54 protein-coding genes (1 of these 54 running past the window's edge) are annotated in these 57,671 nt (G+C 40.9%); 12 read left to right on the top strand and 42 right to left on the bottom strand.

Annotation, left to right across the window (positions count from 1 at the left end):
* From CYP84_RS07860 to CYP84_RS07885, 6 genes are all read right to left on the bottom strand, one after another.
* The coding region (locus CYP84_RS07860) for a restriction endonuclease (protein WP_343211054.1) at window positions 1–288 on the bottom strand (288 nt) is incomplete at its 3' end.
* Between the two features lie 389 nt (window positions 289–677).
* Window positions 678–1,397, bottom strand: a complete 720-nt coding sequence (locus tag CYP84_RS07865; protein ID WP_004317555.1) for a fumarate reductase iron-sulfur subunit — start codon at window positions 1,395–1,397, stop codon at window positions 678–680.
* The gene (locus CYP84_RS07870) at window positions 1,390–3,408 is read right to left on the bottom strand and encodes a fumarate reductase flavoprotein subunit (RefSeq protein ID WP_004317497.1); all 2,019 of its coding nucleotides are present in this window, start codon (window positions 3,406–3,408) and stop codon (window positions 1,390–1,392) included. The genes CYP84_RS07865 and CYP84_RS07870 overlap by 8 nt, the downstream gene beginning before the upstream one ends.
* A 14-nt stretch (window positions 3,409–3,422) precedes the next feature.
* Window positions 3,423–4,121 (bottom strand): fumarate reductase cytochrome b subunit, encoded by a 699-nt coding sequence (locus tag CYP84_RS07875; RefSeq protein WP_035160410.1) that lies wholly within the window; start codon window positions 4,119–4,121, stop codon window positions 3,423–3,425.
* Window positions 4,122–4,240: 119 nt separating this feature from the next.
* The gene (lgt, locus tag CYP84_RS07880) at window positions 4,241–5,056 is read right to left on the bottom strand and encodes a prolipoprotein diacylglyceryl transferase (protein ID WP_103568585.1); all 816 of its coding nucleotides are present in this window, start codon (window positions 5,054–5,056) and stop codon (window positions 4,241–4,243) included.
* 36 nt (window positions 5,057–5,092) lie between these two features.
* Window positions 5,093–5,728: an IMPACT family protein gene (locus CYP84_RS07885; RefSeq protein ID WP_103605926.1), complete on the bottom strand. Its 636-nt coding sequence runs from the start codon at window positions 5,726–5,728 to the stop codon at window positions 5,093–5,095.
* A gap of 126 nt (window positions 5,729–5,854) precedes the next feature.
* Between CYP84_RS07885 and galU the strand changes: the two genes are divergently transcribed.
* From galU to CYP84_RS07905, 4 genes are all read left to right on the top strand, one after another.
* Entirely contained in the window at window positions 5,855–6,676 is an 822-nt protein-coding gene (gene galU / locus CYP84_RS07890; protein ID WP_009294249.1) for a UTP--glucose-1-phosphate uridylyltransferase GalU, read from the top strand.
* Window positions 6,673–7,893 (top strand): glucose-6-phosphate isomerase, encoded by a 1,221-nt coding sequence (locus CYP84_RS07895; protein ID WP_103637182.1) that lies wholly within the window; start codon window positions 6,673–6,675, stop codon window positions 7,891–7,893. The genes galU and CYP84_RS07895 overlap by 4 nt, the downstream gene beginning before the upstream one ends.
* A 3-nt stretch (window positions 7,894–7,896) precedes the next feature.
* Window positions 7,897–8,442 carry a DUF1287 domain-containing protein gene (locus tag CYP84_RS07900; protein ID WP_103637183.1) on the top strand — a complete coding sequence of 182 codons (546 nt, stop codon included), beginning with the start codon at window positions 7,897–7,899 and terminating at the stop codon, window positions 8,440–8,442.
* A 61-nt stretch (window positions 8,443–8,503) separates the two neighbouring features.
* Window positions 8,504–10,093, top strand: coding sequence for an ABC-F family ATP-binding cassette domain-containing protein (locus CYP84_RS07905; protein WP_084109401.1), 1,590 nt, complete (start codon window positions 8,504–8,506; stop codon window positions 10,091–10,093).
* Between the two features lie 203 nt (window positions 10,094–10,296).
* Here CYP84_RS07905 and CYP84_RS07915 read toward each other — a convergent pair whose 3' ends face one another.
* From CYP84_RS07915 to galE, 30 genes are all read right to left on the bottom strand, one after another.
* On the bottom strand, window positions 10,297–10,974 hold the full coding sequence (locus tag CYP84_RS07915) for a DUF4272 domain-containing protein (protein ID WP_103637227.1): 678 nt from the start codon (window positions 10,972–10,974) through the stop codon (window positions 10,297–10,299).
* A gap of 39 nt (window positions 10,975–11,013) precedes the next feature.
* Window positions 11,014–12,360, bottom strand: coding sequence for an FAD-dependent oxidoreductase (locus CYP84_RS07920; RefSeq protein ID WP_103637184.1), 1,347 nt, complete (start codon window positions 12,358–12,360; stop codon window positions 11,014–11,016).
* Between the two features lie 128 nt (window positions 12,361–12,488).
* Window positions 12,489–14,495: a TonB-dependent receptor domain-containing protein gene (locus CYP84_RS07925; RefSeq protein ID WP_103611137.1), complete on the bottom strand. Its 2,007-nt coding sequence runs from the start codon at window positions 14,493–14,495 to the stop codon at window positions 12,489–12,491.
* A 232-nt stretch (window positions 14,496–14,727) separates the two neighbouring features.
* Window positions 14,728–15,750, bottom strand: a complete 1,023-nt coding sequence (locus CYP84_RS07930; protein ID WP_103611136.1) for an NADH:flavin oxidoreductase/NADH oxidase — start codon at window positions 15,748–15,750, stop codon at window positions 14,728–14,730.
* Between the two features lie 769 nt (window positions 15,751–16,519).
* Entirely contained in the window at window positions 16,520–18,034 is a 1,515-nt protein-coding gene (locus CYP84_RS07935; RefSeq protein WP_103637185.1) for a 2-isopropylmalate synthase, read from the bottom strand.
* A gap of 140 nt (window positions 18,035–18,174) precedes the next feature.
* Complete coding sequence (gene pssA, locus CYP84_RS07940) at window positions 18,175–18,906, bottom strand: CDP-diacylglycerol--serine O-phosphatidyltransferase (protein WP_009294672.1); 732 nt, start codon at window positions 18,904–18,906, stop codon at window positions 18,175–18,177.
* Between the two features lies 1 nt (window position 18,907).
* A complete protein-coding gene (locus CYP84_RS07945) occupies window positions 18,908–19,525 on the bottom strand; it encodes a phosphatidylserine decarboxylase (RefSeq protein ID WP_103637186.1) in 618 nt (205 codons plus the stop codon).
* 2 nt (window positions 19,526–19,527) lie between these two features.
* Window positions 19,528–21,453, bottom strand: coding sequence for an ATP-dependent zinc metalloprotease FtsH (ftsH, locus tag CYP84_RS07950; protein WP_021087314.1), 1,926 nt, complete (start codon window positions 21,451–21,453; stop codon window positions 19,528–19,530).
* A complete protein-coding gene (locus tag CYP84_RS07955; protein WP_103637187.1) occupies window positions 21,446–22,279 on the bottom strand; it encodes a 50S ribosomal protein L11 methyltransferase in 834 nt (277 codons plus the stop codon). The genes ftsH and CYP84_RS07955 overlap by 8 nt, the downstream gene beginning before the upstream one ends.
* Window positions 22,279–22,644: a chemotaxis response regulator CheY gene (locus tag CYP84_RS07960; protein WP_002939933.1), complete on the bottom strand. Its 366-nt coding sequence runs from the start codon at window positions 22,642–22,644 to the stop codon at window positions 22,279–22,281. The genes CYP84_RS07955 and CYP84_RS07960 overlap by 1 nt, the downstream gene beginning before the upstream one ends.
* 63 nt (window positions 22,645–22,707) lie before the next feature.
* Window positions 22,708–23,418: a 1-(5-phosphoribosyl)-5-[(5-phosphoribosylamino)methylideneamino]imidazole-4-carboxamide isomerase gene (hisA, locus tag CYP84_RS07965; protein WP_103637188.1), complete on the bottom strand. Its 711-nt coding sequence runs from the start codon at window positions 23,416–23,418 to the stop codon at window positions 22,708–22,710.
* A complete protein-coding gene (gene hisH, locus CYP84_RS07970) occupies window positions 23,418–24,029 on the bottom strand; it encodes an imidazole glycerol phosphate synthase subunit HisH (RefSeq protein WP_103637189.1) in 612 nt (203 codons plus the stop codon). Before hisH ends, hisA begins: the two co-directional genes overlap by 1 nt.
* Entirely contained in the window at window positions 24,026–24,922 is an 897-nt protein-coding gene (locus CYP84_RS07975) for a PDC sensor domain-containing protein (RefSeq protein WP_103637190.1), read from the bottom strand. The genes hisH and CYP84_RS07975 overlap by 4 nt, the downstream gene beginning before the upstream one ends.
* A gap of 2 nt (window positions 24,923–24,924) precedes the next feature.
* On the bottom strand, window positions 24,925–26,706 hold the full coding sequence (pglF, locus tag CYP84_RS07980) for a UDP-N-acetylglucosamine 4,6-dehydratase (configuration-retaining) (protein WP_012140180.1): 1,782 nt from the start codon (window positions 26,704–26,706) through the stop codon (window positions 24,925–24,927).
* Window positions 26,707–27,798 (bottom strand): UDP-N-acetylbacillosamine transaminase, encoded by a 1,092-nt coding sequence (gene pglE / locus CYP84_RS07985; protein WP_103606851.1) that lies wholly within the window; start codon window positions 27,796–27,798, stop codon window positions 26,707–26,709.
* 49 nt (window positions 27,799–27,847) lie between these two features.
* Complete coding sequence (gene pglD, locus CYP84_RS07990; RefSeq protein WP_103637191.1) at window positions 27,848–28,438, bottom strand: UDP-N-acetylbacillosamine N-acetyltransferase; 591 nt, start codon at window positions 28,436–28,438, stop codon at window positions 27,848–27,850.
* Complete coding sequence (gene pglC / locus CYP84_RS07995) at window positions 28,425–29,030, bottom strand: undecaprenyl phosphate N,N'-diacetylbacillosamine 1-phosphate transferase (RefSeq protein WP_021088589.1); 606 nt, start codon at window positions 29,028–29,030, stop codon at window positions 28,425–28,427. The genes pglD and pglC overlap by 14 nt, the downstream gene beginning before the upstream one ends.
* Window positions 29,023–30,138 carry a N,N'-diacetylbacillosaminyl-diphospho-undecaprenol alpha-1,3-N-acetylgalactosaminyltransferase gene (pglA, locus tag CYP84_RS08000; RefSeq protein WP_103637192.1) on the bottom strand — a complete coding sequence of 372 codons (1,116 nt, stop codon included), beginning with the start codon at window positions 30,136–30,138 and terminating at the stop codon, window positions 29,023–29,025. The genes pglC and pglA overlap by 8 nt, the downstream gene beginning before the upstream one ends.
* Window positions 30,139–30,140: 2 nt before the next feature.
* On the bottom strand, window positions 30,141–32,240 hold the full coding sequence (locus CYP84_RS08005; protein ID WP_103637193.1) for an STT3 domain-containing protein: 2,100 nt from the start codon (window positions 32,238–32,240) through the stop codon (window positions 30,141–30,143).
* Entirely contained in the window at window positions 32,233–33,357 is a 1,125-nt protein-coding gene (gene pglJ, locus CYP84_RS08010) for an N-acetylgalactosamine-N,N'-diacetylbacillosaminyl-diphospho-undecaprenol 4-alpha-N-acetylgalactosaminyltransferase (protein ID WP_103637194.1), read from the bottom strand. Before pglJ ends, CYP84_RS08005 begins: the two co-directional genes overlap by 8 nt.
* Window positions 33,354–34,397: a glycosyltransferase gene (locus tag CYP84_RS08015; protein ID WP_103637195.1), complete on the bottom strand. Its 1,044-nt coding sequence runs from the start codon at window positions 34,395–34,397 to the stop codon at window positions 33,354–33,356. The genes pglJ and CYP84_RS08015 overlap by 4 nt, the downstream gene beginning before the upstream one ends.
* Window positions 34,394–35,452, bottom strand: coding sequence for a glycosyltransferase (locus tag CYP84_RS08020; RefSeq protein ID WP_103637196.1), 1,059 nt, complete (start codon window positions 35,450–35,452; stop codon window positions 34,394–34,396). Before CYP84_RS08020 ends, CYP84_RS08015 begins: the two co-directional genes overlap by 4 nt.
* On the bottom strand, window positions 35,449–36,381 hold the full coding sequence (locus tag CYP84_RS08025) for a glycosyltransferase family 2 protein (RefSeq protein ID WP_103637197.1): 933 nt from the start codon (window positions 36,379–36,381) through the stop codon (window positions 35,449–35,451). Before CYP84_RS08025 ends, CYP84_RS08020 begins: the two co-directional genes overlap by 4 nt.
* Complete coding sequence (locus CYP84_RS08030; protein ID WP_103637198.1) at window positions 36,382–37,143, bottom strand: glycosyltransferase family 25 protein; 762 nt, start codon at window positions 37,141–37,143, stop codon at window positions 36,382–36,384.
* Window positions 37,144–38,661, bottom strand: a complete 1,518-nt coding sequence (locus CYP84_RS08035; RefSeq protein ID WP_103637199.1) for an MATE family efflux transporter — start codon at window positions 38,659–38,661, stop codon at window positions 37,144–37,146.
* Entirely contained in the window at window positions 38,661–40,790 is a 2,130-nt protein-coding gene (locus CYP84_RS08040) for an STT3 domain-containing protein (protein ID WP_103637200.1), read from the bottom strand. Before CYP84_RS08040 ends, CYP84_RS08035 begins: the two co-directional genes overlap by 1 nt.
* Window positions 40,791–40,798: 8 nt before the next feature.
* Window positions 40,799–42,031 carry a nucleotide sugar dehydrogenase gene (locus CYP84_RS08045; protein ID WP_002939912.1) on the bottom strand — a complete coding sequence of 411 codons (1,233 nt, stop codon included), beginning with the start codon at window positions 42,029–42,031 and terminating at the stop codon, window positions 40,799–40,801.
* Entirely contained in the window at window positions 42,028–42,471 is a 444-nt protein-coding gene (locus CYP84_RS08050) for an ecotin (protein WP_103637201.1), read from the bottom strand. Before CYP84_RS08050 ends, CYP84_RS08045 begins: the two co-directional genes overlap by 4 nt.
* The gene (locus CYP84_RS08055; RefSeq protein ID WP_103637202.1) at window positions 42,468–43,790 is read right to left on the bottom strand and encodes a UDP-glucose dehydrogenase family protein; all 1,323 of its coding nucleotides are present in this window, start codon (window positions 43,788–43,790) and stop codon (window positions 42,468–42,470) included. The genes CYP84_RS08050 and CYP84_RS08055 overlap by 4 nt, the downstream gene beginning before the upstream one ends.
* 8 nt (window positions 43,791–43,798) lie before the next feature.
* Window positions 43,799–44,782: a UDP-glucose 4-epimerase GalE gene (galE, locus tag CYP84_RS08060; RefSeq protein WP_103590479.1), complete on the bottom strand. Its 984-nt coding sequence runs from the start codon at window positions 44,780–44,782 to the stop codon at window positions 43,799–43,801.
* A gap of 195 nt (window positions 44,783–44,977) precedes the next feature.
* On the opposite strand from galE, the gene CYP84_RS08065 reads away from it, so the two are divergent.
* The gene (locus CYP84_RS08065; RefSeq protein ID WP_103637203.1) at window positions 44,978–46,018 is read left to right on the top strand and encodes an LLM class flavin-dependent oxidoreductase; all 1,041 of its coding nucleotides are present in this window, start codon (window positions 44,978–44,980) and stop codon (window positions 46,016–46,018) included.
* On the opposite strand, the gene CYP84_RS08070 is transcribed toward CYP84_RS08065, so the two are convergent.
* The 4 genes from CYP84_RS08070 to CYP84_RS08085 are packed head-to-tail and all read right to left on the bottom strand — an operon-like array spanning window position 46,015 to window position 49,531.
* Window positions 46,015–46,863, bottom strand: coding sequence for a DNA ligase (locus tag CYP84_RS08070; protein WP_103637228.1), 849 nt, complete (start codon window positions 46,861–46,863; stop codon window positions 46,015–46,017). The two genes, CYP84_RS08065 and CYP84_RS08070, sit on opposite strands and share 4 nt — an antisense overlap.
* Entirely contained in the window at window positions 46,863–47,441 is a 579-nt protein-coding gene (locus CYP84_RS08075; protein ID WP_103637204.1) for a DNA-3-methyladenine glycosylase I, read from the bottom strand. The genes CYP84_RS08070 and CYP84_RS08075 overlap by 1 nt, the downstream gene beginning before the upstream one ends.
* The gene (locus CYP84_RS08080) at window positions 47,442–48,500 is read right to left on the bottom strand and encodes an NAD-dependent epimerase (protein WP_103637205.1); all 1,059 of its coding nucleotides are present in this window, start codon (window positions 48,498–48,500) and stop codon (window positions 47,442–47,444) included.
* 20 nt (window positions 48,501–48,520) lie between these two features.
* Window positions 48,521–49,531 carry a 3'-5' exonuclease gene (locus tag CYP84_RS08085; RefSeq protein ID WP_103637206.1) on the bottom strand — a complete coding sequence of 337 codons (1,011 nt, stop codon included), beginning with the start codon at window positions 49,529–49,531 and terminating at the stop codon, window positions 48,521–48,523.
* A gap of 63 nt (window positions 49,532–49,594) precedes the next feature.
* On the opposite strand from CYP84_RS08085, the gene waaC reads away from it, so the two are divergent.
* From waaC to CYP84_RS08115, 6 genes are read left to right on the top strand one after another with little or no spacing between them, the layout of a single operon-like run.
* Entirely contained in the window at window positions 49,595–50,569 is a 975-nt protein-coding gene (gene waaC, locus CYP84_RS08090; protein ID WP_103637207.1) for a lipopolysaccharide heptosyltransferase I, read from the top strand.
* Window positions 50,562–51,455 (top strand): lipid A biosynthesis lauroyl acyltransferase, encoded by an 894-nt coding sequence (locus CYP84_RS08095; RefSeq protein ID WP_103637208.1) that lies wholly within the window; start codon window positions 50,562–50,564, stop codon window positions 51,453–51,455. The genes waaC and CYP84_RS08095 overlap by 8 nt, the downstream gene beginning before the upstream one ends.
* A complete protein-coding gene (locus CYP84_RS08100) occupies window positions 51,449–52,153 on the top strand; it encodes a glycosyltransferase family 2 protein (RefSeq protein ID WP_103637209.1) in 705 nt (234 codons plus the stop codon). Before CYP84_RS08095 ends, CYP84_RS08100 begins: the two co-directional genes overlap by 7 nt.
* Complete coding sequence (gene rfaQ / locus CYP84_RS08105; protein WP_103637210.1) at window positions 52,150–53,220, top strand: putative lipopolysaccharide heptosyltransferase III; 1,071 nt, start codon at window positions 52,150–52,152, stop codon at window positions 53,218–53,220. Before CYP84_RS08100 ends, rfaQ begins: the two co-directional genes overlap by 4 nt.
* The gene (locus tag CYP84_RS08110; protein WP_103637211.1) at window positions 53,217–54,290 is read left to right on the top strand and encodes a glycosyltransferase family 4 protein; all 1,074 of its coding nucleotides are present in this window, start codon (window positions 53,217–53,219) and stop codon (window positions 54,288–54,290) included. The genes rfaQ and CYP84_RS08110 overlap by 4 nt, the downstream gene beginning before the upstream one ends.
* Complete coding sequence (locus CYP84_RS08115) at window positions 54,287–55,084, top strand: polysaccharide deacetylase family protein (protein WP_103637212.1); 798 nt, start codon at window positions 54,287–54,289, stop codon at window positions 55,082–55,084. The genes CYP84_RS08110 and CYP84_RS08115 overlap by 4 nt, the downstream gene beginning before the upstream one ends.
* A gap of 9 nt (window positions 55,085–55,093) precedes the next feature.
* Here the strand turns inward: CYP84_RS08115 and CYP84_RS08120 are convergent, their stop codons facing one another.
* Together CYP84_RS08120 and CYP84_RS08125 are read right to left on the bottom strand one after the other, a co-directional pair.
* Window positions 55,094–55,864: a polysaccharide deacetylase family protein gene (locus CYP84_RS08120; protein ID WP_103637213.1), complete on the bottom strand. Its 771-nt coding sequence runs from the start codon at window positions 55,862–55,864 to the stop codon at window positions 55,094–55,096.
* On the bottom strand, window positions 55,861–56,910 hold the full coding sequence (locus CYP84_RS08125; protein ID WP_103637214.1) for a glycosyltransferase family 4 protein: 1,050 nt from the start codon (window positions 56,908–56,910) through the stop codon (window positions 55,861–55,863). The genes CYP84_RS08120 and CYP84_RS08125 overlap by 4 nt, the downstream gene beginning before the upstream one ends.
* A 189-nt stretch (window positions 56,911–57,099) precedes the next feature.
* On the opposite strand from CYP84_RS08125, the gene CYP84_RS08130 reads away from it, so the two are divergent.
* Window positions 57,100–57,671 carry the 5' portion of a glycosyltransferase family 4 protein gene (locus tag CYP84_RS08130; protein ID WP_103637215.1) on the top strand. The gene runs 460 nt beyond the window's last position, so only the first 572 of its 1,032 coding nucleotides appear in the window; it begins with the start codon at window positions 57,100–57,102; the stop codon falls past the right edge of the window.

Below are 57,671 nucleotides of genomic sequence, written 5' to 3' on the forward strand. Positions count from 1 at the left end.
AATTTGACTTGTTTGGACTCCGACATTATGCTTTATCATTAGTTTGGCTAATCTGTCACCATCTATTAAGACCACGCTAAAGTTTTGACTATCTTTGGCAAACGTTTGGGCCTCTTTTGTAAATTTTGCCGTTGTAATAAAGACGCCTTTTTTGGTATTTTTATTTGAGATAGCGCCGATGAACTGCTGTATCTCTTGCCTGCCTATGTTGCTACCATCTTTATATCTTTTTGCTTGGATGTAAATTTTAGAAAGTCCTAGCTCATCTTCGTCTATTATGCCATCTATCCACCATCTGGACCTTTGTTTGTAGAACTTCCGGCTTCATAGTCCATTTTTTCTAAAATGCTAGATAAATTTTCATCAATTTTTTTTAATCTTAAAAGCTATAATCACCGCATGAAATATATAAGCTTAACAGAGTTTTTCTCTGATAATATCAACTTATTTATAAACGTGTTCGCTTCATTGTTTGCGCTATTTTTTTACTTTAGCACCGGATTTGATCTTTTATTTTTTATTACTTTACCACTTGGCTATATAATGGGTATAGTATTGTCGTTTCCGCTTTTAATATTTGTATTTTTCTTATTTGCGGCACTAGATATTTGTATCTGTATCTTGGTCTCTGCTTGCAGAGTATTTAAATAAATTTGGGGCTTTTTACAGCCCCTTTGCTACTTTATAGCAGCCATTTTTCTACGCATATAAGCTATGCGGCTCTGAAGTGGTAAGTGTTTTGGACAGTTGTCTTCGCAACCAAGCAAAGTCATACAACCAAATACGCCATCATCATCGCCGATTAGCTCGTAAAAGTCCTCGTCAGTTCTCTTATCAAGTGCGTCTATCTTAAATCTAGCAACCCTGTTTAGACCAACAGCGCCGATGAAATCAGGTCTCATGATAGCTGTTCCGCAAGATGCAACGCAAATTCCGCACTCTATACAGCGATCAAGCTCAAAAACTTCTTGAGCGACTTCTGGCTCAACTTTCTCTTCAAGCTTAGAGATATCTGTCTCATGATCTGTGTGTATCCAGCTCTCGACACGCTTACTCATAGCGTTCATCCAGTTGCCAGTATCTACACTTAGATCTTTTAGTAGTTTAAAGACTGGCAAAGGCATAAGCTCGATGACACCACTTTCAAAGTCTTTTGTTAGGGTTCTGCAAGCTAGGCTTGGTTTGCCATTTACTAGCATGCCACAACTTCCACAAATTCCCGCACGACAAACAAAGTCAAAGCTAAGATCTGGATCAAATTTCTCACGAATTTGATTTAACGCGATAAATAGCGTCATACCATCAGTCTCTTCAAGCTCATAAGTCGCAAAATGAGGCTTTGAAACTTTGCTTAAAGGATTGTATTTAAAAGCTTTTATGGTTATTTTTCTACTCATTTCCTATACCTGCTCTTTCATTTGGTGCTTTATATTTTGGTTGAAGGTCATAGTGCATCAAAGCCTCTTGAATTTCTTGTCTGCTCTTACCTTCTGCTTGCATTTTCTCGCGAATTTCATCGACCTCTTTTTGGCGGATAGCGCTGTTTGGATGCTCGATGATATTTCCTTTTGCACCATAACCTCTAAATGCTGGCGGCATCTCCATCTTCATGATATCAAGTGGCTCATAAGTGATAGTTGGCATAGTGTCGCCTTCTTTCCAGCTTGTAAGCGTTCTGTTTAGCCAGTTAAGGTCATCTCTCTTTGGATAGTCTTCACGGCAGTGAGCGCCACGGCTCTCTGTTCTATCAAGCGCACCTTTTGCGATACAAAGCGCTAGTTTTAGCATCTTTGGCACACGGTAAGCCTCTTCAAGCTCTGGGTTGCCAAATAGTGCTTTGTTGCTTACTTTTACATCAAGTGACTCTTTATATAGTGCTTCAAGCTCTTTAACAGCAAGCTCTAGACCTTTGCCTGTTCTAAATATCGCAACGTGTTCCCACATTACCTCTTTCATCTTGTTTTTGATGTCAAAGACGTTAAATTTACCCTCTTTTGTGACGAGGCTATTTAGATAGTCTTCTTGTTTTTTAACAAATTTCTCGATATCAGCTGTGTTTATCTCGATCTCGTGGCTAGCGCAGTAATCTGCAAAATAATCACCAACGATCATACCAGCGACAACTGTCTCAGAAACTGAGTTACCACCAAGGCGGTTAAAGCCGTGCATATCCCAGCAAGCAGCCTCACCAGCGCTAAATAGACCAGCTAGTGTTGGGCTCTCGCCAGTTGGTTTTGTCTTGATGCCGCCCATTGAGTAGTGCTGCATAGGTAGGATCGGTGCCCAGCCTTTGCCACGCTGATGTCCTGTCTCATCGGTATATACTTCAGTGTCAGCAGGATCGATGCCGTTAAAAATTTCGCAAATTTCTTGAACGTCACGTAAATTTTTCTCGATGTGTTCGCGTCCAAGGATAGAGATATCAAGCCAAACGTGATAGCCATAAGGGCTAGGTACGCCTTTGCCTGCACGGATGTGCTCCATGATACGGCGGCTAACGACGTCGCGGCTAGCTAGCTCTTTTTTCTCTGGCTCATAATCAGGCATAAAGCGGTATCCATCAACGTCACGTAAAATTCCACCATCACCGCGGCAACCTTCTGTTAAAAGAATGCCAGATGGGACGATCGGAGTTGGGTGAAACTGAACAGCTTCCATATTGCCAAGCTGAGCTACGCCAGTCTCAAGTGCGATCGCAGCGCCGATACCTTCGCAAACAACAGCGTTTGTAGTGTGTTTATAAACTCTACCATAACCGCCAGTTGCTATAAGTGTGCCTTTTGAAACATAGGCTGTGATCTCGCCATTTACTAGGTCACGAACGATCGCGCCGTAACAGCGGTTATTTTGGTGTATCAAAGCGATCGCCTCTTTGCGGTCGTGAATTTCTACATTGTGCTTAAGTGCTTCGTTTGCAACAGCAAAAAGCATGGTGTGACCAGTTGCGTCAGCTGTGTAGCATGTTCTCCATTTTTTTGTACCACCAAAGTCACGTGAGTGGATAAGGCCATGAACCTCTTCTTTTTCAACGATAGTTGTCTTTTGAGCGTTTATGATAGCGCTTCTTTCGCCTTTTGTAATCCTAGTCCAAGGCACACCCCAAGCTGCAAGCTCACGAATCGCTTTTGGAGCAGTTTGACAAAACATACGTGCAACTTGTTGATCACAACCCCAGTCGCTACCTTTTACTGTGTCAGCAAAGTGTACATCTTCGTTATCGCCTTCACTCATTTTAGAGTTACCAAGGCTTGCTTGCATGCCGCCTTGTGCAGCAGCAGAGTGAGAGCGTTTTACAGGGATGAGGCTCAAAACTACGGTGCTTAAGCCCTTTTCTCCAGCAGCCACAGCAGCTCTAAGACCAGCTAGACCACCACCAATTACCAATGCGTCATAATATTTTACATTCATCTTCTAGCTCCTTTTTAATGGCTGATCCACACGAAATCGGCGATTAGCGCGATCACAGCAAGTATGCCATAAATGACAAATACAACTGTCTTTGCCTTATTTCTTTTGGCAAACATTTCGTGTTTATTTACGCCATCAATGCTTACCCATTTGACATATAAGCGGTACATGCCAACGCTAGCGTGAACGACCATGAAAACAAGTAGTGCGAAGTAGAAAATTTCTAGTTTGTGAAAAGCAGCGGCTGATTTGTCAGCAGTGATGTGTCCGCCAAAGATGATGTCGATGAGGTGGGCGCTTGCTGCAAAAAATAGAGCAAAACCTGTTAAAAACTGAAACCACCAAAGTGTGGTATCAAGGTGCTTCATGCGGTCTTTGTGGCCTCTAAACATTAAGTATTGTCTATAATTTGCAGGAAATTTTCTCATTGCCAAGAAGGCGTGAGTTACAAAAACTACAAAGATAACAGCAGCTATAACATTTGTGATCCACCAAGTGGCCTCGCCAAATAAAAATTTAGCCTCTGCAAATCCTACGACAGCGTTAAATGCGTCTTTGCCAAGTAGTATAGTAGAAGTAAAAACCATATGGCACAATATGAAACAGGCTAGAATAAATCCTGTAATACTTTGCCATCTATCCCAAGCGGCTGGAGTGCGGCTTTTTTTGCCGTCCGACCGTTTCCCCAAAAAACCTTCTATAAGCCCGGTCATGAGCCCTCCTAAGAAATTTGAAATAAGTTATCATTTCTTAATACTAATTTAAACATTAGCATTAATTGATAAAGCTAATGTTATCAGAACTTTACTTTAATAAATTTTAAATATTGACATTAAATTTTCGTAAATCTCTTGTAGAGTTTAATATAGACAAAAATTCCGAACCCGCACATAATAAGTGATAAAATTTGCCCCATTGATAGACCAAAGATAATAAATCCAAGTCCAGAATCAGGCTCTCTGTAAAATTCACAAATAAATCTTGCAAATGTGTATAAAATGGCGTAAAGTGCTATGAGTTCGCCATTAAATTTCTTATATTTTCTATATAAAAATAAAATGACAAAAATAACTAAACCTTCTAAGAATGCCTCGTAAAGCTGGCTTGGATGTCTTGGCTGACCAAAGACGTTTATCGCCCAAGGCACGTCTGTGACTCGTCCAAAAAGCTCTTGATTTAAGAAATTTCCTATCCTGCCAAAGGTGTAGCCAAAAGGTATGCAGATGGCGCAAAGATCAAGCAATTGCCAAGCATTTTGCTTATATCTTTTGCAAAATAAAATTGTCGCTAACAAAAAGCCAACCACAGCGCCGTGATAGCTCATGCCGCGAATTCCTATAAACTCGCCGTTGTGGATTGGATTAAAAATTTGCCAAGGCTGCGTTAGATAATATCCCGCTTCACCAGAATAAACTAAAACCCAGCCAAGCCTAGCGCCTAAAATAACGCCTATCTCTACCCAAAAAAAGTAGTTGTCTAAAAGTTGATTTGAGATAGGGATATCATCTTTTTTAACGAGATACTTTGCCATGGCAAGTGCTAAAACAAGGGCTAAAATATACATAAGCCCATACCAGTGCACGCTAAAGCCAAAGAGGCTAAAGGCGACTGGGTTAAAGTGGTTATAAATGTCGTTCCAAATTTCCATTTTTTACTTTCTTTTTAAATTTATGCGATTTTACAATTAATAAATAAACAGCGCCTTGCTGCCAAGTGGTAAGGCTAGAAATTTAAACTCGCTTGCTTCAAATTCTTTGCAAAATTTAAATAACTCGGCAAACTCGGCCTCGTTTAAATTTACGCTCCAGATCGCTCCAAGGTCGTTAAATTCTCTTTCAAACTCGCTTAAATTTTTAGTGGCGAAGTAGTGCTCAAAGCGGCTCATCAGCGAAAATGGCGTAAAAAATTTAACCTCATCTTTTAACTCAAATTTCATCACGCCACCATCTTTTATGGCTTCATTTATCGCTTCATTCACAGCCCCTGAGTAGGCCCTAACAAGCCCTCCAGTGCCAAGCTTTATCCCGCCAAAGTAGCGAACTATCAAGACCCCAACATTTATAAGCTGGGCTCCTCTTAGCGCGTTTAGGCTTGGCTGGCCGCTAGTGCCCTTTGGCTCGCCATCATCGCTTTGATTTTCAACGATTTGTCCGTATTTGTTTAGCTCCCTTGTCGCCCAAACTACGTGAACGGCCTTAAAATGCTCCTCTTTTAGGTGTTCGTGCAAGCTTTTAAACGAGCTTATCGGGCACAAAAATGCTAAGAAATTTGACTTTTTTATATCAAGCTGGGCTTTAAATATCCTATCAATCGTCTGCAAATTTGCTCTTTTTTAAAAATTTTAAAAATCTTATCAATTTGCTAATTAAAGCCTTGTAAATTCAGACAAATTTATATTATTAAGGAAAAGATAGTAGAATTTTGCAATTTTTTACGAAGGACTAAAATGATACAAACTTGCCTGTTTCCAGCGGCTGGATATGGAACGAGGTTTTTACCAGCTACAAAATCACTCCCAAAAGAGATGTTGCCGATCCTTACAAAACCGCTCATTCACTACGGCGTTGATGAGGCGCTTGAGGCTGGCATGGACAATATGGCCTTTGTCACAGGACGCGGAAAAAGGGCGCTTGAGGACTATTTTGACATCAGCTACGAGCTAGAAAAAGAGATCGCAGGCAGCTCAAAAGAGTCACTGCTTAGCGAAGTTAGAAATTTAATGAGCTCATGCACATTTTCATTTACTAGGCAAAATGCTATGAAAGGGCTTGGACACGCCATTTATACGGGCAAAACTCTAGTTCGAGATGAGGCTTTTGGGGTCATTTTGGCAGATGATCTATGTATAAATGAAAATGGCGAGGGCGTGCTTTCGCAAATGGTTAAAATTTATGAAAAGTATCGCTGCAGCGTCGTTGCTGTAATGGAGGTGCCAAAAGAGCAGACTAAGTCTTACGGCGTCGTAAGCGGTAGGTTTATAGAAGATGATCTCATAATGGTCGATGATATGGTTGAAAAGCCTGATCCTGCCGAGGCTCCGACAAATTTAGCGATAATTGGCCGCTACATCCTAACGCCAGATATTTTTAACATCTTAGAGCGAACAAAGCCAGGCAAAAACGGCGAAATCCAGATCACAGACGCGCTAAAAACGCAGGCAAAAGATGGCATGGTGCTAGCTTATAAATTTAAGGGCAAGAGGTTTGATTGTGGCAGCATAGATGGCTTTGTTGAGGCTACAAATTTCTTTTACGAGCGCAGTAAATGATAGAAACTTCATTTAAATTTAACTTTGCAAGCAGCGAGGTCATCGACTGCTACGCCAAACGCATAAACGACGAGTACGAAAGCGGCGAGATAGGCTACTACCACCTGCCAGTGCTTGGGCAAAATTTACTTGGCGAGATCGAAGAGTATGAAAAGGGACTAGCTCATATCAAAAATGTAGTACTTGTTGGCATTGGCGGCAGCAGTCTTGGCGTAAAGGCGCTAAAATCAATGCTTGAAGGCACAAAGGGGATAAAAAGAGAGCTTTTGTTTTTAGATAACGTCGATCCTTGCAGCTACAAAAGCGCGCTTAGTGGGCTAAAATTTGACGAGACACTTTTTATAATAAGCTCAAAATCAGGCAACACGATCGAGACGATCACTATTTTTAAGTGCTTGCTTGATGACTTTAAGCCTCAAAATTTAGGCAAAAATTTCCTCATCATAACTGATCCTGGCACAAATTTAGAAAATTTTGCCAAAGAAAATGGGATCAAATTTTTTAACATCCCAAAAAACGTTGGCGGTAGATTTAGCGTGCTAAGTGCGATCGGCCTTGTGCCTCTTGGTATCTGTGGCTACGATATAAAGGCGCTTTTAGATGGCGCGCTTGCTTGCAAGAAGCAATACATTGAGCAAAAAGATAGCTCCATAGTCGCAAAAGCCTACCACTACGCTACTAGCAGAAACGCCAGCATAAATGTCATTTTTAGCTATTGCGATAGATTTTTTGAATTTAACGACTGGTATGTGCAGCTTTGGGCTGAGAGTCTTGGCAAAAAACGAGGCTATAAAAGGGTCGGACTTACGCCAGTTGGACTTGTCGGCAGCCGCGATCAGCACAGCTTTTTGCAGCTTATCATGGACGGCGTAAAAGATAAGAGTGTGACATTTATAAAGATAAAAGATCACGCAAGCGACAAGACTATCCCAAATTTAAGCCTAAAAGGGCTTGAAGAGTGCGATTTTGTGGCAGGTCTAAGCCTAAATGAGCTCATAAATTTGCAGTGCGACGCGACGGCTATGGCGCTCGTGCAAGAGGGCATAAGTGTCGATACTATCACGCTTGAGAGGCTTGATGAGTTTCACGCTGGCTGGCTCATTTTTTACTACGAGCTACTAACCTCGGCTACTGGTATCATGCTAGGCATCAACACCTACGATCAGCCAGGCGTTGAGATAGGAAAACGTATCTTAAAAACCATGCTTTTAAAGTAGAAAATGAAGAAATTTCTACTTTTAGCTATTTTTGCCACGCAAATTTTTGCCTTTTCGGCGAGTAAATTTGTAAATGACGCTAGGTCGCAGATCGGTGTGACGCTAAGCTATGATCCAAGCTACGAGCGGCTCGCCTATCCTATGGGCGACGTGGATATCAAAAAGGGCGTTTGCACCGACGTTGTAGTAAGGGCTTTGCGGCATCAGGATATGGATCTGCAAAGGCTTATTTTTGAAGATATGAGTAGAAATTTCGCAAGCTACCCTAAAAAATGGGGACTTAAAAAGGCTGATAAAAACATCGATCACAGGCGTGTTTTAAACATCGCTACCTATCTAAAAAGAAAAGGTTTTGAGGTGAGTGATGATAAATTTTTACCAGGCGATATCGTCACGTGGATGCTACCAGGAAATTTGCCTCACATCGGTGTGATCTCAGATAAATTTTACGCCAAAACACCGCTTGTCATCCACAATATCGGCTCTGGCGTGCAAGAAGAAAACATACTTTATAGCTACAAGATCACGGGGCATTTTAGGCTAAAGTAGCAAATGGCTTTTTAATCAAATTTTAGGCAAAATCGCAAAAAAATAAATTCAAGGAAAAATAATGTTAGAAGTTAGGGGACTTACTCAAAGATTTGCAAGTAGTTTGCTATTTGAGGATGTAAATTTAAAGCTAAATCGCCACAACAGATACGGACTAATCGGTGCAAATGGCGCTGGTAAATCGACATTTTTAAAAATTTTAAGCGGAGCTATCGAGCCAACTAGCGGCGAGATCATCATAGAAAATGGACTAAAGGTTGGCGTGCTTGGTCAAGATCAGTTTGCGTTTGAAAATTTCACACTAAAAGATGCGGTGCTTTATGGCAACAAACGCCTATATGACGCTGTAAAAGAGAAAGAGAAGCTCTATATGAGCGAGGAATTTACTGATGAGATAAATGAGCGCTTAAGCGAGCTTGAGATGATAAGTGCTGAAGAAGACCCAAGCTACGAGTACGAGACTAGGATAGAGAAAATTTTAAGCTCGCTTGGACTAAATGAATTTGATAAGCTGATGAGCGAGGTTGAAAACTCAGATAAAGTTAAGGTTTTGCTAGCTCAAGTGCTCTTTCCAAAGCCAGACATCTTGTTCTTAGATGAGCCAACAAACAACCTTGATATAGACGCGATCGCATGGCTAGAAAACGAGCTAAACCGCCACGAGGGCACGCTTGTGGTTATCAGTCACGATAGGCACTTTTTAAATAGAGTTTGCACAAATATTTTGGATGTGGATTTTAAGAAAATTCGCGAGTTTTCAGGCAACTACGACGACTGGTATATGGCTGCAAATTTGATCGCAAAGCAGCATGAGATGGAGCGTGATAAGAAGCTAAAAGAGAAAGAGGAGCTGGAGAAATTTATCGCGAGATTTTCAGCAAATGCGAGCAAGGCAAAGCAGGCGACTTCACGTGCAAAACAGCTTGAAAAGCTTGACATAGCAGAGATTGCAGTCTCAAGCAGGCGTGATCCAAGTATTCTATTTCGTGCAAACCGCGAGATAGGCAATGAGCTAATAGAGCTTAAAAACGTAAGTAAGAAATTTGATGATAAAGTGATATTTGAAAATTTTAACTTTAAGCTCGAAAAAGGCGACAAGCTAGCTATCATCGGTCATAACGGCGTTGGTAAAAGCACACTTTGTAAGATCATAATGGGCGAGATAAAGCCTGACGCGGGCGAGGTGCATATAGGTGCGACCATCGAGCTAGGATATTTTGCGCAAGATACGGTAAATAAGATAGATGGCGAGCTAAAGCTTTATGAATATTTGCAAGATGCCAAAAACAAGGACATCGACGAGATCAGAAAGTGCCTTGGCAGGATGCTCTTTAGCGGTGCCGAGCAAGAAAAAGCAGTCGGAGCACTAAGCGGTGGTGAAAAACACCGAGTAAGACTAGCTCAGCTTATGCTTCATAGGCCAAATTTACTTGTCATGGACGAGCCAAACAACCACCTCGATCTTGAGGCTATTATCGCACTTGGTGAGGCATTTTATAACTTTAATGGCTCAGTCATCTGCGTGAGCCATGACAGGGAGCTGATAGATGCCTTTGCAAATAGAATTTTACACCTAAAAGGTAGTGGCGAGGTTGTTGATTTTAAAGGCACGTATGAAGAATACAGAGCAAATTTAGGTCTTGAGAGTTAGTTTTTTACCGTTTAAACCGCGCTAAGCTAGTTAAATTTGCTTAACACTTATTGCGACATACGAGCATTTTAGTCACTTATTAAAGGCGAAGTAAAAAGCAAGCTCTGAGTTTCCAAAACCAAAAGAAGCTCGCTATCTTCGCTTTCCGATAGCATTTACGTTAAGATAAATTTTAAGCTCATTTGAGCTTAAAATTTCTTACATCAAGTGTTTAGATCAGGATAGTCCCAGCAGTTAAACTCAGCGCTCAAGTCGTCATTTTCCTGCCCTTTGCAGCATAGCCACTCAAGCCCTGCTCGCCTCTCCATAACGACCTCTTCGTCAAGTCCAGCCGCCTTTGTGCCATTTACTCTTGCATTTACACACGCCCAGTGGTAGCGATAAACTAGATCGAGCTTACTTAAAATTTCATCCATACTGCGAAGCTTTGAACGGCTTTTTAGCCTGCCCTCTCTAAAGACATTCATCACAAACTCGCAGTCACAAATTTTATCCATCTGGCCGATATCTTCGGCTATACCAAGCGCCCAAAGCAAGATCCAAAGCGACTCATATTTCCAGCCCATATTAACAGCCGTGTCCATATCGGCTCTGTCTTCAACGACCTCTTTTTCTTTTACGCTTAGTCCCTCGTAGGCATCACCCAAAAAGCTCTTTGCCCACGCCATATTTTCTTCGCCCAAAGAGCCCTCATCACGGATCGTGCAAGCACACATGATCGCTGTAAATGAGCAAACTGCGCGCTTTATTATCTCGTCAATATCTCTTGGCGTAACCTCGCTATTTTCATAGCGAAGCGGCAAGCTCTCAAGCACCGCTACGCCCTCTTTTTTTAAAATTTTTATGTTCTCATCTTTTCTTTGTTGTGCTGTTTTTGGCATATCCGCACCTCCTTTAAAAATATCAAACACTCCCATTTCCTACCCAAAAAACTCGGCGTTAAATTTCTCTTCGTCGAAATTTTTGCCCAAAAATTTACAAATTTCCTCCATATCAGCCCTCGCCGTTTCAAAACAGCTAGTAGCCCCTGGGCTTGGCGTCATATTAAAGCTTATGCCCTCGCCTGTGCTGATCTTGCCCTCGCCAAGCTCTAGTCTTTTTTTATTGCGGTCGATCACCTGCGGCCTTACGCCACCAAAATTTACAGCATAGCTTAGGTCGTTTTCGCTTAGACTTGGCACGATCTTTCTAGCATCTTTAACAAATTCTTTTTTGTTGATAAATGGCACTTCAAACAAGAAATTTCTTAGTATATAGGACCTTATGTCCTCGTCTTTTAGTAAATTTGTAAAGACTTCAAGGACGTTTTTGTCAAATTTTAAGCACTTTAAGAAGTCAAAAAAGCTAGAACAGCCGTGAAATCTCTCAAGCTTTGGTATGACAAGGGCAGTTGGGCCAAAGCGAGTGTTGCCATTAGCTAGGATGTCTGGGTCGCCATGAAGCGCGGCAAATGGTAGCTTGTCGTTTTGCACCATATAGACTTTGCCGTTTAGCAGGCGCTTGTTAGCAAAGTAAAAGCTTCCAGCAACTGGCAGCGTGCTAAGATGTAGCCCATAACCCATCTTGTGAGCTAGAAATAGCGAGTGCGCACCAGCATCGACTACGACGTAGTTTGCTGTGATCACCTCGCCGTCATTTATCTTGATGTGAAAGGTATCGCCCACCTTTTTCATATCAGTCACTTCTGAGCTTAGGCTGATCTCATAGCCATCTCCGCCTAAATTTAGCGCATTTTGAACGAGCGAATTTGCCACGCCGCCAAAGTCCATCGTCGTATACTGGCCATTTTGCGCGCCTATTGCGATGATATTTTCAGGTCGCTCATTGCCATTTGCGTCAAAAACGACGTTTGGCTCGATCTGTTTTAACTTCTCTTTGTCATAAATTTCAAGATAAGGAAATAGCTCTTTAAAGCTATCATATCGCTCCTTGATGCGCTCTACTTCGGCATCTCCGATGGCTAGCGTCATCTTTTGATGAGCAAACATATATTTGCCCTCTAGGTTGTATTTTAGGGCATATCTTACTGGCATATTTGCCACTTGTGAGACCTTTTTTGCCTTTTCTAGCGTGTAGTTTGTCTCGATATCGCCGCAGTGGATGGTCTGTGAGTTGCCCTTGCCACTTGAATTTAGCGTCGCTACGCCGTCATATTTTTCTAAAAGCGCGACCTTTTTTATATCGCTAAATGCAGCCAACTCGTAAAAGAGTGCCGTCCCGCTAATGCCCGCTCCAACAATTGCCACTTCAAAGTGCTTTTGCCTCATTTTCTCCCCTGAAAGTTTAGTCGCACAAATGATACTATATTAAATTTAAATCAAACAGCAAAAAGCGAGGCGTGAAAAATAGGCTGTGTAAAAGTGAAATTTGGCAAGGCTTTCACCTTGCCATAAAGCTAAAATTTATAAGAGACATTTACTTTGAAATTTCTACCTGGCTCCCAGTCTACGTAGTTTGGATCGCCTGTATAATCAGCCGTTCGTTGTGACTGCGAAGCGTATGCTTTGTTAAAGAGATTGTAAATTCCAGCATTTATCTCAAGCCCTTTAAATTTACCGCTACTTGGCGCATAGGTAGCGTAAATGTCGCTAACTGCGTAGCTTGGTATCTTGACATTTTTGTCGTCGCCAGCTGAGACGGTATTTTTCGAGGCAAAGTAGATTAGGTTGTAGCCTATTAGCGTATCGATCCTTGAAAACGCGTACTCTGCGTTAAATGTGTATTTATCGCCTTGATCTCGGTAACCAATGATGTTTGAGGTGTAGTAGCTGCCATTTGATTTTGCAACCCTATCTTTATATTTTACCTTTTGGTGAGTATAGCTAGCAGCTAGGCTTAGTGCGTCTAAATTTAGCCTTGCAAGTAGCTCAACGCCGCTTATATCGGCCCCACCAGCGTTTATCCTGACTAGAGTTTGATTTACACCACCACCTGCTGCGTTGTTATCGACTATTAAATTTTTATATTTTGTCATGAAGTATTTTGCAGATAGGCTATATGAGCTAGCTTCGCTTATGTCGCCATGGTATTTAAGCCCAGTCTCATAGCTGTTGCCAGTGGTCGCTTTTAGGTCTTTATTTGCCGCCCAGTTTAAAGCCCTGCCCCTACTACTTCCACTTGCCATCATCGACTCCATGACGTCAGGTCCTCTAAAGACCCTAGCATAGCTTGCAAACGCGTTAAGTCCTTTAATGATCTCATAATCAAGCGCAAGCGCTGGTGTAAATTCGTTAAATTTATATGTGTAGCTCTTTACATTTCCAGCTCTGCCGTCGTAGCTTTTTAGCTCGTGATGAGTGTATCTGATACCAGGAGTAACGGTTAGCGAGCTAAAATTTAGCGCATCTTCTGCGTATATTGAGTAGTTATTTACCTTTTCTGGGTAGTGATTGTCTGGTTTGTTGAAATTTTTACTTTGATAAAACTCAGCACCATATCTAAAAGTCTGCGTCAAAGCGCCGCTCTCTACTACACTTTTAGCCTTTGCATTTATGCCGTTCGTCTCTACGCCCCATTTTGAATCATCGACCCTTTGATGTCTTGTGTTATAAGCCGTTACGTCCAAATTTAAAAGATCGCTTGGCTTATACTCATATTTTAGCGTTGTTGTGTCGCGCTCATACTTGCGGTTATCGACACTATTTGAGCCACTATACCAGCTGCCAAATTCTGCTCTTAAAGGGTAAAGACCCTTAAATTCATTATGCTCTCTTGAGATAGAAATTCTATGCACATCAAGGAAGCTATAACCAAGCTTTAGAAGATAGCTAAGGTCGTTGCCATCGCCGCCTATCTTTCTTTTATTACCACTTTTGCCATAGTCATAGCCCTTGTGATTAATAGCTGCTATAAAGTCAAGCCCTTCAACTGGGGCAGTAAAAAGCATAAGGCCTTGAGAAAATTCGCTGTTATTTGAGGCGTATCCTGTCTTTATCTTTGCACCGATCTTCTCGCCGCTTTCTAGCAAGTCTTTTGCATCGACCGTTTTAAAGGCGACTGAGCCACCAAGCGCGCCTGAGCCATTTACGACCGATCTTGAGCCAACCTCGACGTCTATTGCCTTTATGAGATCAGGGTCGATCAGCAAGTCGGCGTTGTGGTGAAACGTGTTTCCATTTTGTTTCGCGCCATCTATCGTGATATTTAGACCGCGGTCACTTACGCCTCTCATATAAATTTTTTGATTCATGCCGTTTGTGCCGCCCACATAGACGCCAGGGATGTCCCTCATCACGTCTTTTGCTAGGCCAGCGTTTCTAGTTGAAATTTTGATATCATCAACGCCGTATCCACCGCTGCTACTTGTCACCTCAACACCGCTTAGCACGCTCTCGTCTGCTGCGTTTGCACAAACTGCCAAGCTTGCTGCAAGAGAGAGCTTAAATAAGCCCTTAAATCTCATCTCTCCTCCTAGTTTGATTATTAAAATTACTATTTTAGTTTATAGTCTAATTTTGAAATTGAATATTATAATTTTAAATATAAATTTCAGGTAAAAATTTAAAATAAATGCGATTTTATAGCTATAAATATAGAAATTTTGATTTATTATTATAAAAAAATAGTAAGCAAATTCTAGTGATTTTTATTTAAGAAAAATGAAATTTGGCAAGGCACTCACCTTGCCGTAAATTTTAGTAAGCCCTTTTATAGGCATTTTCTATTTTGTCATTTTCGCCAAATTCTTTCATGGCGCCAAAAGCAAAATATGGGTTGCGCAGTAGCTCTCTGCCAAGCGCCACGCCGTCGCAAACATCACCAAGCAGCAGCGCCTCACACTCGCTTGCCTTTGTGATAAGTCCGACTGTAAAGACTGGGATTTTGACTGCATTTTTCACCGCTTTTGCGTAGCCAGCCTGATAAAGTGGTGCAAATTTGGGCGTGCTATCAACTTTTGCATAGACTCCACCAGCTGATACGTGGATGAAGTCAGCTCCATTTTTCTCTAGCTCACGTGCGAGCTTTACGCTATCTTCTACGTCCCAGTCGCCCTTAAGCCAGCTACTTGCACTTATCCTCACACCAACTGTGATATTAGCGCCAGCTTTGATCTCTCTTAAAATTTCAAGCAGCAGCCTTATGCGGTTTTCAAAAGAACCGCCGTATTCGTCACTTCGCTTATTTGTGCCAGCGCATAAAAATTGATTTATCAAATATCCATGCGCCGCGTGTATCTCCACAGCCTCGTATCCTGCGCTCTTTGCTCTAATGGCCGCCTCCACAAAGCTTTGCTTAACGCTTGCGATATCCTCTGCGCTCATCTCTTTTGGCGTGGCGTATTCATCGCTAAATTTGATAGCACTTGGTGCGATGATGCCCTCACAAGTGCCCTTTCTGCCGGCATGAGCAAGCTGGATGGCCATTTTGGCGCCGTATTTACTGCAGCCTTTTACTAGCTCCGCGTGAGCCTCGATCTGCTCGTCACTCCAAAGCCCAAGGTCTTTTTTGGTGATCCTGCCACGCGCCTCAACAGCTGTCGCCTCAACGATGATCATGCCAACACCGCCGATCGCCCTTGTAGCGTAGTGAAGCTTGTGAAAGCACCTTGGACGGCCATCCTCTTTTTTGACCTCATACATGCACATCGGAGCCATGATGATACGGTTTTTGATCTCGATGCCACCTATCTTAAGCGGCGTAAAAAGCTTGTTTTGCATGAAATTTCCTTTAAAATTTTTGGTTATTTTAGGATATTTGTTTAAATTCTTGGATATGTAGGAATTTACTTCTTGCGACTTAGAAAGTTCAAGCAAATTTTAAAATTTTATGAACGAGTAATTTCGGCTCTAAAATTTGAGCTAAGCGATAAGCGAAGCCAAATTTTAGTAGTCAATTCTTAGGAGTGAATGAAAGTTTAAAATTTACAAAATAGCAAATTTCTATTTTTGAAATCTCAACTTTAAATTTATAAACTCTTTTATCCAAAAGGGAGACAAGGGGACTTGAATTTTGCTTCGCAGGCTCGCAACTGCAGGGCAGACACGAAGTCCGTCTCCTTATCTCCCTTCAGATCCCTCGTCTGCTTGCAGTTACGAGGTAAAGCCCTAGTAAAAACCCATCGCACGTTAGAGGGGCATGTTTCAGCGCTTCGCACTGCATGCAGTTAGAAACTCAAGCAAATTTTAAAATTTGCAAACAAGTAATTTCGACTCTAAAATTTGAGCTAAACTGCAAGCGAAGCCAAATTTTAGTAGTTAATTCTTGTGGGTGAGTGAGAGTTTAAAATTTGTAACTACAAACTAAAATATTTAATTTTTACAAAAATGTTCAAGCAAATTTTAAAATTAGAGCTGACATATCACGGCTCTAAATTTAGTAGTCTGCTAAGGCGAGTGAATGGAATTTTAAAATTTGTAAAACGCAGTAAATTTAAAGAGTAGCTAAATTTAAATTAGCCAGCTGCAAATTCAGCAGCCAGCTAAAATTTTAGTTTTTATGGATACGAAGGTAGCTATTTAGTGCGCCGACATAGGCCTTAGCGCTTGCCATCATCGTATCGATATCAAGTCCGTGACCCATTACGGCTGTCTTGCCCTCAAACTCGACTTTTACATCGACCTTTGCAAGTGCATCTTTGCCCTGAGAAACAGCTGTGACCTTGTAGTCTTTGAGCGTGCCATTAATGCCGCTGATGCGATCAACTACCTTAAATATCGCATCTGCTGTGCCATTGCCAAGGGCTGAGTCGCTAACGATCTCGTCGTTGTGCCTGATGCTCATAGAGGCACTTGCTAAGCTACCACCGCTACTTTGAAGCAAGTCTGTGATCTCGTAAGCTTGCGGGATCTTGGTGATCTCCTCTGCTACAAGCGCCCTGATATCATCGTCAAATATCTCTTTTTTCTTATCCGCCAACTCTTTAAATTTCTCAAACGCCTTATTAAGCGCATCACTATCAAGGTCAAATCCAAGGCTAGCAAGCTTATCTTTAAACGCATGGCGGCCGCTGTGCTTGCCAAGAACGAGCGAGTTTTTCTCTAAGCCGATACTCTCAGCACTGATGATCTCATAAGTCTCTTTGTGCTTTAGTACGCCGTCTTGATGGATGCCACTCTCGTGTGCAAAGGCGTTTTTACCAACGATTGCTTTATTTGGCTGTGGCTCGATACCTGTGATGCTAGCGATCAGTCTTGAAGTTGGATAAATTTCTTTTGAGATGATGCCTGTGTAAAGCGGCGCAAAGACGTCCTGACGAGTTTTTATGGCCATCACGATCTCTTCAAGTGCAGCATTTCCAGCGCGCTCGCCGATGCCATTTATCGTGCCTTCAACCTGCCTTGCACCAGCTTTTATAGCAGCTAGTGAATTTGCTGTTGCCATGCCTAGATCGTTGTGGTTATGCACCGAAACTACCGCTCTATCGCCTATAAATTTTACTATTTCGCTAATGCGAGCAGTGATCTCCTCTGGATACAAGTAGCCAACCGTATCAGGGATGTTTATGGTTTTTGCCCCTGCGTTTATCGCTGCATCGCAAATTTCTTTTAAAAAGCTCATCTCGCTTCTGCAAGCATCCTCGCAGCTAAACTCCACGTCATCGCAAAATGTTTTTGAGTATTGTACTGCCTCGACTGCACGCCTGATCACCTCATCTGGGCTCATTTTTAGCTTATATTGCATGTGGATCGGACTTGTTGCTATGAAGGTGTGAATTCTCTTGTTTTTGGCCGGAGCTAGTGCCTCGCCAGCTGCCTTAATATCACGCTCAACCGCACGTGCAAGCGAGCAGACAGTGATATTTGAAGCTTGCTTTGCGATCTGATTTACCGCGTCAAAGTCTCCTGGGCTAGCCGCTGCAAATCCAGCCTCCATCACATCTACACCAAGCCTTTCAAGCTGAAGTGCAATCTGAAGCTTTTCAGCTGTGTTCATAGATGCTCCTGGGCTTTGCTCGCCATCTCTTAAAGTCGTATCAAAGATTATAATTTTATTTTTATCCATTTTTTGTCCTTTTATGATTTTTTATATTTAAATTTAATAAGTTAAGTAAAGAAGAATTTGCTACCTAAGTAGCAGCAGTAGAGAGTTTTTGATTTCGATTTTTGGTAAAAATTTACGCGATTTTATTATGCCATTTTCGCTCATTCGCTCTCCTTTTTTTTGTGATTTTTGCTAAACATTATAGCCGCTCTAATAATACCATAAAGCATATAAACGCTCATAAAAAAGGTTGCACTCTCGTAAGGATATAGATAAAGCATAGAAAATACAACTACAAGTGCTACTAAAATTCGCATAACATGAGTTTGTTTTAAATTCATCTTTTTAAAGCTTGGGTAGCGGATGTTGCTAACCATCAAGATAGCTAAAACTGCTTCAAGCAATATCAAGCACCACTCAAAACCATATAAAAATTCATGCTTTAGATAAACACCAACCCAAAGCACTCCGATGATGGCTGCTGACGGTATAGGAAGTCCGATGAAAACATTTGGTTCGTATGTGCCTGTAGTGACATTAAAACGAGCTAGTCTAATAGCTCCAAAGACCACAAACATAGCTGCTATTAGCGCACCAAATCTGCCAAATTTTGCACCAACTGTTAGATAAAATAAAATCGCTGGCGCCACACCAAATGCTACAAGGTCTGCAAGGCTATCAAACTCTACTCCAAATTTACTTGTAGTCTTTGTAAGTCTTGCCACGCGTCCATCAAGTCCGTCTAAAATCAGTGAAAGAATGATGTAAATAATGGCCTTAAAATAGTTCCCCTGAATAGATGAAATAATGCTTATAACGCCTAAAAAAGCGCTTGCTGCGGTAAATAAATTTGGCAATATATACATTAACTGCATTTTTTGTATGCTATTCATTTTATTTTTCCTCTTCAAAGTATCCAAGAAGTGAAGCAGCTTTAACGCTCTCGCCAACGCTTACGCAAATTTTAGTATCTCTTGGCAAGTATAAAATCACTTCGCCACTTCCTAAAAAGCCAAATTTTCTAGAGGCTTTTAGACTGGTAATGTTATAAATTTCTAAACTTCTACTAAAAACTCCAGCTATGATCTTCATAGCAAATTTAATATTTCCTTTTTCAAAACGAATTATCGCTCTTTCATTTAGCATCTCTGAAATTTCCATCGCCTGACATAAAAAGAGCCCATGCCTTTTTTTAACTTCAGTGACGCTAGCATCGCTTATAGCTCTTAGCGTGCCTACACCAAAAAATGGCTTTGAGATAACTATCTTAGCTACCTCTTTATCATCAAAATTTGAAACGCTGATCTCTTTTATCTTACCATCTATGGGTGAAAGTAAGGCTAGTTTATCATCAGTAAAAGGCTCTCTTTCAGGGTCTCTAAAAAAATAAAGAGTCAAAAGAAGCAGTGCTAGAAAAAATAGTGGCGCAATACCAAACAATGCAGATATAGCAAATAAAATCAAAAAGAATAATATAAATTTATACCCTGCTTTTGCGATGTAGCCACTCATTTTTATTCCTCTTTTTTGCCTTTTTCCTCTTCTTCAAGCTCTACAAGCCTGCTTTCAAGACCATTTTCTTCTTCGTAGTTTTTGATGATCTCTCTAACTCTTTTTCCCTCGATAGTCTCTTCTTCATAAAGTGCCGAAACCATGTTTTCAATGGCACCTTTATAAATTTCAAGAAGACCAAGCACAGCTGTATATCTCTCATGAAGAAGTGCTTTTACAAACTCATCAACCTTTTCAGCCATCTTGTCGCTATAGTCTTTTATGCTTTGTCCGCCGTTTAAAAATGTCGCGCGTTGCTTTTCAAGCACCATAAGACCAGCAACATCACTCATACCATACATGCTAACCATAGCTTTTATGATATCAGTTGCACGCTCTAGATCGTTGCTAGCTCCAGTTGATATCTCTTTTATAAATACCTCTTCAGCAGCCCTACCAGCCAAAAGTACATCCACTTCTGCAAGTAGTTCATGCTTTTGCATCATAAATTTATTCTCTTCAGGCGTATTTAGCGTATAGCCAAGCGCTGCAAGACCGCGTGGTACGACTGAGACCTTTGTTACTCTTTTTGCACCTTTTGTTAGCTCAGCTACCAAGGCATGGCCGCTTTCATGGTAAGTGACTATCTTTTTCTCTTTTGGATTTACGCGGCGTGATTTTTTCTCTAAACCAGCTATCGATCTCTCGACAGCCTCCACTAGATCAGCCTGCTCTACAAAAGTCTTTGACTTACGTCCTGCAAGAAGTGCCGCCTCATTTATGATATTTTCAAGATCAGCACCTGCTAAACCAGTAGTAAGTCTTGCGATATCCTCAATATTTACATCTTTGCCGATTTTAACATCTTTCATATGGACTTTTAAGATGTCACAACGTCCTTTAAAATCAGGCTTATCAACAAGCACTTGCCTGTCAAATCTACCCGGTCTTAAAAGTGCAGCATCTAAAACCTCAGGTCTGTTTGTAGCTGCTATAACGATGACTGGCGACTTGTCCGCATCAAAGCCGTCCATCTCAGAAAGAAGCTGATTTAGCGTCTGCTCTCTCTCGTCATTGCCACCCATCGGACCAGAATTTCTGCTCTTGCCGATCGCATCGATCTCATCTATAAATACAATCGCTGGGGCCTCTTTTTTTGCATTTTCAAAAAGATCCCTGACCCTACTTGCACCAACGCCAACAAACATCTCAATAAAGCTTGATGCCGACATAGAGAAAAATGGCACGCTAGCCTCGCCTGCAACTGCTCTTGCAAGAAGCGTTTTACCAGTGCCTGGAGGGCCAACCAACAAAATACCTTTTGGAATTTTAGCTCCAAGTCTTAGATATTTATCTGGGCTCTTTAGATAATCAACTATCTCTTGAACCTCTTCTTTTGCCTCTTCTACGCCTGCAACATCGTCAAATTTAACTTTTGGTTTTTCAGAATTTATAAGCTTTTTTGCACTTCCTATGCCAAGTATGCCACCGCCGATATTCTTTTGCATACGACTAGCGATAAACATCCAAATAGCAAAAAATATAAACACCGGTATGATCCATGAAAATATAAGATCTCCAAACCAGTTATTTTCGCTATAAACGCTGTAAGTTATGCCGTTTTGCTCAAGTATGCCAATGAGCGTTGGATCATTTATTCGCTTTGCGAGGTAGATGGTTTTGTCATTACCAACGCCTTTTATCGTGGTTTCAGATATCGCAACTTCATTTAATTGCTTATTCTTTAGCATATCCTTAAATTCAGAATAAGCTATCATTTTGCTTTGAGCGTTGCTGCCAAGCCCAAAAGTACCGCCTAGTCCGTCACCACTAAAGCTTCTAAAAGCTAGAACTATAACTATCGCAAAAATAGCAAAGATAAAGATGGGGTTTTTGTTGAAAAACCCGTTATTATCGCCATTATTCTGGTTATTATTTTGATTATTCATCCATTTCCTTATAAACAAAGCTAACCCAATCATTAGCCTGTTTTATCTCAACTAGCTCCAAATCCTTAAACGTATCTTTAATCCTATCTTCGTATTTGTTCAAAATTCCAGACAATACTAAATAGCCGCCTTTTTTAAGCGATTTTTTTAAGTCATTTGAGAGCATAAAAATGACATCAGCAATGATATTTGCTACGACGATATCATATTTTTGCTCTAAATTTGCAATAGAACCTGTCCAAATTTTATTAAATTTAACCTTATTTAGCTGGGCATTGCTAAGCGAGCTTTGCGTGGCCTGCTCGTCTGTATCGCAGGCATCGACCTTGCAACCAAGCTTTGCTAAAGCTATGCTTAATATCCCGCTTCCACATCCCACATCTAAAGCGCTATCGCCACTTTTTGCATATTTTTGTAAAAGTTGCAAGCAAGAATTTGTGCTTTCATGATGCCCTGAGCCAAAGGCTAGCGCTGGGTCGATTATGATATTTGTTACGCCACCAAGTGGCTCTTCCCAGCTAGGTCTAATATAAATTTTATCAACCAAAATAGGCTTAACTGCCTTTTTATATTCGCCTAGCCAGTCTTTATTTTCTTTTAAATTAAGAGAAATTTTTAAATCATTTGGAATTTTACGAACGCTAGAGAGCCCTTTTGCATACTCTTCGACACCCCAAGCTATATCTTTTAGATCATACTCTTCCCTGATGATGATCTCATGATCCAGCTCTTCTACACAGGTGACCCCAAAAGAAAAAACTAACTCTAAAATTTCATCATAAAAATTTGATGTTTTGATGCTTAATTCGTAAAATTTATCTTTCATTAACCAAGAACGTCTTCAAGCTTCTCTTTTAAAACTTGTGGCGTAAAAGGTTTAACGATGTAGTTATTAACACCTGCTTTTAAAGCTGTTATAACCTCGGCTTTTCCGCCCTCTGTTGTTACCATTATGATAGGCATATCAACATATTTTTGCTCAGCTCTTACTTTTTTAACAAGCTCAAGACCGTTCATCTCAGGCATGTTCCAGTCAGTAATAAGAACCTCAATACCCTCGTTTTGTGTCAAGATATTCCAAGCTTCAAGCCCGTGCTCGGCCTCGAGAATTTCTTGATGTCCTAACCTTTGCAAAGTATTTTTTATGATCCTTCTCATTGTTGAGCTGTCATCTACAACCAAAATCTTCACATAATATCCTTTTAGTAAAAATTGCCCTATTCTAGCTAATTAAAATTTATAAAAGCTTTAACGCTAGCCAACTTGTTTGAAAGCATCTTTTAAATCAAGTCGTCCCTCATAGTAAGCTTTACCAACGATCACACCAGCTATCTCATTTGTCTCTTTAAGTGCTAAAATGTCGTTCATATCGCTCACACCGCCACTTGCTATGGTCTCAAGCTTGCTGCTTCTAGCTATTTGCAAGCTAAAATCAACATTAACTCCGCCAAGCATTCCATCTTTGTTAATATCGGTGCAAATCACAGCTTCTACACCCACATCTGCAAATTTTTTTGCAAGATCGACCGCTTTTATACTTGAAACCTCGCCCCAGCCTTGCACTGCCACATAGCCATCTTTGGCATCTATGCCAACTACGACCCTGTAAATTCCAGCCATTTTTGCTGTAAATTCTGGATCTTTTAGAGCAACTGAGCCAAGGATCACCCTGCTAGCTCCAAGATCTAAATAGCGCTTTATGCGCTCTTCATCTCTTATGCCGCCACCCACTTGCACATTTAAATTTGTAGCTTTTACTATCTTTTCTATCGTGTTAAAATTTATAGTTTCCCCTGCAAATGCTCCGTCAAGATCAACCACATGCAGCCATTTTGCGCCGTAATCTTCAAACCTCTTAGCAAGCTCACTTGGCTCACTGCTATAAATTTTAGCGCTTTGCATGAGCCCTTTACTAAGCCTAACCGCCTGCCCCTCTTTTAGATCTATCGCTGGGAAAATTTCCATCACAACCTCGCAAAATTTTCTAAAATTTTAAGCCCAACCTCGTGACTTTTTTCTGGATGAGGCTGAAAGCCAAAGAGATTTTCATGCTGCACCGCGCTTGTAAATTCATAGCCATAGCCCGTCTTTGCAAGCGCAAATTTATCATCGCAAACCACGTGGTAGCTATGCACAAAATATAAATACCCAAGCTCTTTTAGCCCTAAATTTAAAGGGCCATTTTGTTTAAAGCTAAGTGTGTTCCAGCCAACGTGTGGGATCTTTAGTGGCTTATCAAATTTAGCTTCATCAAATTTAACAACCTCTCCTGGCAAAAGAGAAAGCCCCTCGTGCTCGCCAAATTCAAAGCTTTTTTCAAACAAAAGCTGCATGCCAAGACAAATTCCCATAAAGGCTTTTCCACTTTTTACAGCCTCTTTTATCGCCTCGTCCACGCCGTTAAATTTGAGCTTTTTCATTGCCTCACCAAAAGCTCCAACGCCTGGTAAAACGATATGTGAGTACTCTTTTAAACTATCAGGCTCACTTACTAAAACGCACTCATACCCAAGAAATTTAAAAGCATTTATCACGCTTTTGATGTTGCCAGCACCGTAGTCAATAATAGCGATCATCTGTTCTCTTGTCTTTTTACGCTAAAGAGATAAAAGCTAAGTGCCGCCATCAGCATCGCCACGCCGCCTATTAGATAGATAGCGTTTATGATATTTTCAGGTGCGGTGATAGCAAATTTAAATACTAGCATGAGAGCTTCGATGGCAAGTGCGATGATAATAGAGCCGATAAATCTAACCATCGTCTTATAAATAACGCTATTTTCCTCGTGATTTTTACCTAAAACCTCTTCTTCAAATATCGTCTTAACAAGGTCAAAAATGGCAAGAGCTAGCGTTAAAATAATGGTTGATTCAAAAATTTCTTCGACATTTATATGCTCGATACTCTTTGAGATAAAGCTCTTTACGCCGTGCCAAAATAAAAATGCGCAGATCATAAAAAGCGATGCGCAAAAGAGTGCATAGACTGTCTTTAAAAATCTACCAAAATGCTCCTCGACAAAGCCGCTATCGACCATATTTAGGATATTTTCTAGGCTTATGTCGATGCAGGCAATAAATTTAAGCTCATTTTTTTCATTATAGATAGGCACGCTTGCTGTGACGCATAAACCTCCATTTAGACTTGATGGATATGGATCACTTAAAATGCACCTTTTCTCGCGCACAGCAGTGTAGTAGTAGGCTTTATTTGCGCGGTTTTCGCCTTTTGGGATTTTATACTTTTCATTTAGGCTGATCGAGTCTTCGATCTGTATGCCATTTTCGTCTAAAATATATAGTGCGTCAAAATTTTCTATCTCGTGGCTGATCTTATCAAAGCCAGCTTTTATGTTTTCTAAGCACACTCCAGGCAGTCTGTTTGGTAAATTTCTACTAAATAAATAGCAGATATACGCCCTTGCCTTGTATCTCGTGTCACTAAATCTCTTAATATCTTTTATAACCAAAACTAGCCTTTTAAATTTAATGCATGATTAAACTCTGGCACGATCACCTTAAGAGCAGGTGCTACCTCGTCATCTTCAAGCTGCAAAAGCCCATTTATCTGTGAATTTAAAAGGGTCAGATCATAAGGCTGCGAATGTGTCACAAAGATTGACTCATACTTAGTTTGAACGTCATCTTTGTTGATAAGCAGCTCCTCATAAAGCTTCTCGCCAGGTCTAAGCCCTACAAATTCGATACCTAAATGCTCTTTATTTGAAAGCAGAAGCATCTTTTTAGCAAGATCGACGATCTTAACAGGCTCGCCCATATCAAGCACGAAGAGCTCGCCACCTTTTGCGATAGATGCTGCTTGAAGGACTAGCTGGCACGCTTCAGACGTAAGCATAAAATACCTTGTGATCTCTGGGTGAGTGACGCTTAGTGGCTTATTTGCAGCGATCTGCGCCTTAAATTTAGGTATGACTGAGCCACTTGAACCAAGGACGTTACCAAAGCGCACGCAAACTATCTCGCAGACACCTGCTTCGTTTGAATTTAGTGCGTAAAGCTCGCAAACACGCTTAGTTGTACCCATTATATTTGTTGGGCGCACAGCCTTGTCTGAAGAGATCATGACAAATTTCTTAGCACCATATTTTTTAGAAAGATCGACTGCATTTTTTGTGCCAAGGATGTTATTTTCAACTGCTGAGCGAGGATTTAGCTCGCAAAGCGGCACGTGTTTGTAGGCTGCAGCGTGGATAACGATCTCTGGTCTAAATTCTTCAAAAACCTCTTCAAAGTCTTTTAAATTTGTGATATTTACAAGCTTACTAACAGTTCTTTTATCTCTTGTATCTTCGCCTATTTTATAAAGGTTAAACTCGCTGTGCTCGACCATTATAAGCTCGCTTACGCCGTATTTCAAGCACTGCTTACAAATTTCGCTTCCTATACTACCGCCAGCTCCAGTGACAAGCACTTTTTTATCTTTTAAGAAATTTGAAATGGCTTCTGGATTAAGGTCTTTTGGCTTTCTAGCGAGCAAATCTTCGATCGAGATATCTTTGATCGGCTCATTCTCGATAAGCGAAAAGAGCTTCATATCTCTTATGCCATATCCAGTTAGCTCATCAACTAAAGCTTGAAGCTCGTCTTGATCAAGCGCTAGTGCGATGATAGCAGTCTTTGCGTCGTAGTCTTTTATAAGGCTTGGTATATCTTTTTTATCTTGAACTAAAAATCCATCACAATATGTGCCAACAAGATCGCTTCTGCCATCTACCACGCCAACTGCGTAGTAGTCAAGATAGCCCTGCTTTAAGCCGCGCAAGACGTGAAGCGCCTTTGAGGTCGCACCTATAACGATACAAGGCTCGCCTTTGTGGGGTCTGTTTGAAAAGTCAAGCACCATACGCTTTGAAATTCTCAAAAGCCCGATAAGTAGGCATGAGATGAGAAGATCGATAAAGATGACGCTTCTTGGGTAAGGATTTAAAAAATCTTGTATGATGAAAAATACGATCGTAAATAAGATCGCTGCGCAAACGTGAGCTAGGAAAATTTTACGAGCTTCATTTAAGCCAAAAAATCTCCACGGCACCTTGTAAATTTTAAACATCCACATAAAAAAGAGCTTAAATACGATCAAAAATCCAGCCGTTACAAAAAGCCCTTGCACGTAGATATCTGGGATGTCGGCGTTAAATCTTAAAAGATATGCCGCATATATCGAAAAAACAAATATAAAAACATCACCAAGAAGGAAAAATACGAGCCTTTTTAACTTCGTTGCATGAAACATTTACGCATTTTCCTTGACTATTTTTATCACTCTTTCTTGTGTCTGCTCGCTCATATCGCTGCCACTTGGCAAGCAAATTCCTCTTGAAAATAGATCTTCACTATACCCATCTACAAAGCTTAACGCACCTTTAAAGACAGGCTGCAAGTGCATAGGCTTCCAAAGTGGGCGGCTCTCGATGTTTTCATCAGCTAGTGCTTTTATAACTTTTAAATGTGCATCTTTTTTAGCAAAAACACCGGTTGTGAGCCATCTGTTTCCACGAGAATTTGGTAGCTCTGGCATAAATTCTAAAATGTCGCCAAGCTCTTTTTCATAAATTTCAAAAACTTTTCTCTTTTGTTCAACTCTTTTTTCTAAAACTTCCATCTGAGCCACGCCAATAGCTCCTAGGACGTTGCTTAAGCGGTAGTTATAGCCGTAGTCCTTGTGTTCATAGTGAAGCAAAGGCTCTCTTGCTTGCGTGCTGTAAAATCTAGCTTTTTCAACAAATTCGCTATCTCCAACTAGCATGCCGCCACCTGAAGTAGTGATGATCTTGTTGCCATTGAAGCTATATCCGCCCATCACGCCAAATGTGCCAAGTGCCTTGCCGCCGTAAAATCCACCAAGCGCTTCAGCTGCATCTTCAACCAAGGCGATGCCCTCGTTTTGGCAAATTTCACAAATTTCTTTCATCTTTGAAGCTTGTCCATAAAGATGAGTGACGACTAACGCTTTTGGCTTTTTAGGTAAATTTGAGATCGCTTTTTTAAGTAGCTCTGGGCTTAAATTCCAGCTCTCGTCGCAGTCGATGAAGACTGGAGTTGCCTTTTCATAAAGTATCGGCGAGACTGAAGCCATAAAAGTAAAGCTAGAAGCTAGCACAAGATCGCCCTCTTTTACGCCAAGGACGCGCAGTGCTAGGTGAAGTGCCGCAGTTCCAGCGCATAGTGCAAGCGCATCTTTGGCACCAGTGTAAGCTTTTATGCTATCTTCAAATTTATTGACATATTCGCCAAGTGGCGCTATGTAGTTGCTTTCAAAAACTTTTTTTATATATTCCTGCTCTTTTCCACTCATATTTGGTGGAGATAAAAAAACCCTATCCATTTTCATACCTTTCGTGATTTTTTGGCGATTTTAGCACTTATTTTTAAATTTATATCTTAGCGCGCTCGCACGCTGGCACGCCATACGCCTTTATGGCATCTTTTATATCTCGTACAACCACGCTTCCAGCGCCAATGACGCAGTTTTTACCGATACTTATGCCTTGAATGACGCTTGAGCCAATGCCAACGTGCGTAAATTCGCCCACGCTAACGTTTCCAGCAAGGGCTGCATTTGGGCTGATATGAGCAAATTTGCCTATCACGCACTCATGCTCTATCACCGCGCCAGAGTTTATGATAGCGCCCTCTTTTATGCAAGCTTTTGCATTTATCACGGCATTTGGCATGACGACCACGCCTTTTTCTATCACGGCACTTTCACTCACGACCGCGCTTTTATGGATCAAATTTACTATCTCAAAGCCAACATCCTCCACCTTTTGGCTGATCTTTTGCCTTGTTTTATTATCGCCTATGGCTATTATGATGTCAGCTTTTTCAAGCTCTGGGCTAAATTTAAACTCACTAGCATCGTCTAAAAAAGCTATCTCATCATAGCCATTATCTCTAGCGATGTCAGCGATCACAAGCCCATGCCCACTAGCTCCGTAGATGTAAATTTTCTTAGTTTTTGCCATTAAATTTCTCCGTCGTCGCCTGCCCCTCTTTACTGACACCACTTCGTTTTAGCACCTTTTCGATGGTCTGCAAGGCGATCTTTACATCAAGCATAAAGCTTAAATTTTTAGCGTAATAGACGTCGTATTCAAATTTTTTCTCCCAGCTTATGGCGTTTCTGCCATTTACCTGCGCTAGCCCCGTGATACCAGGGCGCACATCGTGGCGGTGCTTTTGTGTTTCGTTATAGATGGGTAGGTACTCGACCAAAAGCGGCCTTGGTCCGATAAAACTCATATCGCCTTTTAGCACGTTAAAAAGCTGTGGCAGCTCATCGAGGCTAAGTGAGCGGATAAGTTTGCCAAATTTACCAAGACGCTGCTCATCTGGCAAGAGCTCGCCATTTGCGTCACGCTCATCACTCATCGTCTTAAATTTATAAATTTTAAAAATTTTCTCATTAAGCCCTGGCCTTGCCTGCGTAAAAATGACGTCGCGGCTTACCTTAAAATAGATAAATATCGCCGTTGCTATTATGATAGGCGATGTTAAAATGAGCAAAAACAAAGCTCCCAAAATATCAATCACCCTCTTTAAAAAATTTCTATACATCTATAAATTTCCTATAAATTTCTATATATCTTTTTGCGATTTGCTTCTCGTCAAACTCACTAACTGCCCAGTCTCTGCCATTTGCTCCAAGCTTAGCGCAAAGTGCTTCGTCATCAAGCAAAATTTTTATCTTACTAGCAAGATCACTTGCGTCTTTTACCTTGCATAAAAGCCCGTTGTAGCCGTCCTTTACTGCCTCATTACAGCCTGTCACGTCACTTGCAACGACTGCTTTAGCCATGCTCATCGCCTCTAAAACCGTTCTTGGAAAGCCCTCTTTGTAGCTTGGCAAAGCCAGCAAGTAAGAAGCCTTTAAAAGCTGTGGTATGTCGTTTCTAGCGCCAAGATATCGCACCTTGCCACCTTTTAAAAAGCTCTCGTCTGCGGTTGATTTATTACCAGCAAAGCCTTCGCCCACAAAGACAAATTCACAGTTTTTATAGCCATTTAAAATTTCTGCTGCCTCGCAAAATTCACGAACACCCTTATGCCACATGGCTCTGGCGATCATGAGAACCACCTTTTTATCGCCAAGATCAGCTGCCTGCGTGATAGCTGGGTCAAATTTAGCAGTATCCACGCCGACACTTTTTATGCGGTACACTTTGCTTTTATCTATCAAATTTCTTGAGATCAGATAGTCTGGATCTGCGTCATTTACGAAGATACAAGCATCAGCTTTTGCAAAAGAGAGCTTATAAAGGCTCTCCATGACAAAACGCACGGCCTTTGTCTTAATATCATCATCGATATAAAAGCTGCCAAGACCTTCAACCAAATTTATCACGTGTTTTATGCCAGCGTTTTTAGCAGCAAATGTGCCAAAGACATTTGACTTGTGAGCGCCAGTTTGCAGCAAGTCTAAATTTAGCTCACCTAAAATTTGAGATAATTTTTTAGAGTTATTTATCACGGTTAGCGGATTTAGGCTCGCCTTATCAAGCTCGTAGGTGACGGTGTGAAAGCTTTTAGCAAGCTCATTAGTGAAATTTCCTTTTGGAGCGATAGCAAAAACCTCATGCCCCATATCTTTTAAAGCCTGCATTATAGGGCGTCTAAAAAAGTGTATGCTCATATCAGCATGGCTTAAAAATCCTATCCTTGCCATCTCTACCTCTTTAGCCTATAAACTTTTGCTGCCCCATCAAGTATGACTGGCTCAAAGACCTTAGGATCATATCTTTCAAGCACGAAAAGCTGGATGTAGGCGCTATTTAAAATACTCTCATCAAGGATGATGAATCTGCCATAATCCCTCATATAAATGACAGAGATATTTGACATTTCGTTATTTTTATACTCTTTTACATTTAGCTTGCCAGCCTCGTTGTAATCAGTCTCTATGAAAGATCTTAGCGGTAAGACCTTGCCATCATAGATCAAACTTGTGACATCGCTTGTTAGAGTAAATCCACCACTTAGCCTAATGCCCTTTTCGCTTTGCGATATCGCTCTTGTGGTGACAAAAAGTCCGTTGTTTAAATTTTTACCGCTTTTTAGATCGATCTTACTAAACTGCAAAATGGTCGGAAAGATGCTAAGCATCCTATCTGGCAGGTAATAATATATCTCTCTGCTCTTTGCTGGCAGGCTAAAATTTGCCTCTTTTATCTCTCTAAAAAACTGATCAATGCTTAAATTTCTATCTTTTAAAATTTGAGCTAAGTTGCCATTAAAGTGCTCTTTGAAATTTCGCTCCGTATACTCAACATCAAGCCTTGCCATATTTGCCGAGCTCATCTCATCGCTCCCGAGCGCAAAACTCACGGCAAAATTTTCACGCCCAAGGTGCTTTCCGCCGTCAATTAGCGTCTTAACATCGCTGTAATATCTAATCGGATATCCATAGTCCCACCACGCAACCACGTAGTCTTCGCGTCCTGCGATGCTTTTTAGCTTATTTAAAATTTCAACCTCTTTATTTACAAAGACTGGCTCAGCCTTATAGCCATAGATGTGAATGAGCGCTGGAGTAAGCACAAGAGCCGCTATGAACGCTCTTATGAGATTTAAAACAGCCTCTTTTAGCTTTAAATTTGCAAGTATAAACTCCACCAAATAGCCAAAGCCAAGCGCCATGATAGGCACAGCATAAATGGTAAATCTAAGGCCGCTTTTAAAGGCTAAAAAGCCAAGTGCCAGCATACCAAGCGATACGGCAAATGAGCGGTGTTTGTAGCAAAAAAGAGCAACACCAACAAGCGAGATCAAAAATGTGATGACATTTGCGCTGATCCTCTCGCAAAATAGCGTAAAATCAACGACGCTTGACTCTTGGATAGTTTGATTGACATTAAAAAAATGAAAGCTCATACCACCAACTTCAGGCGCATCTCTAAAGACGTAAAATTTAAGTTGAAAGATTATCGGATTTAGCCCGCCACGGATAACAAAAACGACAAAGATAATCGCCAAAATGCCAAGAGTAATTTTTAAATTTATCACCTCTTTTTTAAACAGGCAAAGTGCGTAAATAGCGATAACAGCGATAAATTTAAGAGTTAGATCAAGGTTTGAGATAGCAAGTAAAAGCAGAGAAATTTCAAGGTAAAAAAGTGGATTTTTCCTATCAAAAATGAGCGTGTAGAGTAAAAATAGTCCAGTTAAAATGCTAATAAGCGAAAAGGCGCTCATATACCACCACATATAGATAAGCACGCTTAATGGTGCTATTATCAGGCTCTTTGCGTCCTTTTTCTCAAGCACTCTAACAAGCCCCCAAACGACAAAGACGCTAAGAGTGATGATGAGCATGTCAGTGTCGTAGTAACCAGCCATCGTGCGGTTGTAGTAGCTATTTGCAATCACTGCAAGAAGTGCAGCGATAAAGCCAGCCATTTTTGCTTTGTATTCATTTGCGATCAAGATAACAGGCACAGCCACAAGCGATGAGAAAAATACGCTCATATAAATCATCGCCGTCTCGAGCTTGACGCCCAGAAATTTCACGATCCAGTAAGTAAGTGTCGAGAGTGGATAGCCGTAGTAGCTAAGGTCGTTTTCTTGGTGAAAGCCAGCCAGCATATCCCTTGCGCCCTCGGCAAATGCGTAGCCGTCGTTTGTGCTGATCATCAGCTCGTTGTTCCAGAAAAATACCGGATACTCGCTCGCCCAAAAGACCCAATAAAGCCTGCAAACCATGCCAAAGAGGACTGCGACAAATATCATAAGGTATAAAGAGTAATTTTTAAAAAACAAATTTCTATTCATTAGGATTTTCCAAAAAATTTATAAGCTCGCTCGCTATATTTTCACTATCAAAAAATTTAGCCCGATTATACGCAACATTTTCAAAATTTTGCCTTATTTCACGCTCGTTAAGCACCTTTATCATCGCCTCTTTCATCGCATTTTCGTCATCAACAGGCACTAAAATGCCAAACTCGCTCTCGCCCAAAAGCTCCTTTGCGCCGCTCTTGTGCTCGGTTGAGATGATAGTTTTTTCGCACGCTAGTGCCTCAAGCAAGACATTTGAAAAGCCCTCAAAACGCGAGGCACAAAGCAAGCAAGAGGCGTTTTTTATATGCCTAAAAGGGTTTTTATCAGTGCCAAGAAGCTTTACTCGATCACCCACGCCAAATTTGTCTATCAAATTTTGCAGCTCATCTTTTAAAGGCCCTTTGCCAAGGATGCCAAGCGTGGCACGAGGGTCGCTAATGGAGGCGATTATTTTTATTAGCATGGCTTGATTTTTACCGCTATCAAGGCGGCCGATGTTTATGAAAAATGGCTTAAAGCCATCCTCAAGTGGCTCATCTTTTAGCAAATTTATAGTTTTTAGATCAAGGGCGTTATAAAGCACCTTTGTTTTTGCCTCGCTCATGCCAAAATTTCGCACCAGATCCTCTTTGTTGCCAGCTGCATTTGCGAGGATTAGATCAGCCTTTTTATAAAGATGAGTGAGTAAAAATTTATTAACTCGCCCGCTTAGATCGTCTTTATATAGGATCGACGGACAGCTTCGCTCGCTGATAACCAGCCTAGCCTTTAGCCCTAAAATCCTAGCAACCCCAGCGATGTAGCATGGGCGGTTCATCAGCACAAACTGCGTGTCGATGTTTAAGCTTTGACAAAGATTTTTATATTTAAAGGCAAGCATTGGCATCGCTAAAAAGAGCCTTGCAAGCTTCTTTAGCCCGCTCTCGTAAGGATCGCTATTTTCTATAAAGTGGATTTGCACCTCGCTTGGGATCTCGTAGGCGATGACCTTGCTCATTAAGATGAGATGAACTTCATAACGTTTGACCAAAAAAGGGAGCAAATTTGCCACATTTCGCTCAGCCCCACCAGGTCCCATCGAGTATAAAAAAACGACTAATTTCTTCACTTGCTAACAACCTTTTTTATAAATTCTCGCCACTGCTTGATGATATTTTCTTTGCTAAATAAATTTGCACTTTCGCTGGCATTTTTTGCTAGTTTTTGCCTTAAATTTTCATCTTTTAAAAGCATCTCAAGCTTCTCTTTTAGATCATTGCTGTCGCCATTTTTAAAGATAAGCCCGTCCATGCCGTCATTTATAAGCTCTCTTGCACCCACAGTGTCGCTACTTAGCCTAGCGCAACCAAAAGCACCTGATTCGATTAGCACATTTGAAAGCCCCTCGCTTCGTGAGCTAAGAGTGAAAATTTTTGCCTCGCTGTAAAGGCTCGTAACATCACTCATATGACCTAGAAATTTGACGTTAAGCCCTAAATTTGACGCCATTTGCTTTAGCTCGGCCTCCTGCCTGCCACTGCCTGCGATCTTTATCTCCCAGCCATCAAGCAAGCTCTTATCTACCTTGCTAAGCGCCTCAAAATAGATATCATAGCCCTTTACCGCCTCCAGCCTTGCCACGCTTAAGATGACGTTTTGCTTCTCGCAAATTTCAGGCACGTCGATAAAAAGTGGGTTGTGGATGACCTCGCGATTTTTGGCAAATTTATAGTAGTCGTAGTCGCTTTTACTTAGCACGCTTAGGCCATCTACAAATTTATACGAAAAGTCACGCATAGCACTTGCGATTTTGCTTTTTAGGTAGCTATGCTCGTGGTGCTCTGTTGCTATTAGTTTGCTCTTTAGCCCCAAATTTGCCAGCACACAAGCGACATTTGTCCAGTCGATAAAGCTCATTATGAGATCAGCCCTTTGCTCCTTAAAAAGCGCTCTAAGGGCGAGTATTTTTTTAAATTTCAAAGCCAGCCCAGAGCCAGTGACGTTAAGGTTTATGATCTTTATTTTTTCATTAAATTTATAAAGTCCAAGGTCCTCTTCAAGCAGGGCGATAGTGATCTCATTGTCTTTGCAAAGCTCATTTGCAAGTACATTTAGTACGCGCTCAGCTCCGCCGTTTCTAAGCGCGGCGATGACAAAAAGAATTTTCACTTCACACCTCCAAGTCTTAAAAGCTCCAGCCATTTTTTATAAATTTGCTCCACGCTAAACTCATCAAGCCTAGCTCTTGCATTTTTAGCAAATTCGCCCATTTTTGCCTCATCTTGCAGCATTTTTGCAAGCTTTTCGCTCATCTGCCCAGCATCATTTATCTCGCAAAGCAAGCCATCAAAGCCATCTTTTATAAGCTCTTTTGCCCCGCTAGTTTTTGTCGCAACCCGCACGCAGTCATAGTTTATCGCCTCTATCAATGTGTTTCCAAGACCCTCGAAATTTGAGCAAGAAAGCAGCACCTTTGCTATTTTATAAAGCGAGGCGATGTCGCTTACATTGCCTAAAAACTCCACCTCTACACCCAAATTTTTAGCTAAATTTTCTAAATTCAGCCTCTCGCCGCCATCTCCAGCGACAGCAAATTTATAGCCACTTTGCTTTAAATTTGCAGCCACTCTTATAAACATTTCGCAGTTTTTTATCTTATTTAGCCTGCCAACAAAGATGATTAAATTTTCTTTATCAAAGCTCTCGCTTCGCACCTCTTCAAAGAGTGGGTTGTAAATTTTCATCACATTTTTGCAAAATTTCGAGTAATAGCCAAGATCCTCGTCGCTTAAGACACTAAGTGCGTTTGCAAATGGATAGCTAAGGCGTCTTAGCACCTTAAAAATGGCTCTTTTTGGCGCAAGGTAGTTTGTGTGCTCACTTATGATTATAGGCGTTTTTAGTCCAGCTGAGCTAAAGAGCACCAAGGTATTTACGGCGTCTAAAAATGATATCACAGCGTCAAATTTGCCCTCTCTTATGAGCGCTCTTAAGGCAAGCACCTTTGAAACTCTCTTTTTTAAATTTCCAACCAAGCCAAGCTCGTCAGCCCCAACGCCTAAATTTATGAGCTTCACGCCACTTGCCAGCTCGTAAAATGGCTCGTCCTTGTCAAATTTAACAAGGCTTACCTCGTGATCCATGCTAAATCTTGATGCGATCACCGCGCAAACTCGCTCTGCACCGCCACTTCTAAGCGTTGATGTGACAAATAAAACCTTCATACGCCAAACCTTTGTTTTATCTTTACTCTAAACTTTGAAAGTGCTGGTAAAAGCCCGCTTGGAAGCGGGCTAAGCAGTAAGAAGATAAGCGCTTCTTTACTAAATTTAATGCTTAAACTTTTAAAAATACAGCTTAGCATCAGCCCATATTCGCCTGCTATTTTGGCGTAGTAAGCGGCGTTTTTATACTGCATAGCTAGAAATTTTGGCTCATTTTTTATAGCGATATCGTAATGCAAATTTGCTGTTTTTATATAGGCGTTTGCGACGTTTAACGCGTGTTTGCCAGCATTTAGCGTCGCACTATCGCTTCTTGCGATGCGGTAGATGTAAAGTGGCTTTTTAATATAGAAGACATTTTTTTCAAAAAAGCGGATGTAAAGCTCATTTTCGCCACCAAAACTGCTCTCATCAAATCTAAAGCCGTCTATAAATTCACGCGAAAAAAGTTTAAAATACTCGCCATTTATCCGCCCGCAGTGATAATCAACCTTGCTCATCGCCCCACTCTTGCTATATGGGCTTCTACCAGCCACGACCTCGGTCATCATGCCATCTTTTTCGCAGATAGCGTCTGCAAAAACGCACGAATACTCGCCACTTTTTAAAATTTCATAACACTCTTTTATAGCATCTGGCAAAAGCTCATCGTCATCGTCAAGCAAGCAGACAAACTCGCCTGTTGCGTTATCAAAGCCGTTATTTTTGTTGCCATTTGGGCTTTTTTTGTGAGTGGTGTTTTTTACAAATTTGATCCTTGCGTCGTTAAAACTCTTGCAAATTTCGCTTGCACTCTCGTCATCGCCGTCGTCAGTTACAACTATCTCTAGGTTTTTATAGCTTTGAGCTAGAGCGCTTTTTATGGCCTTTTGCAAAAGCTCTGGACGCTTGTAAGTCGCAGTTACGATGCTTATTAATGGCTCACTCATTTAGCCCCTTTTAAAAATTCTCTCATAACCTTGAAGCTTTTCAAGGCGTGAGAAAAGTATAAATTTAATTGTTTTTATATAGGCCTTTAAATTTGCACTGTATCCCCTCTCAAGGCGCTCGCCCTCGATGTTTGAGCCGCTTAGATCAGTTGGGTGTGCAAAAAGGTCGCAAAAATACATCTGCATGCCATTAACGCCTAGCAAATACTCCCAAACATCGGTCGTACAAAGCGCATTTTTGTGAATTTCAAGCAAATTTTTAGCGCTTTTTTTAGTTAGCACATAAGCCCCTGCTCTATAAATGCTCGAAAATGAGTGCTTTGAAACCTGCCAAAGCGGCTTACTTAGGCTAGTATCCACCTTTTTGCCAAAGGCGCTAAACCTGCCTTCTAGCCCATCTTGCATGCCACATATCAGCACGCTGTTTTCAGGCATCTTGCTAGCTGCCAAAAAGGCCTCTTTTATCGCTAGGTCACCCCCTATCACGTCATCTTCAAAGATGAGGGCAAATTTAGCTTCACTCGCCAAAAACGCCTCGTAGGCTTTTACGTGTGAGAGCGAACAGCCAACCTCTGCTGGGCTTAGAACCTTACCGTAAGCTTTAAATGATGGCGAGATGATCTTGTAATACTCTCTCGCATTTAGCTCCCTGCCATCAACTGCGTCTATTAGATTAAAGCTATCATAAGAGCTAAATTTTTGCTGTAAAAGCTCGCGCCTTTTGGTATCTTTTGCCAAAGAGATCAGATAAATTTCATTCATTTAAGACCTTTTAAATTTTTTTAAAATTTTACGCCAAACTATGCCTTGCTCGAAGGCATTAAAAAACAAAAAATATCCCAAAATATAAGCTGCGCCAGCGTAGATCGCAGCAAAGATAGCAAATTTTAGCCAGCTATCTAAGCTCACAAAGTCCTTGCAGGCAAACATCGCAAGCACGCAGAGCGCAAAAACGGCTAAATTTTTAAAATAAACTCCGTAAAACGTGGTGAGCTTCACCTCTAAATTTAAAGCAGCATTTATAAGGTCAAAGCCAAGAATTCTTATGCTATAAAAAATGGCTGCGACGATGACGATGCCATAAACGCCGTAGTCACTAAATTTAAGCAGTGCGATCTGCGCTATGATCGTGCTAACGCCAAGGATAGTGTTGGCAATGGCTGGGCGGCGAAGCTTGTTTGTCGCGCTATCAAGGTTAAAAAGCGAAAAAACAAAGCTTATAAAGACGATCGGCACAAGCGTGATCATCGAGACATTGTAGATAAATTTGACCTCATCAGCACTTTTAAACGGCAGCCAAAGCGTATAAAAATCAAGCCCAAAAACGACGAAAAATGCCGCCGGAGCGCTCATCACAAAGGCGATCACCTTCATCGAAAATTTAGCCTCTTTTATGAGGTCCGTGATCAAATTTTTAGAGTAAAGCTCGACAAATTTTGGTGCAAAGATACCGCTAAGCTGCGCCACAAAGCTCTCCAGTATGATAGGAGCGGCCTTGGCGACTGAAAGAAGGCCAGTGGCGTTTGCATTTACAAAAATGTTGCAGATAAATAGGTCCATGCCTGTTAAAAGTATGCGATTTAGCGCATTAAAGCTATTCCAAATGCCAGAGCTTAGAAGCTCTTTGATCTTAGAAAAGTCAAATTTACTAAGGCTAAATTTTAACTCTGGCGTGATGCGAGCTGACATAAAAATGGTGCTAAAAAAGACAAAAAGACTAGCAACTAGCGCTGAAATGGCGATATATGAGATAAATGGCTTAAAAAAGAAAAAGAGCGCCACGATGAGAGCTGCTAGGATTGCGCTTGAGATGGCGTTTCTGATGGAGAGTAGATAGAGCTTGTTTGTCACAAACGCACAAACCGTCAAAACGCCGTTAAATAGCCCAACGCAGAAATTTATAAAGTAAAAAACAAGGGTCATTCTCACGTCAAAGAGTAAATTTTCAGGGACATTTAAAAAGCTTTGCAAATTTAGTATGAAAACAGAGCTAAGCACCACGACAACGGCGCAAAAGAAGATATTTACAACAAGCACTGATGAGTAGTAGGTGTTTGCAAGGCTTAGGTCTTTTTTGTGCCACGCATGAGCGACAAAGCGCCCGCTAACCGAGTTTATGGCTACACTTACGACTGCTGCATAGCTAACGATGGCGTTGCTAAGTCCTACAAAGCCAAATGCCTCATTGCCAAGGCTTTTTAAGATAAATGGCGTAAGAAAGAAATTTATGCCCATTGACACGACAAAAACGACGATCGAGCTTATTAGATTGATTAGCATTAGACTTTTAACCTGTAAATTTTTACGCCACTTGAGATGACAAATGGCTCAAAGTATCGCTCATCTGCTCGCTCAAATATAAAAAGCTGCACAAGGGCCGAATTTAAGGCATTTTCATCAACTAAAACCACGCGTGCATAGTCCTCTAAAAATAAAACAGAAATTTTCGCCTTTTCGTCGATAGTTTTCTCGTCTATTTGTAGCTCTTTGCCAGAGCCTTTTATCTTATAAAAGGACTTTACGGCTACTTTTTCGCCGTTTTGTGTGATAAATTTTGGCTCTTTTAGCGGTAAGACATAGCCATTTCCAAGGTCTATGCCTGCCTCGCTAACGCTATTTATAGGGCTAATGTAGTAAAAAAACTCCTCTTTTGGCCGCTCACCGCTCATAACATCGATATAGCTATATCTAAAGATGTTTGGAGCGATATCTATCATGTCTGGCACAAGATAGTAAAAAACCTCTTTTTTTGCCGCTGGCAGAGTAAAATTTGCACTTTCAAGCTGGCTTAAAAAGAGGTTTAGATCACTTGTGTTGTGTTCTTTTAAAATCTCTTCAGCAAGTCTAGTATTTTTATCAAGCGAGATGTCGCTATACTCGCTCACTACTCTAGCTAGCTTGGCCGAAAATGCCTCATCTTTTCTTGATGCAAGGCTAACAAAATAGCTGTTCTCGCCACCTTGCCTGCCAGGATCATTTAGCGTCTTAACATCAGCAAAGTACCTTATCGCATATCCATAATCCCACCATGAAAGCACGTAGTCATCGCGCTTAGCAGCTTTTTTTAACTGATCAAGTGCCATTGCCTCATCGTGCGTGATCAAAGTATGAGGTCTATAAGAGTAGGCGATCTCTAAATTTGGATCAAGCGCAGCAGCTGCAAAGATAAAAAAGGATAAATTTTTAAGAGAATTTCTAAGGTCAAATAAATTTAAAAAAAAGTGTAAAAAATACCCAAACCCAAGTGCAACAAGCGGCGTTATATACATAGCAAATCTAACTCCACCAAATAGCGATAAAGCGCCAAGTCCAAGCAGTGGCAAGCTAAGTAAAAATGGGCGAAATTTAAAGCAAAGCGCCAGATATCCAATCACTGCCGCTAGCAAAATAAGGATATTTCCAGCCATGAAATAGACAAAGTATAAAGGGCTAGCGCTTTTTACCTCATCAATTAGCGTGTATTCGCTTATAAAGTGAAATTTACTTGCAACCTCTGAACTGCTTTTTAAAATGTAACTGCCAATCTTTGAGATGATAAGATCAAAACCACCAAAATAGATAAAAATAGCTAGCATAATAGCTAGAAAAATGCTTAAAATTTTGGGTGAAAGTAGTTTTTTATATTTGCAAAAAATGGCGTAAAATGAAGCAATAACCGCTAGATTTAAAATCAAAATTTTATTTGCGATGAGTGGATCTTTTGAAAAAATATTGAAGCCAACGATGCTTATAAACATAAAAAATATCGTTTGGTAGTTTTCTATCCTGCTTCGCATAAAAGCAAGCGTGTAGAGAAAAAAGACAAAAATGATGCTTAAAATAAGAGCATAAGAGCTTTGATACCACCAAAGATAAAGCGATACAAAAACTCCAGGCAAAACGATAAATTTTTGTTCATTTGCATTTAAAAGTCTGATCAAAAGATAGATGATAAAAAGCGCAAATGTGACATTTAACATATCGCTATCAAAGTAACCAAGCGACGTTCTTACAAGATAGCCTGGCAAGATAACGCTCATAAATGCCGCCACAGCTCCAGCTTTTAGGGCTTTAAACTCATTTGATATCAAGACGACTGGAAGCGTGATAAGTGGTGCTAAGAGCGCGCTCATATAAAACATCACGCTTTCTATCTTGAAAGGTAAAATTTTGCAAATATAAAAAACTATGGTTGAGATTGGGTGATTAAAGGGGCTAAAGTCATTTTGCTGATGAAAGCCAGCCAGCATATCTCTAGCGCCCTCTGCATAATAGTATGCGTCATTTGTAGTAAGCATAAATTCGCCATTGAAGTAAAACTCTGGCATATCCTTTGCCCACAATACCCAAAGCATCCTAGCCGCAAATCCAAACAGATAAGCAGCCAGAAAGATAAGTAAAATTTTACAATTTACGCTTACTTTGTGCACTAAATTCCTTACAGCCTAGCGTCAGCCTCTGGGTAGATATTTTTTATATCATAAACCAAGTGGCCTTTTAGGTTGAGCTTTTTAAATTCATTGTGAGCTACGGCGATCACGATGCAGTCGTAGTCGTCTAGGTTATACTCTTTTACTAGATCAAAGCCGTACTCATGTTTTACCTCAGCGCTATCAGCCCAAGGATCAGTCACATCGACCTTGCAGCCAAAGTCTTTTAGCTCATCAACCACGTCTATAACGCGAGAATTTCTTATATCTGGGCAGTTTTCTTTAAATGTCATACCAAGAACAAGCACGCGCGCTTTGTTGATAAGTACACCTTTTCTTATCATTAGTTTTATCACTTGATCGGCTGCATATCTGCCCATATCATCGTTGATTCGGCGACCTGCTAGGATCATTTCAGGGTTGTAGCCTACCTCTTGAGCTTTGTGAGTTAGATAGTATGGATCTACGCCGATGCAGTGACCGCCGACTAGACCTGGGCGGAAATTTAAGAAATTCCACTTAGTACCCGCGGCCTCAAGCACGTCTATGGTGTTGATGTGAAGCTTTTCAAACAGCATCGCAAGCTCGTTTATAAAGGCGATGTTGATGTCGCGCTGAGTGTTTTCGATGACCTTTGCGGCCTCTGCCACTTTGATGCTTGAAGCTTTGTGAGTGCCAGCTGTGATGATAGAGCGGTAAATTTCATCGACCTTGTCTGCGATCTCTGGAGTTGAGCCACTTGTGATCTTTTTGATCTTTGTAACAGTGTGCTCTTTATCGCCTGGGTTTATGCGCTCTGGAGAGTAGCCGCAGAAGAAGTCTTTGTTAAATTTAAGCCCACTTTTTTCAAGAAGTGGCACGCAAATTTCTTCTGTAACGCCTGGATAAACGGTGCTTTCATAGACAACGATGTCGCCTTTTTTAAGCACTTTTGCCACGCTCTCAGTCGCTTTTACCACTGGGGTTAGATCAGGGCGTTTGTTCTTATCTATCGGAGTTGGGACGGTTACGATGAAGAAGTTGCAACTTCTGATGTCATCTAAATTTAGGCTAAATTTCATGCCATTATCGATCGCTTTTTTCATCTGCTCGTTGCTAAGCTCAAGCGTTCTGTCATAGCCACTTTTAAGCTCTTCTATACGTTTTGCATTTACGTCAAAGCCGACTACTTCGTACTTTTCACTAAAAGCTGCTGCTAGTGGAAGTCCCACATATCCAAGTCCTACTACTGCTATTTTCATTTCTCTTTCCTTTTTAAAATTTTTGGTTTTATTATTTCTACACGTTCATAAATTCTTATCTCTGCGCCCACGCCTTGTGGGGTTACGATCTTAATGGGGCTAATGCCAGGCAAAATTTGAGTAAATTCATAATAAATTTGCCTCTTTTTATTTTTGCCATTGCAAGGCTTAAGCGGTTCATCATCTGCGCTAAATTCATAATAAACCCCGCTTTTATCCTCTTTTTTATCTAAGCCTCCGCCCTCTAGCATAGCAAATTCGCAATCCGTTTGCACCTCTTTAAAAAATGAAGCTTCATATTTAAAATAATCATTCGGTATCTTTGAGACGGGCAACTCAAAAACCTGTTCTTGCGTCTTTGCTTCACTTTTGCCTGCCTCATCGCTAGCAAAAAGCACAAAAGGTAGCAAACAAGCTATGAGAGATAAAATTTGCTTCACGCTTTGACGCCTATCTGAAAATACTTAAATCCATGCTCGGCTAAAATTTTAGCGTTATACTGGTTGCGTCCGTCAAATATGACGGCATTTTTTAGCCTCTCTTTGATCTCCATAAAATCAGGCGATCTAAACTCGCTCCACTCTGTCACAAGCACCATAGCATCGGCGCCATTAAGAGCGTCATATTTATTTTTAGCATATTTCACATCTAAATTTGGCATATATTTTTTAGCTTCTTCGCTCGCTTTTGGATCGTAAGCGACTACTTTTGCGCCAGCCTCGTCTAAAAGCTTTATCAAAGTTAGCGAGCTAGCCTCTCTCATATCATCGGTATTTGGCTTAAACGCAAGTCCCCAAAGTGCGATTGTTTTGCCCTTTAGATCGCCGCCAAAGAAGTTATAAATTTTATCAAAAAGCACTCTTTTTTGAGCCTTATTTCTTGACTCGACCGCGTTTAAAAGCTCTGGTTCAAAGCCATTTTGTCTAGCTGTGTAGATGAGTGCCTCGACGTCCTTTGGAAAGCAGCTACCGCCATATCCGCAGCCTGGATAGATAAAGCTATATCCGATCCTTGAGTCGCTGCCGATGCCTTTTCTTACTAAATTTACATCAGCGCCCACGCGTTCGCAGATATTTGCTATCTCGTTTATAAAGCTTATTTTGGTTGCTAACATCGAATTTGCAGCGTATTTTGTCATCTCGGCTGATTTTACGTCCATGCAAATGAGCCTATCGTGATTTTTCATAAATGGCTCGTAAAGCTCTCTCATCACGCTAAAGCCCCACTCGCTGCTAGCTCCGATAACTACGCGATCTGGCTTTAAAAAGTCCTCAACAGCCGCGCCCTCTTTTAAAAACTCTGGATTTGAGACGACTTCAAATTTAACCTCTACATTTCTCTTTTTAAGCTCAGCCTCGATCACCTCATGCACCTTAGCTCCAGTGCCCACTGGAACGGTTGATTTATCGACTACGATTAGCGGTTTGCTTAAATTTTCTCCGATTGACTTGGCAACTGAAAGCACATATTTTAAATCCGCCTGTCCATCAGCGCCCATAGGTGTGCCAACTGCGATAAATAGCACATCTGCATGCTCTAGCGCCTCAGTTATCTGCGTGCTAAATTTAAGCGAGCCATTTTTATAGCACTCACTCACGATATCAGCAAGCCCTGGCTCATATATAGGCACGACGCCATTTTTTAGCGCTTCGATCTTTTTGCTATCAACATCGACGCAGATCACGCTGTTGCCCATCTTAGCAAAACATGCACCACTCACTAGTCCAACATATCCGGTTCCGATTACTGCTATTTTCATGCTTATCCTTAAATTCTTTTTTCCCACTCAAGGGCAGTTTTTATGATGAGCGCTAGATCGTCTCTTTTTGGCCTCCAACTTGTTAGTGAGCGTAGTTTGCTTGCGTTTGAGATGAGGATAGCTGGGTCGCCGTCCCTTCTTGGCGCATTTAGCACTTTAAAATTTACTCCACTTACTTTTTTTGCAGTCTCGATGACCTCTTTTACGCTAAATCCCCTACCATATCCCACGTTAAAAGTTTCGCTACCATTTTGACTGATGTAATCAAGTGCGCTGATGTGGGCGTCTGCTAGGTCGCTAACGTGGATGTAGTCTCTAACGCATGTGCCATCTTTTGTCGCGTAGTCATCGCCAAAGATACCCATGCTATCGCGCTTGCCAAGGGCTGTTTGAACGGCTACTTTGATAAGGTGCGTGGCGTTTGGATAGTTTTGACCGATAAGCCCCTCCTCGTCTGCACCTGCGACGTTAAAATAGCGCAAAATCGCAAATTTGAAATTTTCATTTGAAGCGGCATAGTCTTTGATGATCTGCTCGCTCATTAGCTTGCTTCTGCCGTATGGATTTATCGGGTTTGTAGGCGTTGTCTCGCTCACCTCCGCCACGTCTGGCTCGCCATAAACTGCGGCAGTTGAGCTAAATATAAATTTATTTACATTGTAAGTTTTTGCGTATTTTAGCACCCTTGCGACGTTTGCGGTGTTGTTTAGATAGTATTTTAGCGGTTCGCTCATACTCTCAAAGACCTCTATAAACGCTGCAAAATGGATGATCGCATCAAATTTGCCATTTGCGAAAATTTCACTTAGATCATCTTCTAAATTTGCATTTATAAATTTAAAATTTCCTATCTTTTGGAGTGCCTCAAGTGCTTTTTGTGAGCCCTTGCAGAGATTGTCGATGATGGTTATCTCATCTTTGCCTTGCTTTAAAAGTGCTTTTACTACGTGGCTGCCGATGTATCCAGCTCCACCTGTTACTAAAATTTTCAAGTTTAAGCCTTTCATTAAAAGTGTGTAATTTTATCAAAAATAGAGTAAAGCAAAAGTAAAGCAAGGTTAGTTTTTAAATTTTGCTTGAAGGCTGCGTGGATAGGTCTTTGCCTTTATAAATTTAAAATAGACTTACAATTTATTTTAAATTTAATCTTTATAATCTCTCATCTACAAAATAAAAAAGGATAAAAAATGAATGTCTCGATCTTAAATTTACTACCGATAAAACAAGGCGGTGACGCAAAAGAAGCCATAGATGCAGCCGTTAGACTAGCTATTTTTGCCGAAGATATCGGCATAAAGCGCTACTGGGTCGCAGAGCATCACAACATGAGAAATTTAGCAAGCTCAGCCACGCAGCTCATCATCGCGCACATCTTAGAGCATACAAAGAGCCTGCGTGTAGGCTCTGGCGGCGTGATGCTACCAAACCACAGCCCCTACTCCATCGCCGAGCAGTATGCCACTCTTGAGACGCTATTTCCAAACCGCGTCGATCTTGGGCTTGGCAGAGCTCCAGGGACTGACCAAGAGACAGCTGCAGTGCTTAGACGAGGCGCAAGAGAGGTGGAATTTGATATGCAAATAAACGAATTAATGGACTATTTTAACGCCAAAAGAGCCGTAAAAGCCTATCCAAAAGTTCAAAATTTTCCGCCTATTTACATACTTGGCTCAAGCATATATAGCGCATACGTGGCGGCTGAGTTTGGCCTGCCTTATGCCTTTGCGTCGCACTTTGCACCACGTGCGCTAGAAAAAGCGGTAGAAATTTATCGTCAAAATTTCAAACCATCGCCCTTTTTAAAAGCGCCCTATGTCATCGCAGGAGCAAATGCGATAATAGCCCAAAGTGACGAAATAGCGAAGAGTTTGGCAACTACGCAAACGCAGTTTTTCTTAAACGTAGTAACTGGCGAAAAAGAGTATTTGCAGCCACCAAAAAGGGATAACGACGAGGTCTTTGCCATGGTTGGCAAAACGGGCATAGAAGCTCCACATTTTGGGCCGATCGACTTTAGAAAAATAGAGCTAAAAAATAGAGAAAGAAGCGTCACAGAAGAGATGATGGCGTGCTCTTTTATAGGCTCAAAGCAAAGCGTTAAAGAGCAAATTTTAGAGTTTCAAAACAGACTTGAAGTCGATGAGATCATGGCTCAAAGCTTTATCTTTGATGAAAGGGTGCAGCTTGACTCTTTTAGGGCGTTAAAAGAGATTGCGGACGAAATTTAATCCTCTCTGACCCTTAAAAATATAGGAAATCTTGGCTTGCCATTGGCGGTTAAATTTTGAAATTTATATGTGATGATAGAGCCTATCTTTGGTGGATCTTGACGGTTTTTATCGCTTAGTCCTGAGCCTATTTTAAAGATAGTGCCCTCTTTTGGCTCGCCAGCTTTTTCTTTATCATCTTTGCCTCCAAGTGCCTTGCAGGTAAGCGAACCGGCAAAATTGGCGTATTTGCCGCTGCCTTTATTTACGGCGATAACCTCACACTCGGCGTCTTTAAATTTCTTAAATTTGAGCGCATTTTTACTTCGTTTTCGCTCGTATGGCGCATTTGGCTCACGCACCACAGCTCCTTCGCCGCCATTTAAGATAATCTCCTCAGTAAATTTTAAAAATTGAGCGTTATCGCGCATTTTTATCTGCTTTATGATGATTAAATTGTCATTTGGCTCATTTTTTAGAAATTTAGCCAAAATTTCCAGTCTGGTAAGTAGTCCGCCGCTCGCCTCTGGCACGTCAAAAATGTGAAATTTAAGCCTGCCCCACGCCTTTTCATCTGGCAGCTTATCCATCACGCTTGCTTGAATCTCTTCAAATTTAAGCTCCTTTGCATAAAGCTCACCGTCAAGTGCAAATTTAGGGAAATTTTTAGTAAAACTTAGCGGTGCATTTAACTTTTTGCCCTGCCTTGAGAGCAAATTCTCTCCGTCCCAGTAGGCACGCACGCCATCAAACTTCTCGCTAGCTAGCCAGCCACTGACGTTTTGATCTTTAAATTCGCTAAGGCGCAGCAGTTCAAGAGAAAATGCAAAATTTAAAAGCACCAAAAGTGCAAAAATTATTCTAATCAAGCCTTGTACTTACAAAAACAATAGTCCATATGATCATCCACCACGCCCACGCTTTGTAAAAAGGCATAGGTGCTAACAGAGCCTAGAAACTTAAACCCTCGCTTTTTTAGCTCCTTTGCCACAAAGTCAGACATCGGCGTAGTTGCCGGCACTTGTTTGATATCTTGATAGTGATTGATGATCTGTTTGCCGTCAAATTTGGGGTCAAATTTCTTTAGCAAATGCCCCCACAAATAGTCATAAAAGCTGCCAAATTCTTGCGTTACGGATAAAAATGCAAGGGCGTTTGTGGCAAGCGATTTTAGTTTTAGTCTATTGCGTATTAGCCCTTCGTTTTGCATAAATTTAGCTATCTCAGCCTCGCCATAAAGCTTGATCTTTTCAGGATCAAAGCCGTCAAATGCAGCTCTCATAGCCTCTCTTTTTTGAAGCACTCCATGCCACGAAAGTCCTGCTTGAAAGCCCTCCAAAACTATCATCTCAAAAAATTTTCTATCATCTTTTATGACTTTGCCCCACTCATTATCGTGGTAGGCTATATCAATCTCGCCCTTGGCCCACTCGCAACGTCTCATTTAAATTTTGATCCCGTAAAACTCGCTATACCACTCGACAAATTTAGCCACGCCGTCGTTTACTTTTGTGTTTGGCTTGTAGTCAAAGTCAGCCACCAAATCACTCACATCTGCAAATGTCGCTGGGACGTCTCCTGCTTGAAGTGGGAGAAAATTTTTCTTGATCTCACGGCCGATCTTTATCTCAACTGCCTTGATGTAGTCCATGAGCTCGACTGGGCTGTTGTTGCCGATATTATAGACCTTAAACGGCGCCTTTGAGGTGGCAGGATCTGGGTGCTTTGCGTCCCAAGCTGGGTTTGGCTTAGCAGGGTTGTCGATGCACTTAATAATGCCCTTTACGATGTCGTCCACATAGGTAAAGTCGCGCTTCATCTTGCCGTAGTTAAAGACGTCGATGGTTTTATCTTTAAGTGCCGCATCAACAAATAAAAATAGCGCCATATCAGGGCGTCCCCATGGTCCATAAACCGTAAAAAAGCGAAGTCCAGTCGTTGGCACGTTAAATAGGTGGCTATAAGTGTGCGCCATCATCTCGTTGCTCTTTTTAGTCGCTGCATAGAGGCTTATAGGGTGATTGACCCCCTCGTGCGTAGAAAATGGCATGTTTTCATTTAAGCCATAAACCGAGCTAGAGCTTGCATAGACTAGGTTTTTGATCTCATTGTGGCGGCAGCACTCGAGGATGTTCATAAAGCCTGTGATGTTGCTGTCGATGTAGGCTTTTGGGTTTATGAGCGAGTAGCGAACGCCAGCTTGTGCGGCTAAATTTACCACTACATCAAATTTTTCTTTAGTAAAAAGCTCTTTCATCGTCTTTTCATCAGCAAGGTCTGCTTTTATAAATTTTAAATTTGCATGTGTTTTTGAGGTGATAAGCTTGCCGTAGTCTATCTCGCTCACGTCAAAACCAGCCGTTTTTAGGCGTGCAAGCTTTAAATTTACGTCGTAATAGTCATTTATCACGTCATATCCAACAACCTCATCTCCGCGCGCCACAAGGGCATTTGCAAGGTGAAATCCTATAAATCCTGCTGTTCCAGTTACTAAAATTTTCATATTTTTCCTTTCATTTTGGCTTATTCGTCGTCTAAATTTATCTCAGGCACTTTCTCTTCAAAAAGTGTCTTACTCTTTGGCTCTTTTGGCTTTAGATCGCTTGCTTTTTTAAGCAAACCGCCTAGCATATCGCGGTTTAGCTCCTCTTTGCTAATCGGCCTTACATCATCAAATTCGCTAAATTTCAAAGCCTCTTTATCTACCTTTATCTCGTAGTCTAGCTGTCCGCTAAACCTTGCTAGCTCGTCGCTTATCGCAGAGCAAAAGACCTCACTATATCCCATGTGAGCGCAGTTTTTAGCTAGAAATTCACTCATCACATTTAGGTGATTTATGTAGTCATCTTGCAAGATATTTGCCTGCAAAAGCTCAAATTTCAAAAAGAGCCAGTATGTGTTGAGCACGTCGCTTTCGCAGTATTCGTTTATCTTACCAAGCTCGCCTGCGTAGTAAAGTTCAAGCACCTGATCGCCGTGCACGTCGTATTTACCTGGTAAATTTAAGCTAGCACAAAGTGTATCAAGCTTTAGCCCTCTAACACTTCCAAAATCGCTTATAAAATCAAGCAGATCAAGGTGAAATTTAGGCGAATACCTTGCCCTATAATTTTCCCATTTATTTTTGTTTAGCTCTTTGTTCTCGCTCTCGTAATAAGCCGCCGCATTTAGGTTGTATCGCATCGCACGCACCATTATCATCGGCAGGTCAAAGCCACGGCCATTAAAGCTAACAAGCCTTGGGTTATAATCATTTATAAATTTTAAAAATTTAGCGATGATCTCACGCTCGTCCTTACCCTCCATCGTGCTAACTTTTAAAAATTTGCCGTACTCATCGGCCATCACCGCAGAGATCGCGACCACTCTATGAAACATCACAGGCAAAAACTCACTCCCACTGGCCTCTTTTTGCAAGGCCATCGCCTGCACGCTCACATCTTCGTCGCTCCCATCGATGCCGTAAATTTTTCTTATCAAATTTGCATCAGGTATCGTCTCGCAGTCAAAGACACAGATGTAACTTTTCGCCATTTTAGCCCTTTTTTAAGCATTTTTTTTTAAAATCATACCAAAAATTTATATTTAAAGTAGCCAATGCAAGATAAAAATCAACTAAAAATAGCCATCGTCAAGCTCTCCGCTCTTGGGGACATCGTGCACGCAGCCATTGTGCTTCAGTTTATCAAAAAGCACTGCCCAAATGCTCACATCACATGGCTCGTTGATGCCCGTTTTGCAAGCCTTTTAAAAGATCATCCCCTAATCGACGAGCTAGTCGTTTTGCCGCTTAAAGAGAGCTTTAAAAAAAGCTACAAGATCATAAAAACGCTTGGCAATTTTGACAAGATCATCGACTTGCAAGGGCTTTTTAAATCAGCCGTCGTCGCAAAACTACTTGGCAAAGAAATTTACGGCTTTAGCAGAGAAAGCGTCAAAGAAAAGATTGCAGCCAGGCTTTATAGGCATAAATTTAAGATCGACTACAACGAAAATATCATAGTTAGAAACCTAAGCCTTGTTGGATATGCTCTAAATTTTGGCTTTGATAGAGGTGAAATTTTAAAAAAATCGCCCTGCTTTGAAATTTGCAAAAAATTTAAAAATGAAAGCGACAAAAAACGCGTATTGATCGCTGCTTTTGCAAGTGAAGAGAGTAAAATTTATGACAAATTTAAAGATGTGATCAGACTGCTTGATGGTTGCGAAATTTACCTTTGCTACGGGAGTGAGAGCGAAAAGACAAGGGCTGAGACGATCATTTCAGGCACCTCTGCAAAACTGCTTGAAAAGCTAAGCATAAAAGATATGATAGATTTTATCGCGAGCTGCGATCTAGTAATCGGCAATGATAGCGGTCTAACACACCTTGCATGGGCTGTAAATAGGCCTTCTATCACGCTTTTTGGCAACCGACCAAGCCACCGCAATGCCTACGTCACGGACAAAAACTTAGTTGTTGATATGGGCAAGCAAATAGATGCTAGAAGTATCGATAAAAACGACTTTTGCATAAGAGAAATTTACCCTGAAACGGTTGCAAATTTCGCAAAAAGGCTGCTAAATGGATAGGCTCTATCTAGCTGGCTTTTATACTTTGAAATTTCTTATATTTATAATGCCAAGCTCGCTTCAAAACATGCTTGCTAAATTTTTAGCATTTGCGTTTATGAAGCTTAAAAAAAAGCGTTTTCATGTCGTGATGACAAATTTAGACCTTGCATTTGGCGAGACAAAAACTAAAGAAGAGAAGCTAGATATCGCTAAAAAATGCTACTACAACTTTGCAAAATATCTTGGTATAAATTTCATCCTCAATCAAAACACGACAAAGCAAAAGATACTTAAGCAAGTTGTTTTTAAAAATGAGCACTTTTTGCTTGATGCGATGAAGTCTGGTCGGCCTATCATCGTCACAACGGCGCATTTTGGGCAGTGGGAGATATTTGGCCTAGCTGTCGCAGCTCATTTTGGGCCATCTTCAGTGCTTGGCAGAAAGCTTGATAGCAGCGTCATGGATAAAATTTTAAGAGCAAACAGATCGCAGTTTGACGTGGAGCTCATCGATAAGGATGGCGGCGCAAAAGATATCTTAAAAGCGCTAAAAGCTAGGCGGATAGTAGGAATTTTAGTCGATCAAAACACGGCACCAAAAGAGGGTATAAAGGTGCAGTTTTTTGGCAAAGATGTGCTTCATACGCCAGCGGCAAGCGTGCTAGCGCAAAAGACAAATGCTTTAATCATAAACGCATTTATCTACCAAAAAGGTGAAAATTTAAATGAAATTTGCTTTGAAGAGCCAATAGATATAAGCATGTTTGACAAAGAAGATGCCGTGCAAAAAGTGACGCAGATGCAGTGCAGTGCGTGCGAAGAGATGGTTAGAGCAAGGCCAGAAGAGTACTTTTGGTTTCACCAAAGATTTAAGAGATTTTACGAAAATGAGTACAAATGCTAAGCGTTGTCATTTTGACTTTTAATAGCGAAAAGTACCTAAAAGAGGTGTTAGAGAGCGCTAAATTTGCTGATGAGATAATCGTGGTTGATAGCGGCTCAAAAGATAACACAAGGCAAATTTGTGATGGCTTTAGTAATGTGAAATTTCACGAGCAAGCTTGGCTTGGATTTGGCGCGCAAAAGCAAAAGGGCGTGGATCTAGCCAAAAACGAGTGGGTCTTTGTGCTTGATAGCGATGAGGTGATAACAGGCGAGCTTAAAAAAGAGATTATTAGCACGCTAAAAGAGCCTAAATTTATGGCTTACAACGTTGCTAGACTAAATTTTTTCTTTGGCAAAGCGATAAAAAACATGGGGCTATATCCAGACTACACGGTGAGGCTTTTTAACAAAAATTTTGCCAAATTTGATGGCAGAGCTGTGCATGAAAAGGTCGTTTTAAATGACGGCTCGCAAAGGCTTGGCGCGCTTAAAAATCACTTCTTGCACTACGCGTATGAGAGCATCGAGCAGTTTATCGCCAAGCAAAATCGCTACTCGAGCATGGGCGCAAAAAGAAATTTGCTAAAGGCGCTTACAAGCCCAACTTGGACATTTTTTAAGCTTTACGTGCTAAAAGGTGGCTTCAAAGAGGGCTTTGCTGGCTACGTTATCGCTAGACTTTACGCCCAGTACACATTTTGGAAATATATAAAATGAAAATACTTGTGATTAAATTTAGAAACATCGGCGACGTGCTTTTAACAACACCGCTCATTGAAAATTTGCACCACTACTACCCAGACGCGACCATCGACTTTGCCCTAAACAAAGGCACAGAAGCGATGATAGAAGGCAATCCTTATATAAATAAAATCCACATTTATGATAGGCAAAGTGCAAATTCTGGTTTTTTTAAAAAGCTAATGACCGAGCTAAAATTTATAAGAGCTATCAAAAAAGAGAAGTACGATATGGCGGTGCAAACGACCACTGGAGACCGCGGCGTCATCATCTCAAAATACGCCAAGATAAAAAAAATAGTTGGCTTTTTAGGCAAGCACAAGGCGATAAACAAGCTTTTAAGCGTAAAGGCAAAATACTACGAAAATTTCTCTCATACGGTTGATCTAAATTTAAACGCGCTAAGGGCTTTGGGCTTTGAGCCGGTTAGCAAAAAAGTGAGCGTCTTTTCAGATGAGAGCGTGGAGTATCTAAATTTACCAAAACGCTTTGTGCACGTGCATCTAACAAGCCGCTGGATGTTTAAATGCGCAAACGACGAGAGCATGGCAGAGCTCATCGACTACTGCGAAAATGAGCTTGGCGTAAAGGTCGTGCTAACAAGTGACAACAAAGAAAATGAGCTAAATAAGCTTGCAAATGTGCTAAAAATTTGCAAAAGCGAGCCTATAAATTTAGGTGGCAAGCTAAGCCTCAAACAAATGATCGCCCTCTCAAAGCGCTCAAGTCTCTTTATCGGCGTCGATACTGCCATCATGCATATAGCCGCAGCAAATGACGTACCTGTGATCGCCTTTTTTGGCCCAAGCAATGCTTTTGAATGGGGACCTTGGGATAATAGCTTGATGCAAAATGGCTACACAGCGCAAAATGGCATCCAAAGCATGGGCAAGCACATCGTATATCAAAAGGACTGGGACTTTGTGCCTTGCGATAAAGAGGGCATAAAAGAGCACGGCATCGAGAAGACTTTAATGGACTTTAGCGATGAGATGAGGCAGATAAAGACGAAAATAAGATCAAATTTGGAGCTAGTGCAATGAACATTCTCCATACGCAGACGCTTTTTAACTGGGGTGGCGAGCAAAACAAGACGCTAAATGAGATGCGTTTCATGCGTGAAATGGGTCATGAAGTGATGCTCTTTTGCAACCCAAATTCGCAGATCGAAAGCATCGCAAAAGAAGATGGATTTAAGGTCATCACGCACGAGATGAATAAGAAAAATTTTCATAAAAGCGTGCCAGCACTTTGCGAAGTGATAAGATCAAACAACATAGATGTCGTGATCACACATGGCTCGACTGATAGCTGGGTCGGCGCCATAGCTGGGCTTTTTTACCGTAAAAGAGGCGTTAAATTTTATAAAGAAAGACACAACCTTTTCCCTATAAAGGGGTTTGTTTCTAAATTTATGCATAAAAAGCTTTTTGACAAAATTTTATACATCTCAGGTAGCGTCAAAGAGTATCTCCTAAGCATCGGCGTTAGCGAAGATAGGCTCTTTTTTATGCCAAGCACGGTTGATGTCGAAAAGATTGATAGCACAAAAAGCACTTTTAGAGATGAGTTTCATATCGCCAAAGATGAGCTAGTCATCGGTACTTTCACCTCACTTTACCGCAAGAAAGGGGTCTTTGACTTTGCAAGTGCCGCAAAAGAAATTTTAAAGACAAAGGATGCGACTATTGTATTTTCTGGCAACATTAGTGATGGCACAAAAGAGCAGATCGCCTCTATGTTTGATGAAAAAGATAAGATCGTCTTCACTGGCTTTAGAAATGACGCAGCAAATGTTATAAAAAGCTTTGATATCTATGTATTTGCCTCGCACTCTGAGGGGCTTGGCACAGTACTACTTGAGGCGATGAGCTCAAAGGTGCCAGTCGTGGTCTATGATAATGCCCCAATGAACATGCTGGTTAAAGATAAAGAGCGTGGGCTTTGTGCTAGAAATTTAGATGAAATTTCGCTAAAAGAGTGCATTTTAGAGCTGATAAATGAGCCTGAAAAAGCCAAAATTTACTCTCAAAACGCCTTTAAATTTGTGGATGAAAACTTTAGCCACAAGGCACTAAAAGAGGCTATAAGAAATTTACTGGAGCAAAAATGAACTACCCAGTTTGCGTGCTAACGATGCACCACTGCAATAACAATGAAAATGACTTTGCCATTAAGCCAGAGCTATTTAAAAAAGCGCTTCTTATGGCACTTGACGAGGGTTATCAATTTATAAATTATGGCCAGTTTAAAGATATCGTTGCTGGCAGGTCAAAAGCCTCCAAAAAGAGCATTTTGCTAACTTTTGATGATGGATATTTTGATAATTACAAATTTGTATATCCCATCTTAAAAGAGCTAAATATCCCAGCCGTTTGCTTTTTGATAACAGATAAGATCAAGGATTTTAAAAGGCAGGATTACAATTTTTCGTTTAAAAAACACAAAGAGATCGACTACGACAATGATGCGGAGTATTTTTTAAATTTAGATGAGATCAGGCAGATGCAAGAGAGTGGGCTCTTTGAGTTTGATAGCCACACAGCGAGCCACTTTTCTTGCAGAAGTGACGATGAAGCAAAGCTAAGAGAGGAGTTTTCTAGCTCGCTTGCTAAGATAAAAGAGCTATTTCCAGAAAAAAGAGAATTTGGCTTTTGCTTTCCAAAAGGGCATTTTAACGAGCTTTCGCAAAGGATAGTTAAAGAGTATTACGGCTTTGCTTTTAGCGTGATAGATGGTGGATTTTGCATGGGAGATGATAAATTTAAGATAAGACGTATCGATATCTCAAACAACGCAAAGAGCGAGAGCGACTACATTTTTAGGATCAAAAAGAAGCTTTTTATCTATTCGACCCCTTTTATAGGCAAAATTTACTCAGACTTTAGAAATAGAAGCTTTAAATAGCGCTTAGTTCTAACTCCTAAGAAAAGCATAAATAGATCCCAAAAAGTCATTTTGATAGATAAACATGGTCTTTTTAAGCCACTTTTCGTCGCGTTTTGTCACTATGCGTTTTATCTCCTCTAAGTTGCCATCGGCCTTATTTATGCCGCGTTTTGTAGTGAAAAATGCCTTGTAACCATGCTTTTTAGCAGCACTTAGATACTCATCATTATATTTGCCTCTTGGCCAGCAAAGTGCCTCATCCTCAAAGCCAAAGTTTTTCTTCATAAACTCACGGCAAAGACCAAATTCCTCATCCAAGCTAAGCTGCCCAAAATATCCATCAAAATGCCCGTGCGTATGCGAATGAAAATAAAAGCAGTCCTTCATCTTCTCGATCTGCTCTAAATTTAAGATCACATCTTGCGGCTTACTTGGAGCAAGCCTCTTGCACTCGTTGTGATCAACATTTAAAAAGCTAGCAGGCCTCAACTCATGGGCCTTTTGTGCTGCCTCTATCCAGCCAGTTATTATAAATATATTTGCTTTTAGTCCAAATTCTTTAACGATAGGATAGGCATAGATGTAGTTGTCCATCCAGCCATCGTCAAATGTTATGCAAACACTCTTTTTAGGAACCTCAAGCTCACCCTTTTTGTACGCGATAAATTCATTTATACTTAACGTTTTATAGCCATTTTCGGCTAGAAATTTCATGTGCGATCTAAACTCATCCACGCTACTAGCGATAAATCCGCTCTTTTCAAGCACGTGATGATACATCAAAACTGGTACGCTCATTTTACAAGCTCCATATATAAATTTTGTGTGTTTTCTATCATTTTTTCGATACTAAATGTCTCTTTGACGTACTCTCTGCCAAATTCACCCATCTGATTTCTTAAATTTTCATCTAAAATGAGCCTTTCAAGCACTTTTTTTAGCTCCTCTTTGTTGCCATTTTCAAATAAAAATCCACTTTTGCCATTACTCACTGCCTCGCCAAGACCGCCCACGTCGCTTCCGATAGTAGCTAGCTTACACGAAGATGCCTCGAGTAGCGCCCCACCGATAGCCTCCATGTCTGAAGGTAGCACACAGATATCAAGCGAGCCCAAAAAGTCGCTCACGTCGGTTCTGTTGCCAAGCATGAAGATATTTTTCTTATCTTTTATATACTCGTGTAAATTTTTATTTTGAGGACCGTCGCCCACGATAAAAAGGGCTGATTTTTCTAAATTTAGCTCGCTAAATGCATCGATTAAAAGCTTATGATTTTTAGCAGCTCTTAGCACTGCAACGATGCAAATGCCAACCACATCGTCACTTAGGCCAAATTCTTTTTTCATATTTATCTTAAATTCTGGCGTGTATTTTTGCGTGTCGATGCCTGTGTAGATTTTTAGCACCTTCTCTTTTTTCACACCTCTTTTGATAAGATCAGCGCAAACTGAGTTGCAAACGCCAACCACTTTGGTGCTTAGGTTGTAAGGTATGGGAGAGCTTATAGGCAGCTGCAAATGTCTAGTGCGAACGACGCTAACGCCACAAATTTTGCCCACAAGCGCGCCTATGGTACCGTCTTTGCCTGAGTGAGTTGAGATGATTTTTATATTATTTTGTTTTACAAATTTGCAAATTTTTAAAATTTCAAAGATATTAAAAGATTTTTTGAGGTTAAACTCGACAAATTCGCACTCTATCTGCTTTTCAAGGCTTTTTGAGCCAGAGTTTAGTCCATAAAAAACCTTAAATTTGCTCTTATCTAGCCCATTTATCACACGCTGCGTGCGATGCTCTTGCCCACCAAATCCTAAAGAGCTTTCAAGCTCAAGTATGTTTATCATTATTTTTCCTAGCTTCAATATCGCTTAAATTAGCGATTTTTAGGGCATTATAGCTAAAATTTTTTTAATTTTATTTTTAAGTATTTTACTATTTGTTTTTGATAAAATAAATCCCTTAAAATAAAAATCAAATGCCTTATTAATAATTATTAATACTACTTATCTGGGCACTGGCTTTAGGAGTTATAGATGAAAAAAATAGTATTTTTAAGAACTAATCCAAACGCAGTTGGAGGTGCTGAAAGATACTTAAGAAGGCTTGTTAAGGCCCTAAATGAGCTTGATATCCAAACAGAAATTCGCTCATATCTTGGAGATGCTGGCATATCTTCTTGGAAAAAAGCGCTAAATTTTAACCGCCAAGTAAAACGCCAAAAAAAAGAGGACGAGTTTTACTTTAGCCTAGAGCGAGTAAGCTGCGCCGATATCTACAGGGCAGGAGACGGCGTGCACAAGGTTTATAGGGCAACAAAGAGCTTTTGGTGGCTAAACCCCCTAAATTTCGTCTATCCATACTTAGAGAAAAAGTGCTTTAAAAACTCCCAAAAGATCATCACAAACTCAAATTTCATCAAAGAGCAGATCATCGCGACTTACGGCATAGAGCCTGAAAAGATCACGACCATTTATAACGGCGTAAATTTACCCCAAAGGGTGCAAAAAGCTGAGGCAAAGCTCGCACTTTGTGAGGAATTTGGACTTAAATTTGAGCTTGCGACCCTGCTTTTTGTGGGAAATGGCTTTAAAAGAAAGGGGCTAAA

It is taken from the genome of Campylobacter concisus (assembly GCF_002912425.1).
Taxonomy (GTDB): Bacteria; Campylobacterota; Campylobacteria; order Campylobacterales; family Campylobacteraceae; genus Campylobacter_A; species Campylobacter_A concisus_AH.

Excerpts from the sequence above, each read along its gene's own strand:
- CYP84_RS07865 (WP_004317555.1), bottom strand. The coding sequence starts at position 1,397 with ATGAGTAGAAAAATAACCATAAAAGCTTTTAAATACAATCCTTTAAGC.
- CYP84_RS07870 (WP_004317497.1), bottom strand. The coding sequence starts at position 3,408 with ATGAATGTAAAATATTATGACGCATTGGTAATTGGTGGTGGTCTAGCT.
- CYP84_RS07875 (WP_035160410.1), bottom strand. The coding sequence starts at position 4,121 with ATGACCGGGCTTATAGAAGGTTTTTTGGGGAAACGGTCGGACGGCAAA.
- lgt (WP_103568585.1), bottom strand. The coding sequence starts at position 5,056 with ATGGAAATTTGGAACGACATTTATAACCACTTTAACCCAGTCGCCTTT.
- galU (WP_009294249.1), top strand. The coding sequence starts at position 5,855 with ATGATACAAACTTGCCTGTTTCCAGCGGCTGGATATGGAACGAGGTTT.
- CYP84_RS07895 (WP_103637182.1), top strand. The coding sequence starts at position 6,673 with ATGATAGAAACTTCATTTAAATTTAACTTTGCAAGCAGCGAGGTCATC.
- CYP84_RS07900 (WP_103637183.1), top strand. The coding sequence starts at position 7,897 with ATGAAGAAATTTCTACTTTTAGCTATTTTTGCCACGCAAATTTTTGCC.
- CYP84_RS07905 (WP_084109401.1), top strand. The coding sequence starts at position 8,504 with ATGTTAGAAGTTAGGGGACTTACTCAAAGATTTGCAAGTAGTTTGCTA.
- CYP84_RS07915 (WP_103637227.1), bottom strand. The coding sequence starts at position 10,974 with ATGCCAAAAACAGCACAACAAAGAAAAGATGAGAACATAAAAATTTTA.
- CYP84_RS07920 (WP_103637184.1), bottom strand. The coding sequence starts at position 12,360 with ATGAGGCAAAAGCACTTTGAAGTGGCAATTGTTGGAGCGGGCATTAGC.
- CYP84_RS07925 (WP_103611137.1), bottom strand. The coding sequence starts at position 14,495 with ATGAGATTTAAGGGCTTATTTAAGCTCTCTCTTGCAGCAAGCTTGGCA.
- CYP84_RS07930 (WP_103611136.1), bottom strand. The coding sequence starts at position 15,750 with ATGCAAAACAAGCTTTTTACGCCGCTTAAGATAGGTGGCATCGAGATC.
- CYP84_RS07935 (WP_103637185.1), bottom strand. The coding sequence starts at position 18,034 with ATGGATAAAAATAAAATTATAATCTTTGATACGACTTTAAGAGATGGC.
- pssA (WP_009294672.1), bottom strand. The coding sequence starts at position 18,906 with ATGAATAGCATACAAAAAATGCAGTTAATGTATATATTGCCAAATTTA.
- CYP84_RS07945 (WP_103637186.1), bottom strand. The coding sequence starts at position 19,525 with ATGAGTGGCTACATCGCAAAAGCAGGGTATAAATTTATATTATTCTTT.
- ftsH (WP_021087314.1), bottom strand. The coding sequence starts at position 21,453 with ATGAATAATCAAAATAATAACCAGAATAATGGCGATAATAACGGGTTT.
- CYP84_RS07955 (WP_103637187.1), bottom strand. The coding sequence starts at position 22,279 with ATGAAAGATAAATTTTACGAATTAAGCATCAAAACATCAAATTTTTAT.
- hisA (WP_103637188.1), bottom strand. The coding sequence starts at position 23,418 with ATGGAAATTTTCCCAGCGATAGATCTAAAAGAGGGGCAGGCGGTTAGG.
- hisH (WP_103637189.1), bottom strand. The coding sequence starts at position 24,029 with ATGATCGCTATTATTGACTACGGTGCTGGCAACATCAAAAGCGTGATA.
- pglF (WP_012140180.1), bottom strand. The coding sequence starts at position 26,706 with ATGTTTCATGCAACGAAGTTAAAAAGGCTCGTATTTTTCCTTCTTGGT.
- pglE (WP_103606851.1), bottom strand. The coding sequence starts at position 27,798 with ATGGATAGGGTTTTTTTATCTCCACCAAATATGAGTGGAAAAGAGCAG.
- pglD (WP_103637191.1), bottom strand. The coding sequence starts at position 28,438 with ATGGCAAAAACTAAGAAAATTTACATCTACGGAGCTAGTGGGCATGGG.
- pglC (WP_021088589.1), bottom strand. The coding sequence starts at position 29,030 with ATGTATAGAAATTTTTTAAAGAGGGTGATTGATATTTTGGGAGCTTTG.
- pglA (WP_103637192.1), bottom strand. The coding sequence starts at position 30,138 with ATGGCAAGGATAGGATTTTTAAGCCATGCTGATATGAGCATACACTTT.
- CYP84_RS08005 (WP_103637193.1), bottom strand. The coding sequence starts at position 32,240 with ATGAATAGAAATTTGTTTTTTAAAAATTACTCTTTATACCTTATGATA.
- CYP84_RS08020 (WP_103637196.1), bottom strand. The coding sequence starts at position 35,452 with ATGAAGGTTTTATTTGTCACATCAACGCTTAGAAGTGGCGGTGCAGAG.
- CYP84_RS08025 (WP_103637197.1), bottom strand. The coding sequence starts at position 36,381 with ATGAGTGAGCCATTAATAAGCATCGTAACTGCGACTTACAAGCGTCCA.
- CYP84_RS08030 (WP_103637198.1), bottom strand. The coding sequence starts at position 37,143 with ATGAATGAAATTTATCTGATCTCTTTGGCAAAAGATACCAAAAGGCGC.
- CYP84_RS08035 (WP_103637199.1), bottom strand. The coding sequence starts at position 38,661 with ATGCTAATCAATCTAATAAGCTCGATCGTCGTTTTTGTCGTGTCAATG.
- CYP84_RS08045 (WP_002939912.1), bottom strand. The coding sequence starts at position 42,031 with ATGAAAATAGCAGTAGTAGGACTTGGATATGTGGGACTTCCACTAGCA.
- CYP84_RS08055 (WP_103637202.1), bottom strand. The coding sequence starts at position 43,790 with ATGAAAATAGCAGTAATCGGAACCGGATATGTTGGACTAGTGAGTGGT.
- CYP84_RS08065 (WP_103637203.1), top strand. The coding sequence starts at position 44,978 with ATGAATGTCTCGATCTTAAATTTACTACCGATAAAACAAGGCGGTGAC.
- CYP84_RS08075 (WP_103637204.1), bottom strand. The coding sequence starts at position 47,441 with ATGAGACGTTGCGAGTGGGCCAAGGGCGAGATTGATATAGCCTACCAC.
- CYP84_RS08080 (WP_103637205.1), bottom strand. The coding sequence starts at position 48,500 with ATGAAAATTTTAGTAACTGGAACAGCAGGATTTATAGGATTTCACCTT.
- CYP84_RS08085 (WP_103637206.1), bottom strand. The coding sequence starts at position 49,531 with ATGGCGAAAAGTTACATCTGTGTCTTTGACTGCGAGACGATACCTGAT.
- waaC (WP_103637207.1), top strand. The coding sequence starts at position 49,595 with ATGCAAGATAAAAATCAACTAAAAATAGCCATCGTCAAGCTCTCCGCT.
- CYP84_RS08095 (WP_103637208.1), top strand. The coding sequence starts at position 50,562 with ATGGATAGGCTCTATCTAGCTGGCTTTTATACTTTGAAATTTCTTATA.
- CYP84_RS08100 (WP_103637209.1), top strand. The coding sequence starts at position 51,449 with ATGCTAAGCGTTGTCATTTTGACTTTTAATAGCGAAAAGTACCTAAAA.
- rfaQ (WP_103637210.1), top strand. The coding sequence starts at position 52,150 with ATGAAAATACTTGTGATTAAATTTAGAAACATCGGCGACGTGCTTTTA.
- CYP84_RS08110 (WP_103637211.1), top strand. The coding sequence starts at position 53,217 with ATGAACATTCTCCATACGCAGACGCTTTTTAACTGGGGTGGCGAGCAA.
- CYP84_RS08115 (WP_103637212.1), top strand. The coding sequence starts at position 54,287 with ATGAACTACCCAGTTTGCGTGCTAACGATGCACCACTGCAATAACAAT.
- CYP84_RS08120 (WP_103637213.1), bottom strand. The coding sequence starts at position 55,864 with ATGAGCGTACCAGTTTTGATGTATCATCACGTGCTTGAAAAGAGCGGA.
- CYP84_RS08125 (WP_103637214.1), bottom strand. The coding sequence starts at position 56,910 with ATGATAAACATACTTGAGCTTGAAAGCTCTTTAGGATTTGGTGGGCAA.